Source organism: Paenibacillus sp. FSL R5-0341 (assembly GCF_037975235.1).
GTDB classification, from domain to species: Bacteria; Bacillota; Bacilli; order Paenibacillales; family Paenibacillaceae; genus Paenibacillus; species Paenibacillus amylolyticus_A.
Map to the genome: position 1 here is coordinate 3227012 of NZ_CP150241.1, position 57671 is coordinate 3284682.

General features: G+C 43.4%; 48 protein-coding genes and 1 pseudogene (2 of these 49 running past the window's edge). 34 read left to right on the forward strand and 15 right to left on the reverse strand.

The window, feature by feature from the left end:
• Positions 1-943, reverse strand: partial view of an MFS transporter gene (locus tag MKX75_RS14450; RefSeq protein WP_145147773.1) — the 5' portion only. 260 nt of this gene lie to the left of the window's left edge; the window shows 943 of its 1203 coding nt (coding positions 1-943); it begins with the start codon at positions 941-943; its stop codon lies off the left edge, out of view.
• A 249-nt stretch (positions 944-1192) separates the two neighbouring features.
• On the opposite strand from MKX75_RS14450, the gene MKX75_RS14455 reads away from it, so the two are divergent.
• The 8 genes from MKX75_RS14455 to MKX75_RS14490 all read left to right on the forward strand — a co-directional run bounded on the left by MKX75_RS14455 (position 1193) and on the right by MKX75_RS14490 (position 9093).
• Entirely contained in the window at positions 1193-3175 is a 1983-nt protein-coding gene (locus MKX75_RS14455) for a glycoside hydrolase family 2 TIM barrel-domain containing protein (protein ID WP_339170206.1), read from the forward strand.
• A 20-nt stretch (positions 3176-3195) separates the two neighbouring features.
• Positions 3196-3615 (forward strand): DUF3237 family protein, encoded by a 420-nt coding sequence (locus MKX75_RS14460; RefSeq protein WP_339170208.1) that lies wholly within the window; start codon positions 3196-3198, stop codon positions 3613-3615.
• 240 nt (positions 3616-3855) lie between these two features.
• Positions 3856-5436, forward strand: coding sequence for a histidine-type phosphatase (locus tag MKX75_RS14465; protein WP_339170210.1), 1581 nt, complete (start codon positions 3856-3858; stop codon positions 5434-5436).
• 150 nt (positions 5437-5586) lie between these two features.
• A complete protein-coding gene (locus tag MKX75_RS14470) occupies positions 5587-6078 on the forward strand; it encodes a sigma-70 family RNA polymerase sigma factor (RefSeq protein WP_036615805.1) in 492 nt (163 codons plus the stop codon).
• A complete protein-coding gene (locus MKX75_RS14475) occupies positions 6078-7049 on the forward strand; it encodes a hypothetical protein (protein WP_339170212.1) in 972 nt (323 codons plus the stop codon). The genes MKX75_RS14470 and MKX75_RS14475 overlap by 1 nt, the downstream gene beginning before the upstream one ends.
• Positions 7050-7312: 263 nt before the next feature.
• Positions 7313-7552 carry a 4-oxalocrotonate tautomerase DmpI gene (gene dmpI, locus MKX75_RS14480; protein WP_062834452.1) on the forward strand — a complete coding sequence of 80 codons (240 nt, stop codon included), beginning with the start codon at positions 7313-7315 and terminating at the stop codon, positions 7550-7552.
• The gene (locus tag MKX75_RS14485; RefSeq protein WP_339170214.1) at positions 7552-8097 is read left to right on the forward strand and encodes an NAD(P)H-dependent oxidoreductase; all 546 of its coding nucleotides are present in this window, start codon (positions 7552-7554) and stop codon (positions 8095-8097) included. The genes dmpI and MKX75_RS14485 overlap by 1 nt, the downstream gene beginning before the upstream one ends.
• A gap of 30 nt (positions 8098-8127) precedes the next feature.
• Positions 8128-9093, forward strand: a complete 966-nt coding sequence (locus MKX75_RS14490; protein WP_339170217.1) for an aldo/keto reductase — start codon at positions 8128-8130, stop codon at positions 9091-9093.
• A 97-nt stretch (positions 9094-9190) separates the two neighbouring features.
• Here MKX75_RS14490 and MKX75_RS14495 read toward each other — a convergent pair whose 3' ends face one another.
• Positions 9191-9736 carry a TetR/AcrR family transcriptional regulator gene (locus MKX75_RS14495; RefSeq protein ID WP_076331187.1) on the reverse strand — a complete coding sequence of 182 codons (546 nt, stop codon included), beginning with the start codon at positions 9734-9736 and terminating at the stop codon, positions 9191-9193.
• A 350-nt stretch (positions 9737-10086) separates the two neighbouring features.
• Between MKX75_RS14495 and MKX75_RS14500 the strand changes: the two genes are divergently transcribed.
• The 5 genes from MKX75_RS14500 to MKX75_RS14520 all read left to right on the forward strand — a co-directional run bounded on the left by MKX75_RS14500 (position 10087) and on the right by MKX75_RS14520 (position 16700).
• On the forward strand, positions 10087-10842 hold the full coding sequence (locus MKX75_RS14500; RefSeq protein WP_339170218.1) for a carboxymuconolactone decarboxylase family protein: 756 nt from the start codon (positions 10087-10089) through the stop codon (positions 10840-10842).
• Between the two features lie 133 nt (positions 10843-10975).
• Positions 10976-11857: a LysR family transcriptional regulator gene (locus MKX75_RS14505; RefSeq protein ID WP_076331189.1), complete on the forward strand. Its 882-nt coding sequence runs from the start codon at positions 10976-10978 to the stop codon at positions 11855-11857.
• Positions 11858-12033: 176 nt separating this feature from the next.
• Positions 12034-13923 carry a beta-glucoside-specific PTS transporter subunit IIABC gene (locus MKX75_RS14510; RefSeq protein WP_339170220.1) on the forward strand — a complete coding sequence of 630 codons (1890 nt, stop codon included), beginning with the start codon at positions 12034-12036 and terminating at the stop codon, positions 13921-13923.
• 28 nt (positions 13924-13951) lie between these two features.
• Complete coding sequence (locus MKX75_RS14515; protein WP_339170222.1) at positions 13952-15376, forward strand: 6-phospho-beta-glucosidase; 1425 nt, start codon at positions 13952-13954, stop codon at positions 15374-15376.
• Between the two features lie 133 nt (positions 15377-15509).
• Positions 15510-16700 (forward strand): MFS transporter, encoded by a 1191-nt coding sequence (locus tag MKX75_RS14520; protein ID WP_339170225.1) that lies wholly within the window; start codon positions 15510-15512, stop codon positions 16698-16700.
• A 59-nt stretch (positions 16701-16759) separates the two neighbouring features.
• Here MKX75_RS14520 and MKX75_RS14525 read toward each other — a convergent pair whose 3' ends face one another.
• On the reverse strand, positions 16760-17326 hold the full coding sequence (locus tag MKX75_RS14525; protein ID WP_339170227.1) for a GNAT family N-acetyltransferase: 567 nt from the start codon (positions 17324-17326) through the stop codon (positions 16760-16762).
• Between the two features lie 30 nt (positions 17327-17356).
• Complete coding sequence (locus MKX75_RS14530) at positions 17357-18232, reverse strand: LysR family transcriptional regulator (protein ID WP_339170475.1); 876 nt, start codon at positions 18230-18232, stop codon at positions 17357-17359.
• A 108-nt stretch (positions 18233-18340) separates the two neighbouring features.
• Here MKX75_RS14530 and MKX75_RS14535 point away from each other — a divergent pair, with 108 nt between their 5' ends.
• From MKX75_RS14535 to cydC, 5 genes are all read left to right on the forward strand, one after another.
• On the forward strand, positions 18341-19732 hold the full coding sequence (locus tag MKX75_RS14535; protein WP_339170229.1) for an MFS transporter: 1392 nt from the start codon (positions 18341-18343) through the stop codon (positions 19730-19732).
• A gap of 415 nt (positions 19733-20147) precedes the next feature.
• Positions 20148-21512, forward strand: a complete 1365-nt coding sequence (locus MKX75_RS14540; protein WP_339170231.1) for a cytochrome ubiquinol oxidase subunit I — start codon at positions 20148-20150, stop codon at positions 21510-21512.
• Positions 21512-22525, forward strand: a complete 1014-nt coding sequence (locus tag MKX75_RS14545) for a cytochrome d ubiquinol oxidase subunit II (RefSeq protein WP_339170232.1) — start codon at positions 21512-21514, stop codon at positions 22523-22525. The genes MKX75_RS14540 and MKX75_RS14545 overlap by 1 nt, the downstream gene beginning before the upstream one ends.
• A gap of 14 nt (positions 22526-22539) precedes the next feature.
• Positions 22540-24363 carry a thiol reductant ABC exporter subunit CydD gene (gene cydD / locus MKX75_RS14550; protein WP_339170233.1) on the forward strand — a complete coding sequence of 608 codons (1824 nt, stop codon included), beginning with the start codon at positions 22540-22542 and terminating at the stop codon, positions 24361-24363.
• Entirely contained in the window at positions 24360-26087 is a 1728-nt protein-coding gene (cydC, locus tag MKX75_RS14555; protein WP_339170234.1) for a thiol reductant ABC exporter subunit CydC, read from the forward strand. The genes cydD and cydC overlap by 4 nt, the downstream gene beginning before the upstream one ends.
• Before the next feature lie 146 nt (positions 26088-26233).
• Here cydC and MKX75_RS14560 read toward each other — a convergent pair whose 3' ends face one another.
• Positions 26234-26509 (reverse strand): hypothetical protein, encoded by a 276-nt coding sequence (locus tag MKX75_RS14560; RefSeq protein WP_076331197.1) that lies wholly within the window; start codon positions 26507-26509, stop codon positions 26234-26236.
• A gap of 188 nt (positions 26510-26697) precedes the next feature.
• Here MKX75_RS14560 and MKX75_RS14565 point away from each other — a divergent pair, with 188 nt between their 5' ends.
• Positions 26698-28314 carry a helix-turn-helix domain-containing protein gene (locus tag MKX75_RS14565; RefSeq protein WP_339170236.1) on the forward strand — a complete coding sequence of 539 codons (1617 nt, stop codon included), beginning with the start codon at positions 26698-26700 and terminating at the stop codon, positions 28312-28314.
• 28 nt (positions 28315-28342) lie between these two features.
• Complete coding sequence (locus MKX75_RS14570; RefSeq protein ID WP_339170238.1) at positions 28343-30088, forward strand: sensor histidine kinase; 1746 nt, start codon at positions 28343-28345, stop codon at positions 30086-30088.
• 39 nt (positions 30089-30127) lie between these two features.
• On the opposite strand, the gene MKX75_RS14575 is transcribed toward MKX75_RS14570, so the two are convergent.
• The 4 genes from MKX75_RS14575 to MKX75_RS14590 all read right to left on the reverse strand — a co-directional run bounded on the left by MKX75_RS14575 (position 30128) and on the right by MKX75_RS14590 (position 34814).
• On the reverse strand, positions 30128-31018 hold the full coding sequence (locus MKX75_RS14575) for a carbohydrate ABC transporter permease (RefSeq protein ID WP_076331200.1): 891 nt from the start codon (positions 31016-31018) through the stop codon (positions 30128-30130).
• Between the two features lie 18 nt (positions 31019-31036).
• Complete coding sequence (locus tag MKX75_RS14580; protein ID WP_062834473.1) at positions 31037-31927, reverse strand: ABC transporter permease subunit; 891 nt, start codon at positions 31925-31927, stop codon at positions 31037-31039.
• Positions 31928-32015: 88 nt separating this feature from the next.
• Positions 32016-33578: an extracellular solute-binding protein gene (locus MKX75_RS14585; RefSeq protein WP_175623688.1), complete on the reverse strand. Its 1563-nt coding sequence runs from the start codon at positions 33576-33578 to the stop codon at positions 32016-32018.
• A gap of 225 nt (positions 33579-33803) precedes the next feature.
• Positions 33804-34814, reverse strand: coding sequence for an alpha/beta fold hydrolase (locus MKX75_RS14590; RefSeq protein ID WP_339170239.1), 1011 nt, complete (start codon positions 34812-34814; stop codon positions 33804-33806).
• Positions 34815-34938: 124 nt separating this feature from the next.
• Between MKX75_RS14590 and MKX75_RS14595 the strand changes: the two genes are divergently transcribed.
• Positions 34939-35823, forward strand: coding sequence for a LysR family transcriptional regulator (locus tag MKX75_RS14595; protein ID WP_339170241.1), 885 nt, complete (start codon positions 34939-34941; stop codon positions 35821-35823).
• A gap of 112 nt (positions 35824-35935) precedes the next feature.
• Positions 35936-36400, forward strand: a complete 465-nt coding sequence (locus tag MKX75_RS14600; RefSeq protein ID WP_062834477.1) for an NUDIX domain-containing protein — start codon at positions 35936-35938, stop codon at positions 36398-36400.
• 160 nt (positions 36401-36560) lie between these two features.
• On the opposite strand, the gene MKX75_RS14605 is transcribed toward MKX75_RS14600, so the two are convergent.
• On the reverse strand, positions 36561-36908 hold the full coding sequence (locus MKX75_RS14605; protein WP_339170244.1) for a helix-turn-helix domain-containing protein: 348 nt from the start codon (positions 36906-36908) through the stop codon (positions 36561-36563).
• Between the two features lie 134 nt (positions 36909-37042).
• Between MKX75_RS14605 and MKX75_RS14610 the strand changes: the two genes are divergently transcribed.
• Both MKX75_RS14610 and MKX75_RS14615 read left to right on the forward strand, forming a co-directional pair.
• Positions 37043-37957, forward strand: a complete 915-nt coding sequence (locus MKX75_RS14610) for a DsbA family protein (protein WP_339170247.1) — start codon at positions 37043-37045, stop codon at positions 37955-37957.
• Between the two features lie 111 nt (positions 37958-38068).
• Entirely contained in the window at positions 38069-38647 is a 579-nt protein-coding gene (locus MKX75_RS14615) for a hypothetical protein (RefSeq protein ID WP_339170250.1), read from the forward strand.
• A 359-nt stretch (positions 38648-39006) separates the two neighbouring features.
• Here MKX75_RS14615 and MKX75_RS14620 read toward each other — a convergent pair whose 3' ends face one another.
• Positions 39007-40500 (reverse strand): alpha-N-arabinofuranosidase, encoded by a 1494-nt coding sequence (locus MKX75_RS14620; protein ID WP_339170476.1) that lies wholly within the window; start codon positions 40498-40500, stop codon positions 39007-39009.
• 226 nt (positions 40501-40726) lie between these two features.
• On the opposite strand from MKX75_RS14620, the gene MKX75_RS14625 reads away from it, so the two are divergent.
• The 4 genes and pseudogenes from MKX75_RS14625 to MKX75_RS14640 all read left to right on the forward strand — a co-directional run bounded on the left by MKX75_RS14625 (position 40727) and on the right by MKX75_RS14640 (position 42805).
• Positions 40727-41653 carry an ArsR family transcriptional regulator gene (locus MKX75_RS14625; RefSeq protein ID WP_339170253.1) on the forward strand — a complete coding sequence of 309 codons (927 nt, stop codon included), beginning with the start codon at positions 40727-40729 and terminating at the stop codon, positions 41651-41653.
• Positions 41654-41683: 30 nt separating this feature from the next.
• Positions 41684-42046: a hypothetical protein gene (locus tag MKX75_RS14630; RefSeq protein ID WP_339170255.1), complete on the forward strand. Its 363-nt coding sequence runs from the start codon at positions 41684-41686 to the stop codon at positions 42044-42046.
• Between the two features lie 130 nt (positions 42047-42176).
• Positions 42177-42428 (forward strand): annotated as a pseudogene (locus MKX75_RS14635) (aminoglycoside phosphotransferase); the annotation flags it as partial.
• Between the two features lie 104 nt (positions 42429-42532).
• Entirely contained in the window at positions 42533-42805 is a 273-nt protein-coding gene (locus MKX75_RS14640) for a hypothetical protein (RefSeq protein WP_339170633.1), read from the forward strand.
• Positions 42806-42898: 93 nt separating this feature from the next.
• On the opposite strand, the gene MKX75_RS14645 is transcribed toward MKX75_RS14640, so the two are convergent.
• Positions 42899-43750, reverse strand: coding sequence for an AraC family transcriptional regulator (locus tag MKX75_RS14645; protein ID WP_339170258.1), 852 nt, complete (start codon positions 43748-43750; stop codon positions 42899-42901).
• Positions 43751-43925: 175 nt separating this feature from the next.
• On the opposite strand from MKX75_RS14645, the gene MKX75_RS14650 reads away from it, so the two are divergent.
• Both MKX75_RS14650 and MKX75_RS14655 read left to right on the forward strand, forming a co-directional pair.
• A complete protein-coding gene (locus tag MKX75_RS14650; RefSeq protein ID WP_339170261.1) occupies positions 43926-45332 on the forward strand; it encodes a glycoside hydrolase family 4 in 1407 nt (468 codons plus the stop codon).
• A gap of 374 nt (positions 45333-45706) precedes the next feature.
• Positions 45707-49489 carry an S-layer homology domain-containing protein gene (locus MKX75_RS14655; RefSeq protein ID WP_339170263.1) on the forward strand — a complete coding sequence of 1261 codons (3783 nt, stop codon included), beginning with the start codon at positions 45707-45709 and terminating at the stop codon, positions 49487-49489.
• 260 nt (positions 49490-49749) lie between these two features.
• On the opposite strand, the gene MKX75_RS14660 is transcribed toward MKX75_RS14655, so the two are convergent.
• Entirely contained in the window at positions 49750-50637 is an 888-nt protein-coding gene (locus tag MKX75_RS14660; RefSeq protein ID WP_339170266.1) for a LysR family transcriptional regulator, read from the reverse strand.
• Positions 50638-50789: 152 nt separating this feature from the next.
• Here MKX75_RS14660 and MKX75_RS14665 point away from each other — a divergent pair, with 152 nt between their 5' ends.
• The 3 genes from MKX75_RS14665 to MKX75_RS14675 all read left to right on the forward strand — a co-directional run bounded on the left by MKX75_RS14665 (position 50790) and on the right by MKX75_RS14675 (position 53428).
• On the forward strand, positions 50790-51536 hold the full coding sequence (locus MKX75_RS14665) for an acetoacetate decarboxylase (RefSeq protein ID WP_339170268.1): 747 nt from the start codon (positions 50790-50792) through the stop codon (positions 51534-51536).
• Between the two features lie 14 nt (positions 51537-51550).
• Complete coding sequence (locus tag MKX75_RS14670) at positions 51551-52585, forward strand: ketopantoate reductase family protein (protein WP_339170271.1); 1035 nt, start codon at positions 51551-51553, stop codon at positions 52583-52585.
• Positions 52586-52777: 192 nt separating this feature from the next.
• Positions 52778-53428, forward strand: a complete 651-nt coding sequence (locus MKX75_RS14675) for a hypothetical protein (protein WP_145147839.1) — start codon at positions 52778-52780, stop codon at positions 53426-53428.
• A 42-nt stretch (positions 53429-53470) separates the two neighbouring features.
• On the opposite strand, the gene MKX75_RS14680 is transcribed toward MKX75_RS14675, so the two are convergent.
• Positions 53471-55189 carry an AraC family transcriptional regulator gene (locus MKX75_RS14680; protein WP_339170274.1) on the reverse strand — a complete coding sequence of 573 codons (1719 nt, stop codon included), beginning with the start codon at positions 55187-55189 and terminating at the stop codon, positions 53471-53473.
• 168 nt (positions 55190-55357) lie between these two features.
• Complete coding sequence (locus MKX75_RS14685) at positions 55358-56314, reverse strand: ABC transporter substrate-binding protein (RefSeq protein ID WP_339170277.1); 957 nt, start codon at positions 56312-56314, stop codon at positions 55358-55360.
• Positions 56315-56812: 498 nt separating this feature from the next.
• On the opposite strand from MKX75_RS14685, the gene codB reads away from it, so the two are divergent.
• Positions 56813-57671 carry the 5' portion of a cytosine permease gene (gene codB, locus MKX75_RS14690; protein WP_076334136.1) on the forward strand. The gene runs 419 nt beyond the window's last position, so only the first 859 of its 1278 coding nucleotides appear in the window; it begins with the start codon at positions 56813-56815; the stop codon falls past the right edge of the window.

Here is a 57671-nt window from a genome sequence, read left to right on the forward strand (position 1 = left end):
AATATAGCGCAGAAGCGAATAATAGAAAGACAAGGTTGACCTTAATTAACATCAGCAATAAAGCTATGGGTGTAATCATTAATGAAAGACGTATGAGCTTAACTTCACCAATTCTCTGCACGAACCAATCCAGTAGCCAAATTTGCACAACAATACCGATAATCGCTCCCAAGGTGATGATGATGGAGATCGTTGCGGCGTCAAATCCGTATTTTTGCTCTGCAAAAAGAGCGAATACCGTCTCATAACTCATGAGGCCAAAGGTCATGACGAGTAGCAAAATTAAGTATTTGAAATAAGGTACTTTAAACGAACTCCAGATTTTTTTGCCCAGGTGATCTCCCTTTTGTATACGAATGGAGGCCGTTCTTTTCTCAGGTGGAAGTGTCTCAGGCAGTAGCAGTGTAAGTAAAGCCGCTATCAATCCCAAACCAGCTGCGAAGAAATAAGGAATGCGAATGCCCATCTCGGCGATTAGACCACCTAGTCCAGGGCCAAGTACAATTCCCAGATTCATAGCTGCGCCAAAGTATCCCATACCCTTCGCGCGAGTCTCTGGCGTTGTAATATCAGCTACATAAGCGAGGTTCGCAGGGACCATTAGGCCGAGACTGATTCCACCAATGAATCTTGCGACATACAGGAGAGGCAGCGAAGTGGAAAGTGCAAAGATCACATCCGAAACAACGGAAAGAAACATTCCGGCCATGATCAATTTTTTGCGCCCAAAGCGATCAGACAATTGTCCCCCGAGTGGTGAAAACAAGAATTGAGCCGCCCCAAAGGCCGCTACCAAAAATCCGGCGACGGTACCTCCCGCATGAAAAAGCTTCAGATACTCTGGCAGTATGGGAATAAGCATTCCTTGCCCCAATAAAGCAATAAACAGATTCAACATTAGAATGAAGAGCGGCAGGCGAATTGATTTTGGCAATGTACTCATGTACGTATTATTCTCCTTTATTTACACAATGTTAACCTTTACAGTATGTAAACCATATTAATGGACTAGAAGGAGATTTGTAAATCTTTTTTTAGTGTGACAGTGAATTAAACGTTAATGTGGCACTTCTCTCACCAACATCAGAAATGGTCACCAGATTGTCCATGACATTCAGCGGATGTTGAATGGCCTTACAGAGGAGTCTCCTATATCATATTAAAAAACAGCATGAGAAAGAGAGGAATCAGAGTGAGTGCTAGAACAGTAGTTTCATTGGAAGAATCATGGTTGTTTCAGGCAGATACCGAGAATCTGGGCACGGAACTACAATGGTATAAAGAGGGTCCTCCCTTGGGTGAAACCGTTAAGATTCCCCACACGTGGAACGTGCAAAATGGGTTAGAGGAGTTCCGTGGAACGGGATGGTACAGTCATGATTTTTACGCTCCTCTGGAATGGGAAGGGAAATTACTGCGGTTACAGTTTGATGCAGTTTATCGAGATGCGGTGGTTTGGGTAAACGGAAAACGTGTAGGAGAACATACTCAATCAGGTTACACTCCATTTGTTATAGAGATCTCCGACACAGTCATCTTTGATACAATCAACCACATCGTAGTATCAGTGAATAATGAAAATAGCCACACGGCTCTTCCCATGGGAAATAGCTTTGATTGGGCAGACGACGGCGGAATTATTCGCGGCGTATCGCTGCTGGTTAGCGGTCGCACGGCAATCGACTATTCCAAACTTCAAGCGACTCCTTTCTTCTCGGACGATATGGACGGAGCTGTAGCTCCATACGGCATGTTATCTGGTGAGATTCGGTTGTGGGAGCAACCACCACATGAGTCTGAGTGCAAATCTGTAAAACTGAAAGTGATCATGTCGTATGAAGAAGACATGTTAGCTTCGAAGGAATGGGAAATGTCCAGCGATGAAGGTATTCTAAGCTTTCAAGACATCAAGGTGGAACACCTTAAGTTGTGGCATTTTGATCATCCTCATCTATACACAGTAACCATTTCTTTATACTCGGATGGTGTCCTTACAGATGAGGTATGCACAGCAGTAGGATTTAGAGAGATTCGCTCAGAGGGAAATACATTGTTGCTGAACCGGGAGCCGGTACGTCTTATGGGGGTTGAATGGATGCCCGGATCGAATCCTATGAGCGGTATGGCAGAATCGGTAGCACAGTTGGAAGAGATGCTTCATCATATGAAACATGCGAATTGTGTTATTACCCGCTTTCATTGGCAGCAGGATAGCAAGCTGCTGGAGTGGTGTGATCGTAACGGGTTACTGGTGCAGGAGGAGATTCCACATTGGCAGACTCCACAAGATCCTAATGATGAATGGTTGAATATTTCAATTAAGCATGCCCAAGAAATGATCCATCGTCACTACAATCATCCTTGCATTTATGCATGGGGCATTGGCAACGAGGTGAACGGACAATCCACTGTTACAGTCCGGTATTTTGAGAAACTCAAATCTCTAGTGCACGGACTTGACGATACGAGATTCATTAACTATGTGTCTAACACTGTGCATGAGAATCCTGCCCAAGATGCCACGGGTGTAGGTGACATGATCATGTGGAACGATTATATCGGGACATGGCACGGTGAGTTGGACAGGCCGGAAGTTATTCAAAATATGACTAGGAATTTACCAAATAAACCTCTCGTGGTAGCTGAATATGGACTATGTGAGCCTGCTTTTAATGGCGGGGATGAGCGTCGTACACAGATCCTGGTGGAAAACACAAGGGAGTACCGGAAGCATCCTGCCATCGCAGCACTTATATACTTCAGCCTAAACGATTATCGTACGCAAATGGGGGAGGAAGGCGAGGGAAGGCTGCGCCAACGGGTGCATGGTTCCATGAGTTTAGATGGCACGCCCAAGCCTTCTTATGAAGCTTTGCGCCGATTAGCTTCACCAATCAACCTCAACGTGGAACTGGTTAAGGAGAAGGCCCAAGTTGTAGTAACCGTGGAGAACCGAAATGACATTCCATGTTATCGGATATCTGGTTATACGCTGAGACTGGTTAACCCGCTCGGTGATTGCATTACTGAACACATCCCAAATTTATCACCTGGGGAGAAGCACATGTTTTATTTTACCGACATTCCTGAGAATCGATGGAACGAACTTATGTTAGATATCATCAGACCCACCGGATTTTCGGTGAGTAGCGGTTCGTTGATGACATACACGTAAATAACTGGAGGTGGGAATGCGTGAAATTAGAAGAGTTGTTCACGGTACATGTGAACATCGAGAGATCATTGGATCTACAGAATAGCGAAGGCGATTCGGTTGTTATGATTACTTTTACAGGCAGCGCAACAGGAAAGTACTTTGAGGGAATCGTGTTAGGTGGAGGCGTGGATACTCAGATCATCGGGAAGAATGGGGATCCGCATACTCTCTCGGCAAGATATATGCTCCACGGAACGGACAACAGCGGGCATAGCTGTAAAATTTATATCGAAAACAACGGAAACATCGACAAAGCGCTGAATACTGCATTGTTCCGCACGTCCCCCAAAATGATTACGAACAGCGAGGCTTTATCCTTTTTGAACAGTGCGACGCTTATTGGCGAAGGTCATCCAACGGAGTCTGGAGTAGATATAAAAATATATAGGGAGCTATGATAACGCGAAACATATGATAATTATTTGTTCATGTGTCGGGGCGCAAGATAGCCTGTTATACAGAGTCAGAGTCGCTAATGAGCGGCTCTTTTTGTCGTTATGCGATTTTACGTCAATATTTATATGTATTCTTTTACATTTAATTAACAAAGAATGGGTACTGCGTAGACATTCCTCACCTATAGTATGATGAGCGAAAATAAACCGATATTAAGCGGAATAAGGAGAAAACTATTCAATATGATCATCAAAAAAATCGGGATTTCAGTCGTATCACTCACCATGCTAACGTCTGTAAGTATGTTTGACGTATATGGTGCAGCTTCAAAACGCATGATCGAAGTGTCTGAACAATCGGCTAACGTGGTTGTGAACGGTCAAAGGGTGGAAGGAGAATCGTTTCTATATAACGGAGTCACTTATGTACCGGCAAGAGCGATTGGGGAAGCCTTGGGAAAAGAGGTAGACTGGGATAACAACACTCAATCGGTGTTTGTTGGACAAAAGATTAACGATGAGCAGGGATACCGTGGTACCAAAACGCCATATCCTTTCAAAGAAGCAAGTTATACAGAAGCTCCTGATGGATATGAGCCCGTATTTATTAACTACGTAGGAAGACATGGTTCCAGACATCTATCCAGTTCCAAGTACGACAAGACGCTTTTTGAACTGCTCGACATCGCAGAAAAGGATGGGCAGATTACCAATCTGGGCAAAGAGTTGAAGAAGGAAATTGGCAAACTGATGGTGGTTGAAAAAGATCATTATGGATTGCTATCCACCACGGGTGGAGAAGAACTGAAAGGAATAGGAAGCAGAGTCGGGCAGAATTACAAAGAACTATTTACATCAGATAAAAAAGTAATTGCACAAGCAACTTTCAAAGATCGAACGCCCCAGAGCAGAGATCAGTTTATTGAAGGGTTAAAGGATAGCTTGGGCGATAACAAGGTAGACATTCTGGCTTCAGCCTTTGAAGAAGAGCAAGATCCTTATCTACGTCCCTACGATTTAGCTACAAAGTATAACGAATATGCTGAAGATGGAGACTGGGTTAAGTTATACGAGGATTATGTTACTCAGAGCACAGGAACGCGTTATGCAAAAGAAGTACTTTTGCAATTTTTCTCTGAAGACTTCTACAAGCGGTTGAACGCTGGAGAGTTCGAGCTGAAGGATGAGAAGGGAAAAGTGAAGCTCAGCAACCCAACCGAGGCTGCTTCTAATCTATATGAACTGTACATCATCTCTTCGAATATTAAAGGAGAAGGTGACTTCGAATTCGGGCGGTATTTCACAACCAATCAGTTAAAGTGGTACGAGAGCGTCGATAATATCAATGATTTTTATGAAAAAGGTCCGTCCTTAACGTCAACAGATCTGCCGCAGAATATCATTGCACCCCTGGTCAAAGAATTGATCGTGTCAACCGAACAGTCCATTCAGCAGAAAGACACGGCTGGTATATTTCGTTTTGCTCACGCAGAAACCATCATTCCACTATCTTCATTCCTGGATATCGCCGGAGCGAATGTTAGTGTAGATAAGCCGCAGGACGTGACCCAAAACTGGAATGGCTCGGTCATCTCACCAATGGGGGCAAATATTCAATGGATTCTGTACTCCAACGGTAAAGATGTTTTGGTGAAAATGCTTAGAAATGAAGAAGAAATCGCCTTCCCAATCGAAACTAAGACCTACCCATACTATAAGTGGGAAGATGTGAAGACATATTACCAAAACAAACTGCAGAAGGTAGGCGTAAGCTTGGACAGCAGTTTGGAAGATAATATTGAACTTTTACAGAAGAAATTCTAATTGGTTGAACGAAGAAAGCAACTCCACTCAAAGGGGTTGCTTTCTTTTTTTGCATGTTGAATGAAATGGATCAATAAAAAAATCTAAAACAAAATGTGACCAAATGCCGTCCTTAAGAGTGTTAGAGGTATAAAGGAGGGCATAACAACCATGCAGCGATCAGTTCCCCAGCTGGGCGATCATGTGATGAAAGTATATGAGACATATGCGGATACGCTGTTCCGGATTGCCATGGTGCACCTCGGCAGACGAGAAGACGCGGAGGAAGCCACTCAGGATACCTTCATCAAACTAATAGAAAAAGCCCCTACATTCAACGATGCGGAGCATCAGAAAGCATGGTTGATTCGGGTCATTACCAATCATTGCAAATCCTTATTAGGCAGAGGCTGGCGTAAACGGGAGGTCAAGTTGGAGGGAGTCGATCCCCTTACTACGGACAACCCTGAAGATCACGCATTGATCGAACTCGTGCTGTCACTGCCCGTCAAGTATAGATCGGTGGTCCATCTGTATTATTACGAAGATTATCCAATCCGAGAAATCAGCGAGATCCTGGAGATTAGCGAGTCAGCAGTGAAAATGAGATTAAAACGTGGCAGACAGCTGTTAAAACTGGAGCTTGAAGGAGAGGAACTGTAATGAACGAAGAACAATTCAAACGAAACTACAAGAAAGCGGTGGATCATATGAAAACAAACGAGCAAATGAAAAAACGGGTAGAGCAATCTTTGAACACGCAGCATCAGGGACCGAAACGCCAACGCAAACCATTATATATTGCAGCAAGTGTCGTTATCGCTGCCAGCATTGGGTTGGCTGCGCCAAGTGTATGGCAACAATTCAATGGACCAGCCACACCAACTCCTCAGGTGGCAGAGGTGACTCCAGGCGCATCGTTCGATCCGATTGTGATTCCGAAGATGGAGTTGCCGGATTCACAGGGTAAAGGCGCGATGGCTGATATGATGCAACTGGTTGTTTATGGAGGAAACGTCTATACACAGTCCCCAACTTTGCTTGAAGGCGCAAATGCACTCAATCTGCGTGGTGAAAAACTGGGTACCACAACTGGCGGCATCAATGAGCTGAGTGGTCAGGATAAATACACGGAGCTTGCTTCCAACATTGGTGAAGCAGACATCTATACGGTTAATGGCTACGATAAGGATTTCCGTATCATGTCTTACACCGAGATCGATGGTCAGGTGTATGCTCAACTATTTGACAAAAACAACGGAATCACCATCAGTAGCGGAGCCGACTTGATCGGAAAGCTTCATCTCGAAGGCAACATCGCTTCGGCGCAATGGGAGACGTTTGACAGCTGGAACAATGGATTGCAGCAGCTTCAGCCGTTAACAGCGGACGAATCGTTGGAAAGCTTCATCTCGGCGTTATCTGCTGCAAAACCGATCGCAACGAGCCCGGAGTTGGAAGAGAACCTCTACGGCAAGGAAGATCGCAAGATTATCTACCTCACGCTTGAAGATAAAACGCAGGTTCCACTGGTTCTGTTCGGTGAAGGTCTGGTACGTTACGGTAATGTTCCGGCATTCCTGGAAGTTGAAAAAGGCGTGTTTCAAACATTCTGGAACAGCCTGAGCGAGTAAGGAAAACACAGCGATACGAGTGCAAGGAGTAGATGGAGAAGAGCGAACAGGGCATGAAAGTGCTTTGTTCGCTCTTTTTATACATAAAATTAGAATATCATATTAATCCATATACATTATAATAGGCAATTGTAACTATTGTGTTGAGTAATCCACACATCTTGAAGATTTGCTCATTGTAACTGTCCTGTTTCTGTTTAAAATAATGAAAGTAAGTTGATCAGTGATCTATATGAAAATCCAAATAAAAGGAGACAACGCCAATGCCAGTAATTACAGTTGAAGCAGCAAAATTGTCTAAAGAACAAAAAAGAAAGTTAGTACAAGAACTTACCGAATCAGCTTCAAATATCATGAACATACCTCAGCAAGCTTTTTTTGTATTTGTGAAGGAGAATGATACAGAGAACATAGGCGTTGCAGGACAGCTTATTGCAGACAGACAGCAAATCGATTCGCTTAAAAGCGAGGAAAACAACACACAACAAGGAGACCGACTATAATGAAAACACTCATTCTTGTATTTCACCCAAATTTGGCAACTTCTCGTGTGAACAAGCGATTGACCGAAGAAATGGAAAAGCAGTCCAACGTTACCGTTCATCGTCTATATGAGGCTTATCCTGATGAGAAAATTGATGTAGCGGCCGAGCAACAATTGATGGAAGGACATGACCGCATTGTTTTGCAATTCCCTTTCTACTGGTACAGTAGCCCATCATTATTGAAAAAATGGCAGGATACCGTCCTGACTTATGGTTGGGCTTATGGTAGCCAAGGAAATAACCTACATGGAAAAGAGCTTCTTGTTGCCGTTTCTGCTGGTGCCCCAAAAGAAAACTATATGTCAGACGGGCACTTTAAATATTCGATTACAGAGCTGTTACGTCCATTCAAGGCAACCAGTAATATGATTGGAACTCGCTATCTTACACCATACATATTGACTGGCGTAATGCAACACCTGTCAGATGAGCAACTTGAGAAAAGTGCCGAGGATTACGTGACGTATGCGTTGAACCCAAAAGTTGAGCAGATATCCAGCTAATAAAAACTCATAGTAAGAAGGTGATCGTAAATGAAGAGTGTTCGATTATCAAATAACACCAATGTACCACCGATTGCTTTGGGCACTTGGTCTTGGGGAACCGGCGAAGCTGGAGGAAATACCGTGTTCGGGAATCAGCTGACAGAAGCGGACCTCCAACCAGTCTTTGACGCAGCTATGAATGCCAGACTCTGGTTATGGGATACAGCAGCAGTATATGGAATGGGTTCCTCGGAGTCCATACTGGGGAGCTTTGCCAAACAACATGATGCAGTCTTGATTTCTACGAAGTTCACGCCACAAATTGCAGGCGATCACGATAACGCAATGGAGGAACTTTTAGAAGAAAGTTTAGAAAGACTTCATGTGGATCATGCAGATATCTACTGGATACATAATCCTGCAGATGTAAAAAGGTGGACCCCTCAACTAATTCCTTTAATGAAAAGTGGAAAGGTTCGTCATGTAGGAGTATCCAATCATAATTTGGATGAAATCAAACTGGCAGCCAGTATATTGGCGGAGGAAGGCTTGCGAATATCAGCTGTGCAAAACCATTACAGCTTACTCTATCGCTCGTCTGAGAAAGCAGGAATTATTGATTACTGTACAGAGAATGATATTGTATTCTTCTCCTACATGGTACTGGAACAAGGAGCATTAACAGACAAATACAGTGCACAAAATCCTTTGCCTAGTGGTACAAGGAGAGGGGAAGCCTTTGGTCCTGATCGCCTTGCTAAGCTCGAAAGTTTGATTCACGTCATGAGAGAAATAGGTAGCAAGTACAGTGCCTCTGTTGCCCATATTGCAATGGCATGGGCTATTGCGAAGGGTACCGTTCCGATTATCGGTGTAACGAAAACGAGCCACGTCGAGGATGCTGTAAAAGCCATTGAAATTACTTTGACTACGGACGACATCACTAAACTGCAGATCGCAGCAGAAGAAACGGATGTCGAGGTTCCAGGCGAGTGGGAAAAAGCAATGCACTAACTGAACTCTTATAAACAAATAACAAATCCTCATTTCCTAACAGAAATGAGGATTTGTTATTTGTTTGCTTCTGTTTGAATCCTGCAAGGTAAGGGAATTAGAAGTTTCTATCTAACAATACCCCAGTCTGTTCTGCCATAACCCGAGGAGGTATGGACATTCCATTTTTGAACCACCATTCCACACTTCCAACTACTGCGGCTGCAAGAAATTGAAGAATAACTTCGTCATCCATGCCCTTATTCTTTCCTTCGGTAGTATCAACCTCAATCTTATATTCCTCGACAATCAGATCAATGAATCGGCTGTGAAAATAAGTGGCACTTTTCGTGTTTAACATGGTTGAGAAAAATAAGTGGTTTTTGGCAAAATATTCAAACCAAACATAGTTCCCTTCTTGAAAACTCATTTCGGATGCAGCGTGGCATAGATCACGGAGATTGCCAATATGCTCTTCGATAATTTTATCGAGTAGGTCATATTTATCCATATAGTGTAGATAAATCGTGCCTCGATTAACGTTTGCTCTATCTGAAATATCACGGATAGTAATTTCTTCGAAAATTTTTTCAGCCATCAACTCAAGTACTGCTTTCTTAATAGCGTCTTGAGATTTGATCACTCTTCGATCCAGTTTAACCATTCAAAAACCTCCGTCTTAGACCCTAACATTGTATTATTCGAAAATCCTTTATCATGAGATAACACTGTTTCAATGCTCGGTTTGTAGCATTATAAACACGGTTTGGTTAAATAATCAATATGCATATCATTCACTGTAAATGGCTTTCTTTAGCGTCAGCGGGAATCGAGAAACCTTTATTTCATTGATTATAATAGTCCTTTTATTCAAAACAGACCTCATTCAACAGTATTCATTTGATAGGATTAGGCAATAAAATGATATGAATAGGATATAGTTTCTTTTCTCTTTCAATGTAAAATGAGTACACCTAGCTTTAACTAAAAAGAAACAGGAGGTTTGATAAATATATGAATCGAATTGACAAGAGTCAAGAAACATATAAAAAACTATTCGGCGATGGAGTTCCAGCGGCATATGCTACACATCCTGAATTTCAGGACATATTGAGTCGCTTCATATTTGGTGAAATTTTCGATCAAGGTGCCCTTGATGATAAACAACGCGAGCTTATTACCCTGGTCGTACTTACTACGAATCAAACGTTGCCTCAGCTCAAGGCACATGTTCGTGCCGCGCTAAATGTTGGACTGACACCTGTGGAGATCCAAGAAGCAATCTACCAATGTGCACCATACTTAGGATTCCCGAAAACTTTAAATGCTATATCGGAAATGAATGAAGTTTTCGAAGAACAACATGTTGCACTGCCTCTTGAGAGTCAACAACGGGTTGAAGAAGATAACCGCCTTAACAAAGGACTTGGTATCCAAAAAGAGATTTTTGGCGATATTATTGAGAAAAACCGGAAAAATGCCCCGTCAAATCAAAAGCATATACAGGACTACCTTTCAGCATTTTGCTTTGGTGACTTCTATACCCGTGGAGGTCTGGATCTCAAAACAAGAGAGCTACTTACTCTTTGCATACTAAGTGCACTTGGAGGTGCTGATAGTCAAGTCAAAGCACATGTTCAGGGCAACATCAATGTCGGCAATGATAAAGAAACCATGATCACCGCTCTTACTCACTGCCTTCCCTATATGGGATTCCCTCGAACTCTTAATGCTTTAGGCTGCGTTAATGAAATCATTCCAGAGAAATAATCACCTTAATAGCGCTAATGATTACAGGCAGTTGATTATCCCAATCAACTGTCTATTTCTGGTTAACAGGCAAATACAGCTAAGAAATTGATGCTTCAAGCAGACTTAAATGGAATGTAAACCAGGAGGAGTTATGGAACTTAGAGTACTTCGATATTTTTTGACAGTAGCTCGTGTAGAAAATATCACACATGCTGCAACGATCTTACATGTGACACAGCCTACGTTAAGCAGACAGTTGGCTGATCTGGAAAAAAATTTAGAAACTCAATTGTTTATACGTGGGAAAAGTAAAATAACACTGACAGAAGCAGGCATGCTTTTACGTCAAAGAGCAGAAGAAATTCTCACACTTGCGGATAAAACAGAGAAAGAGTTTAAAGATCAGAATAATCTGGTTGGAGGAACCATATCGATCGGGAGTGTTGAATCATTAACGTCCAATGTTATTTTACAATTATTAAAAGACTTCAATATGGAGTATCCACAGGTTAAGTATCACATCTATAGTGGAACGGGGGATGACATAAAGGAGCGAATTGATAAAGGACTGCTCGATGTGGGCATTTTGTTAGAGCCCATTCACATTGAGAAATACGATTTCATCAGACTGCCCCAGAAGGAGCGCTGGGGAGTCCTTATGAAGACCTCATCACCTCTTGCACAGAAAGAATATGTAACTTCAACCGATTTAGCCGGAGTGCCTCTGCTCATATCCAGCCGATCTGTCGTACAGAATGAGATTGCAAGCTGGTTTGCCGATGAATATGCACATCTAAACTTCGTTGCGACCTATAATTTAATATCTAATGTACTTAACCTCGTAGAGGAGGGGTTAGGGACGGCAATCTGTATTGAGGGTGCGCTTGCAATGAAGCAGTCTGACACATTATGCTTTAGACCTTTTCATCCGGAACTTCAGTTTCCAACAGTGATTGTCTGGAAAAAACATAAGGTATTCAGTCAAACTGAGGTACGTTTTTTGGAACATATCAGGCATGCCTTTCAGGCATAATAAAGTATAAATGATAGGTATTGGCTATAGCTGTTTATCAGATGATATTTTAAAGGTGTAGTGAATGCAGCCTTTATGTATTACAGATAAATAGCTTTTTTGTTGCATGGAAAGTTATTTAAAGCGCTTTCGATTTTATTCATTTAGGCGGCAACAACAAGAGGGGGCATTATGGGATGAGCAAGAAATACGAGAAGTTGGCTCAAGATATTGTAGAGAAAGTGGGCGGTAGTGAGAATGTATCCACTCTGACTCACTGTATGACTAGGCTTAGATTTGCACTGAATGATACCAGTAAAGCAGATCAAAAAGCGCTTAAGTCGTTTGATGGCGTTATTGATGCGGTTGAGAGCGGCGGACAATTTCAAGTCGTTATCGGCACACATGTTGAAGACGTTTACAAAGAAGTGATCAAACAACTTAAACCTAACGCGAGTTCATCGGGTGAACCAACTCAAGCTAGAAAAATTAGTATTTTGGGGAAGCTAATCGATTTCGTCTCCGGAACATTTAGTCCGATTGTTCCTGCTATTGCTGGTGCTGGAATGATCAAGGCACTACTCGCTCTGCTTATTTTGTTCAACTGGATTTCAAAAGATTCCCAAACCTACTATGTCGTAAGTCTTATGTCGGATGCCATTTTCTACTTTTTACCATTCTTGTTGGCATTTTCGGCTGCAAACAAATTAAAGTGCAGTCCCGTGTTAGCTCTCGTTTTAGCTGGTATTTTGCTCCATCCAAACTTGACGCAATTGCGTGTAGATGGAACTGACGTAAGTGTTTTTGGAATCCCGCTAACTCTTGTATCTTATAGTTCATCTGTAGTTCCAATTCTCTTAATAGTTTGGTCACAATCATATATTGAATCTATGTTTAAAAGGATCATTCCGAATGCAGTAAAAGTTATTTTTGTTCCCATGTTCACTATTTTAGTGACGGGAATTCTGGCCTTAACCGTATTCGGACCACTGGGGTCATTTTTCGGAACGTATTTAGCGATGGGCTTTGAATTCTTGGGCGCACATGGTAGCTGGCTGGTTATTTTCCTGGTTGCAACCTTCTGGCCAATACTGGTTATGTTTGGACTACACCATAATATTGTTCCACTGTCCATTGCTCAAATCACCACATCAGGTTATGAGAATATCCTCGGTCCTGGAGCGATGATCAATTGTATAGGTCAAGGTGTTGCGGCATTAGTTGTAGGGATGAGAACCAGGGATAAAGCATTAAAACAAATTTCTACTTCCAGTGGGATCACAGCGTTGATGGGAATCACGGAACCAGCTCTTTACGGTGTAAATTTACCGAAGAGATACCCACTTGTCGCGGGTATGATTGGAGCTGCCAGTGGGGGACTCTTTGCAGGGCTAATGGATGTTTCCCGTTACGCAACAGGCGCTTCAGGAATCCCGGCGATTCCGCTGTACATTGGTGAAAATATCTGGAATCTATATAATATTTTGATCGCCCTTGTGATAACAACTGTTGTAACTGCTGTGCTTACCTATTTGCTCAGTTTGAAATATGAAAAAGACGCACCTTCACAAAATATTGTTTCAAGTATGAATGAGGTGAGTAGTGTTGCGGATGAAGTCATTCCAATTAAAGATTCCGGTATTTCAACTCCACTTAAAGGTCAACTCATTCAACTTCAGGATGTACAGGATGTCGCGTTTGCCTCAGAGGCAATGGGTAAAGGAATTGCTATTGAACCCAGCGAGGGGAAAGTCATTGCTCCATTTGATGGTATGATTGTGTCCCTATTTCCTAAGAAACATGCTATTGGACTATTATCCGATGAAGGAGTCGAAATTCTTATTCATGTCGGCTTAAATACAGTAAAGCTGAACGGAAAATATTTTGAGGCTTTCGTTGAAGAAGGTCAGAGAATCACGAAGGGACAGACTTTGCTGACATTTGATCTGGAAAAAATCAGAGAAGAAGGATATGTCACTCAAACGCCTGTTATTGTAACCAATACGTACAGTTACTCGGATGTGATTGCAGAGACAAGTCAAAAAAATATTGATTTTAACAACACATTGTTGGTTGTCAAAGCTTAATAAAACTACAAGTTAGGAGTGTGTTTTAATGACTTTAAGAAAAGACTTTTTGTGGGGTGGGGCAGTTGCTGCTAATCAATGTGAAGGTGGATATGCCGAAGGCAACAAGGGATTATCTACAGTTGATGTGATCCCGGCAGGGAAAGATCGTGTTCCTGTCATGCGAGGGCAATTAAAAATGTTGGAGTGTGATCAAGAGCATTTTTATCCAAGTCATGAGGCTATTGATTTTTATCATCGATATAAAGAAGACATTGCTTTATTTGCAGAGATGGGCTTTACGTGTTTCCGTTTATCTTTGGCATGGACGCGGATCTACCCTAATGGAGATGACGAGCTCCCCAACGAAGAGGGATTGCAATTCTATGAGAATGTATTTGATGAATGTTTGAAATACGGCATTGAGCCTCTTGTCACCATCACCCACTTTGACGTCCCTATTCATTTGGTGAAAACCATTGGATCGTGGAGAAGCCGAAAAATGGTGGATTATTATGAGAAACTGTGTGAAACGATCTTCACCCGTTATAAAGATAAAGTGAAGTATTGGCTTACCTTTAATGAAATCAACATGCTGTTGCATTTACCTTTTGGAAGCTCAGGTCTAGTGTTTGAAGAAGGTGAGAATGAGGACGCTGTGAAATATCAGGCAGCTCATCATCAATTGATCGCAAGTGCAAAAGCGACTGAAATTGCGCGTAGAATTAACCCGGAAATGAAGATCGGCTGTATGTTAGCAGGTGCCAACACTTATCCGTATACATGTGCACCAGATGATGTCTGGAAAGCCATGACAAGGGATCGCGAGCATTACTTCTTCGTCGATGTACAATCCCGAGGAGAATACCCAAACTATGCCAAGAAAATGTTAGAACGAATGAATATTCACTTAGCCATGGAAGACGGGGACGAGGAATGCTTGAAAAATAATACGGTTGATTTCGTTTCGTTCAGTTACTATGGTTCACGATTGACCAGTGCAGATCCGGCAGTAAACACACAAACGGCAGCTAACCTGTTTCCGACACTGCGCAATCCACATTTGAAAACGAGTGAATGGGGATGGCAAATCGATCCTGAAGGTCTAAGAATTACAATGAACTCCTTGTATGATCGATATCAAAAGCCATTATTCATCGTTGAGAATGGATTAGGAGCGATAGATACTCCTGATGAGACGGGATATATTGCGGATGATTATAGAATCGAGTATTTGCGTCAACACATCCAAGCCTTCATAAAAGGAGTGGAAGAAGATGGCGTTGACTTGTTGGGTTACACATCTTGGGGTTGCATTGATTTAGTAAGCTCAAGTTCTGGAGAGATGAGTAAACGATACGGTTTCATACATGTCGACAAAGATGACGCTGGAAAGGGTACGTTGAAACGCAGCAAGAAAAAATCCTTTGAATGGTTCAAAAAAGTTATCCAAAGTAACGGCAAAGAACTCTAATCGACTGAGCAGTAACGTATGAAGTCATCGACTTATGCGTTACTGCTTTATCCATTTATCGCAGCATCGAGCGCTAAGTACTGGCCATATGGAGCAAATACAAACAGTAAAGGAGTTGGTTTTTATAATATCCATGGAGAAGCTTAGAACATATTCGTTATTGTCCGTTGCGTTATTAATTTCTTCAGGTCCAGTGATTGCCGCTAACATTCCTGCGATAGCCAATGATTTTCCAGAGATATCGATAACGCATGTGGGATTATTAACGACTATTCCTTCATTATTTGTTATTCTTGGTGTGTTAATCGCTAATCGACTTGAACTTCTGATTGGGAAGAAAGCAACTATACTCACTGGATTAGGACTTGTTCTCATTGCGGGAGTATTTCCTGCATTGTATCATGACCTTTTTTCGTTACTGTTCATTTCTCGCTGTTTGTTTGGGTTAGGTGTAGGTTTGTTTAATCGGCTCATCATTCAGATGATCAGTGATATGTATCATCAGAATCCAGGTAAACAAGCAACCGTTATTGGCTTAGAAAGTGCCTTTGAGGGATTAGGAGGCATTTGTCTGACACTACTCGTTGGTCAACTATTGAAAATGGGCTGGCACACATCATTTTATGTCTACGCCCTGGCACTTCCTATTTTCATTGCATTCCTGATTTTTGTTCCTTCTGATAAAAAAGAGCTTAATAGAAGAGAAGCGGCCACAACGAATTCAAGCCAAACAAATAATAAAAAAGCCCTTCAAGTCATGATTGGCTATGGTCTCTTATTATTTGTGATTGTAGCTATCTTCATCAATTATAATTTACAGATTACTCCTTTGATTTTGGAAAAAAATATTGGAACTGCGACAAACGGAAGCAATATGATTGCATTTATAGGTTTGGGAGCTTTTGTTGCCGGCTTTTCTTTTGGAAAAGTATACAAAACATTCGGTAACTATATCGTTCCATTATCGATTCTGTTACTTGGAAGCTCGATGTTCGTTACCACATTATCGCAAAGTATCATTCTTACTACCATTTGCTCAATGATCATCGGGTTTTCATTCCGCTGTATAATGCCCTATTTATTGCATACGTTTGCTCAACAAATCGCGAAAATGGCAAAGTTGGGTACTACCATTGTTCTGATCTCGTATAACTTGGGAGCCACACTTTCGCCGTATGAAGGAAGGTTAATTACTCAACTGTTGCAACTAGATACAGTGCAATCATTAGTCTCCAGTAATGCAATGATCCTATTGTTGATGTCAGTAGCCAGTTTTGGAGTAGTAACCCTTCATCGCAAAAAGAAGAATATTCAACAAACATAGAAAACAGGGAACTTCTTGATATGAAGTTCCCTTGTTTTAGAGTGAGTTGTATAAACCGTTTAATTAGAATTTTTGTAATAAACCAAATGATCGGTCCATTCATTATTTTCGTGTATAAACCCTTTACGTACACATTCAAATTCCATACCAACACTCTCTGCTAGTTTCATGGAAGGGGTATTATCCACATTAATATGAGCTTCTATGCGGTGGAATTTCAGATGTTCGAATGCAATATGAAGTGCTTCATTCACAGCTTCTTTCCCATAACCTTTTTGCCAATACTGATTATGGATCGTGTATCCGAAACTTCCCCATTGAAAATGATCTCTTGCCAAGGTCGCAATATCAATCATACCCAGATGTGTACCATCATGCTTTCTAAACACACCAAATACATAAACGGCATCTGTACGCGCTAACTCCTGGTGTCGATCTACCAGATCGTGAAACCAATCCAGCGTACACTCACTCATATCGATTTTCCCTTTATCATGGCGGTGTTGAGAGGGCGAGCGATTTTCGAACTCATTCAACCAATTTTCATAGTCGTCTTTCTGTAATGGTCTAATGACTAGCCGTTCTGTCTCTGCAATATAATCAAATCTTTCTGCTTTTAATTTCAAAATGATATCTCCTCCGGATTAAATTTCCCCTCAAGACATAGCACTGAAATAGTTCATGACTACGCTACGAAATGCTAAAGCGGCTTTTGAAATATACCTGTTTTTGTGCGAAAGAAGAGCGATTTCCCGAACGAGTCTGTGATCCTCTACCTGCAAGAATCTAACACGTTCATTTGGGTTTCTGGCCGTGCTTGGTATAAATGCGAGACCGATCTCCGCCTCGACAAGGGCGGTTAATCTTGCAGGCTCATCACCTTCATATACATACTTCGGTAGGAAACCAACAGATTGACATGTGGAATCTACCATATCACGAACACCATACCCTTGCTTTACCCCAACAAACCACTCGTCCTTAAGCTCAGTTAATTGAATGCTACTTCGGTCTGCATATCGATGACCCATAGGAACAGCGACTACGATCGGATCGTCAAACAGCATCTGACATTCGATATCGTCACCTTCAATCGGAGGGGAGGAGAGACAAAAGTCCACCTCGCCCCGATGTAGAAGTCTGGACATGTTTTCTAACGAAACCATTTGCACATGGAACTGAATATCCGGCTTGTTTTTCCGGAATTCCCGCAGTATGCCGGGCAATGTGCTCGCCGTAGTCACTGCCAATTGCAGTGTACCCTGATCCGGATTGTAGAGGTCAGCGATTTCCCGCTGTCCCTGTTCCAGTTCAAACAAAGCCTTTTCAGTTCGGTGAAGAAATGTTCTCCCAAAGTCGTTTAGTCGCAGCTTTCTCCCGATTCGATCAAATAAAGGGACGCCCAGGTCGTCCTCTAATCGTTGTATCGTTTTGCTCAGGGAGGACTGAGTGACGTGTAACTTTCCTGCGGCTTCCGTAACATGCTCGCATCGGGCCACCGTCAGGAAATATCTGAGTTGAAGAAGCTCCATTTGCACCATCCTTCATTCCTTCTAATACATCAAATCATAACATACAATGCGTTGGAATAAATGAATGGTTTCAAGTAAGATGACAGCAGAAGAAGGAGAGGTGCACCAATGAACGTTGGAAAAAAAGGATTGATGTTAGCTGTTGGACTCGGAATCATGTTGAATCCGTTAAATTCCTCCATGATTTCTGTGGCTATCTCAAGATTGCAACTCGTGTATCAACTTGATTTTACAGCCGTTTCGTGGATTATTTTATCGTTCTACATTGCCAGTGCTGTGGCTCAACCCGTCATGGGCAAGTGTAGTGATTTGTTTGGTCGCAGGAAGATTTTCCTCATGGGTCTTGTTATTGTTTTCGTTTCATCCATGTTAGCTCCATGGTCTCCCAGCTTTTCATGGCTTATCGTATTTCGAATCGTTCAATCGATTGGCACAAGCATGATGGTGGCTGTCGGAATGGCGATTGTGAGAATGAACGTGACTGAAAAACAAGCATCCGCCTTGTCTACCTTGGCGATATTCCTCTCTGGAGCAGCTGCAATTGGACCTTTTATTGGTGGTGTATTGATTCATTGGTGGGACTGGCATAGCATATTCATCGTTAATATTCCGTTTGTCATGGTAAGCTTTTGGTTCGGCTGGAAAAGCATCCCGAAGGACGAGACATCTCCGTCTATCTCTGCTCATATGTCCATTCGGCAATGGCTTGCGTTAATTGATGCACCAGGTATCCTGATGTTTACGTTAGCCTTGGTGACTCTACTCCTTGGTTTACTTTCAGTGAATTCCACAGGAGATATTTCATCTTGGCATCTACTGACAGGAGGAATCGGCATAATTACACTAGTTATATTCATACGACATGAATTAAAAGCAGCTACACCTTTTATCCCTTTGCGAACGTTTGCCATATACCCCGAAATGACGTGGGTCAATGTGCAATACATGCTGGTGAACATCCTGTTTTACGCTCTTTTTTTTGGCGTTCCTACGTACTTGAAGCAGGTACGTCATCTCAATGAAGTCTATACAGGAATGAGTATGCTAGCCTTGGGGGTGTGTTCACTAATTATTTCTCCGATCGCCGGGCGCTGGATTGACAGATCGGGATCACGACCAGCTCTGATCGTATCCGCTGGTTTAATGACAGTCGGCTCGCTATTTATCGCCGTCATGAACGAAACTTCCCCAATCGTCATTATCATTGTTGCTTTAGCTTTATTTGGCATAAGTAACGGCTTAAACGCAGTTGGCATGCAAGCAGCTCTGTTCAAAAGCACACCCAAAGAAATGATCGGTGTAGCATCGGGGATTTTTAATACATCACGCTACCTGGGGACCATCTTATCGTCATTATTGATTGGGATCGTCATGGGAGATACATTCAGTGTGACAGGATTTCAGATACTTGGCGTCATCCTTACAGTGCTTGCTGCATCGTTAATCATTATGAGCATACGTAGCAAGGAGGATGGGGTGAATCCAGAGCAGGTAAACTAAGCGAAACGCCCTTTAATACCACGGTTGCACCCAATGAATCAATAGCTCCATTGGGTGTTTTTTTTGTTTTTCACCAAGTTGTCAGAAAGAGTTGATCCTTTCTTGAACGTTTAGGGTAGAAGACGTGACTTTGATTGAATTAGATAAAAATAAAGATATAATAATTTTGATTATTAGGTCTTGCAGAGCATTTTCTATGCATTTGATATCAGGAATCAACAGGAGTAAACGCAAAGAACATGTGGCAAGATATCGTTGTCATTTACTTTGTGAAATTTTTCTCTTAATTCGTTCACATGAACGATTAGGAACGTCCAAACCTGGTATTTAATGCAACTAATGAGTAGCAGACCTTGTCCTAAGCAAAAATTGATCACAAAAATGAAACAGAGTTTGAAAGGAGGCAACACAAAGAATGGCTATTGATACGGTGTTATGGAGCAGGCTGGTGACGGGTTTGACGCTCGGTTTCCACGTGATTTTTGCAACGCTTGGTGTCGGCGTACCTTTGATGATTGCTATTGCAGAGTTCATCGGTATTCGGAAGAAGGATCACCATTACATACTTATGGCAAAGAGGTGGTCCAGAGGGTTTGTCATTTCTGTGGCTGTGGGTGTCGTGACAGGTACAGCGATATCACTGCAGTTGGCCTTGGTATGGCCGAATTTTATGAAGCTGGCCGGGAATGTCATTGCACTGCCACTATTTATGGAAGTGTTCGCATTCTTTTTTGAAGCGATATTCCTGGGCATTTATCTGTACACATGGGATCGGTTTAAAAATCCGTATATCCACTGGCTGCTGACCATTCCGATTGTCGCCGGGGCAGGCATGTCTGCTGTTTTTATTACAACAGTGAACGGATTCATGAACCAGCCTGAAGGCTTTGTCATGGAAGCAGGTCAATTCATGGCAGTGAACCCCGTACAAGCGATGCTGAATACGGCGACGTTCTCCAAGGTGTTCCATGTATTAAGCTCAGCCTATTTGACAGGAGCTGCACTGTTAGCAGGAATTGCAGCCTTTGCGATGCTGAGAAAAGGAGTGTCGTCCTACCACAAAAAAGGCTTGAATCTCATGATGGCCGTAGTTTTCGTATTCAGTTTATTAAACTCCTTAGCTGGAGATGTATCTGCCAAGTTTTTGGCTGAGCATCAGCCGGAGAAACTCGCAGCTGCAGAGTGGCATTTCGAGACAGAAAGCGGCGCGGATCTCATTTTATTGGGATGGTTGAATGCTGAGCATGAAATTATAGGCGCTCTTCATTTGCCGAAGCTGCTCAGCTTCCTTGCCTTTGGAGACTTTAATGCCGAAGTAACCGGGTTGAATGAATTTCCACCAGACGAGCATCCACCATTACTTGTGCATTACTTGTTTGATCTAATGGCTGGAATAGGTTTCGCTCTGCTTGCTATATCAAGTCTGTACTTCCTGTTTGTGTTCTGGAAGAAACGTAATCAGTTTAACAAGTGGATGCTTCGTATGGTTGCACTCAGTGCACCGCTTGCTTTTCTGGCTGTTGAGATGGGCTGGTTCTATGCAGAAGTGGGGCGACAGCCATGGATCATCCGAGGTTATATGCGGGTAGAAGAGGCCGCTACTTCTTCACCGAGTGTGAGAATTTTATTTTTCGTCTTCTTGCTTCTCTACATCCTGCTAGGCGTTATGTGTGTCGTCGTACTGAGAAGGTTGTTCAATAACAATCCTGCTGAACTTGAGATGGAGAAATGGTTGAAAGAGAAGCATGATCAATCAGCCGAGAAAGGGGAGCAGGCATAATGAGTTATGAGTTGATTGGTATATCGGTACTCTGGCTGTTCTTGTACGGCTATCTTATAGTAGCATCCATTGATTTTGGAGCAGGGTTCTTCGCCTTTTATGCACGCCTGACGAAGCAGGATCACCTGATTAATCGTCTGATCTCTCGCTATCTATCACCGGTCTGGGAGATCACCAATGTATTCTTTGTCTTTTTCTATATTGGCATCGTCGGCTTCTTTCCAGATACGGCCTATTATTATGGCTCCGCGCTGCTCGTTCCGGGAAGTATTGCCGTCATTCTACTTGCCATTCGTGGGTCGTTCTATGCTTTCGAAAATTATGGTTCCAAAAAAAGTATCGTGTACTTGTTTCTATACGGAGCTACAGGTTTGCTTATTCCGGCGTCGTTGTCAGTAGCACTGACATTGTCTGAAGGTGGCTTTATTTTGAAGCAGGGGGATACCGTTTCCCTGGATTACTGGGCGCTGTTCACCAATCCATTATCGTGGAGCATCGTTGGTCTAGCCATCGTGTCCGTATTGTTCATTAGCGGATCATTTCTCACATTTTACGCTTCACGGGCAGAGGATCATTCGGCATTGAAGCTGATGCGGAACTATGCATTGTTCTGGAGCACACCGACCATTATTCTCGCGCTGACTGCATTTATATATTTGGGTCAACACAATGAGCGTCATTTTCAAAATATGATGGATTTATGGTGGCTACTGGCGCTTTCCGTTGCGTTTTTCATGATTGCTATGTGGCTGTTATATAACGGACGGCGTTACGGATTAGCTTTTATATGTATCATGCTGCAATTTTTCACAGCCTTTTTCGCTTACGGCATTGGGCAATATCCTTACATTCTTGATCCATACATCACGATTCAGAGCAGCGCCACATCGCCTGCAATGGGCTTCGCTCTAGTGGTCGTGTTTATCGGTGGTCTGTGCCTGTTAATTCCTTCTCTGATTCTGGTCTTCAAACTGTTCCTGTTTGACGCGGATTATGTGAAAGGGAAAAAATAAAGGAGGAGCGTTCCATGAAGAGGAGAGCCAAATCCAATCTGATCTCGCAGCAAATGTCTTTACAACGAAAAAACAGGCTTTTCCTTGCGATCATCTCGCTGGCGCTTGGTGTAGCTATTGTAAGTCAGGCCACATTGGTGGCTGAAGCAGTCCAGCGAATCTTTGTAGAGAAAGCTTCCTTTTCATCCGTGATCCTGTTGCTTGTTCTATTGCTGGCTGTTATGGCTGTACGTACACTGTTGACGTATGGCAATGGGAAAGTGGGCTTGCATATGGCAGCACGCGCCAAGACGAATATGCGAGCAGCCGTTTTGCAAAAACTGACTCAAGCTTCCATGCCTTCAACCCTTCGTGGACAGACGGGAGGAAAGGTCAGCGTTGCTTTGGATGCTGTAGATGAAGCCGACAGTTATTTCAGTCAGTACATGCCACGAATGATGGAAGCTGCGATGATCGCAGTTCTGATTCTGGTTGTTACATTTACGCAGCACGCCAACACAGGCTGGATTATGCTGTTTACGGCACCATTTATTCCACTCTTTATGATTTTGGTGGGGCTTCAGACGAAGAACAAATCAGAAGAAAAATACGCGCAACTGGCCGAGTTCTCCGGTACGTTTCTGGATTCGCTTCAAGGGCTGGTTACGTTAAAAATATTCGGACGGTCTAAACGTCAACAGCAGGAGATTGAACGCAGCAGTCTAGGTTATCGTGATGCCACCATGGGCATTTTGAAGATTGCATTTACCAATACGTTTATGCTGGAATCGATCGTGATGTTAAGCATTGGTATCGTCGCGCTTGAACTCGCTATCCAGTTACTCGTTTTCAAATCGATGAGCTTCCACACGGCCTTTCTCGTGTTGTTACTCGTCCCTGAGTTTTACAGTCTGCTGAAGAATACGGGAACGGCTTTTCACAGTGGGCGAACCAGTATGGGGGCGATTCGTAAGGTGGAACAGATGCTTGAGGAAACAAGTATTAAGAGCACACAAACGAAGTCAGAAGAAGGATCGGATCAAAGCGATAAAACCGATGTGGATGCAACAGCACAGACGGAAGAGCTCCGTACAGCTCGGGCCGAGTTGATAACAATGCCCCCGGCCATTGAACTGAACGATGTCAGATTCCAGTACGCACCTGATTCCTTTGGACTTGAGACAGGACAGATCTCAATTGGACCGGGAGAACAGATCGCTATTGTAGGCAAAAGTGGCTCAGGTAAAACCACGCTGCTTCATCTCATTGCCGGTTTGCTGAAACCAGATTCGGGAGCGGTTCTGGTTAACGGCAGCCAGCTTTCGCAATATGATGAGGCTGCATGGTTCGAGCGTGTTAGCTACATTACACAGCATCCGTATATTTTTGCAGGTACATTTGCCGAGAATATTGCGATTGGGGCAGGGCGTAACGTCTCCAGAGTTGAAATTGAGCAGGCGGCAGAGGAAGCAGGACTTGCTGGCGTTGTTGCACAATTGGAGCAGGGATTAGACACGTTTGTTGGTGAAGGGGGCCGGGGATTATCTGGTGGGGAAAAGCAAAGACTTGCCTTGGCACGTGCTTTTCTGAAGAGACCCGCTGTCATTTTGTTCGATGAACCCACCGTGGGACTGGATCTGCATACCGAGCGGGTACTGCAACAATCCATTGCGTCATTAGCCAAAACGGCAACGATGATTACGGTGGCACACCGGTTATATACGATTCAACATGCGGACAATATTTTGTTTATGGACAATGGGGTATTGGTGGATTCAGGTCATCATAACGAGCTTCTAGCACGTTTGCCGCAGTATGCAGAGATGGTGGATGTAGGGCGGAAAGGAGGGTTAGCATGAATGAGCTGACGATTTTGTCAAAAGCGATGATTCAGGAACGCAAGGATATCTTGCTTTCCATTTTGGGCGGATTCATCGCCGGCATAGCAGGTGTAGCTCTCTTTTCCGCGAGCGGGTATATGATATCGCAAACGGTATTTGCGCCACCGCTGTACACCTTAATTGTACTCACCTCGATGGTTAAACTGCTTGGTTTCCTTCGAGCGGCGAGCCGCTACGGAGAACGCTTGTATTCCCACAGGGCGACATTCTCCATGCTGAGCCGTTTACGGACGTCCTTTTTTGCCAAACTGATTCCGGTAACGCCGGGTATATTGAACAAAAATCGAAGCGGGGATCTGCTTGCGCGAATCGTAGGTGATGTGGAAAGCTTGCAAAATTACTTTTTGCGAGTCGCGTATCCACCAATCATGGTCGTTATGGTGTTCTTGGCTACCATGCTGTTCACGTCGGCCTTTTCGATCTGGATTGCGTGCTTGTTAGTACTAGGCATGCTAATCACGGCATTTGTTGTACCAGGCATTGTCTTGTTAGGTCAGCGAAAAATACACGGACGTGTCCGCCAGCAACGAGCTTTGCTGTCCACGGAAGTAACCGAAGTGTTGTATGGTTTCCGTGATCTGAAAGTATACGGCCAATTAGAACAACGTGAGCAACAGCTTCAGCAGGCTTCCGCTGCATTGGCAATAGAACAGAAACAAGCGGCTTCGCACTTGCTGCGAGGGCAATCCATGCATGTTTTTGTAACGTATCTCGTTACATGGGGTGTGCTGGCACTGAGCGCTTTCTTAATTGTGAATGGAACGTTTGCCGGTGTATTCCTCGCCATGCTGATTTTGGCCACACAGACCGTGTTCGAAGAAGCTGCGGCAATGGCTATATTACCTTTGTATAAGCAGGATAGCGAACACGCCGCTCAGCGACTGTCAGAAACGGTGCCGACCTCCGATGTGCAACCTGTACAGCCAAGCGGTAAAGTGTCAGGCGATCATGCAGTTTCAATCGAGTTATCTCGTGTTAACTTCCAATATGAAGGTGAATGGAGACCGGCGCTCAGGGAGCTTTCCTTGCAACTTGCAGCAGGCTCCAAAACAGCGATTGTTGGCCCAAGCGGGTCAGGCAAGTCAACGATTATCGATCAGCTGCTCAAGCTGCGTACGCCAACGTCTGGCGATATACGGTTAAACGATGTTCCAGTGCAGGAACTGAATGAAGAGAGCATCTGGCAAAACGCGAATGTCGTGTTGCAGCAAAGTCATTTCTTCCGGGGAACCATCCGGGATAACCTGCTGCTGAATGGAGAAGAACATTCGGATGAACAACTGTCGGATGTGCTGGATAAAGTACAATTGCCGAATAAATCGTTGACCGATATGGTATATGAAAAAGGAGAGAACCTATCGGATGGCGAGAAGCAGAGGCTGGCTCTGGCACGGGCCATGCTGCGCAAAGGACGGTTATGGCTTCTGGACGAACCGACGTCTTCACTGGATTACGTCACAGAGCAACGTGTATTGCAGCATCTTCTGGCTCAGGCATCCGAAGATACACTTCTCCTTATATGCCATCGGCTTACGGGACTGGAAGAGATGGATCGGATTGTGGTCATGGACCAAGGCAAGATCGTGGAATCAGGTTCCTTTACCGAGTTGATGGAGCAAAAAGGATACTTTTATGAGATGAAACAAATTGAACGACAAATGATTGGAGACATCGGGGCGTGAGAATGTAAGATCAGTCCTACTCAAGGTGTCGGTAGTATCTCAAAAAAGACTAAAGAACGTTACTGATGTTATCATCAGTTATCCGTTCTTTAGTCTTTTTCTCTATCCATTGAAGATAACCGTTAAGACGCAATGTTAATTCATCTTTACATAACAGCAGAAGATTCAGACGCTTTATTTTTCTTGGTAAGTGGTTTTTTCCTCAACGTTCGATCATACAGATACGGTTTTCCGTGATATTCCCATGCATTCTTTTGTTTCTGCTTTTTATGTATATCAACCTTGATCTCCAAATTGGCAACGTTATTCTGGAATTCTGAAGCAATTCGTTTGCACCACTTCAGTCCACTTTCTTCAGATGCACTGAAATGAACGCGTAACAGATATCCATTCACCGTTAATTCAAACTTGTATAAATTCATGAGATGTATCCTTTCCAGGTAGGGATTCTATACTGCATATAATTCGATAATCTAATTATAACAGGAACATACGTTCTGTAAAAGTGATATTTTTGAAGATCCTCAACTCAAGAAGGTTCGCTAGACACCTTTGCAACGGATCGTTTAATGGTAAAATATCTAAAAATGGTTCATGTTGGGGGATGCGCATGTATAAACTGATGATCGTTGATGATGAATTGCTCATGCGGGTTGGAATTCGTTCCATGCTGAATTGGGAAGAGTACAACTTCTATGTTGTTGGTGAGGCTGGAAATGGAAAAGAGGCATTGAACCTTGCGCTCAAAGTGATGCCTGATCTAATTATTACGGATATCAAGATGCCGATTATGGATGGGCTGCAGCTTATACAAGAGGCTTCGTACGTACTGAAAACCTGTAAGTATGTCATTCTGAGTAACTTTGACGAATTTCATTATGTAAAAAAGGCACTAAAACTTGGCGCTTCAGACTACTTGATTAAAAGCGAGATTACAGAAACTGCCCTTATCGATCTTCTGAGTACCGTTGGACAGAAACTACAAAGCGAACATGTTCATCCAACCTACACATCTTCTAGGGCACATGATTATTCCAACAGCCTAAGACATCTAAAGGACACCTTCTTCCAAGATATTGTAAGCGGATTCATAAGTGAAAAGGATATTGTCACTAAAGCGGAAGAACTGCATTTTCGTATACGATCGGACCAGTTGGTCGTCATCAAGTTCGTCGTGAACTATTACGAGGATGCGAAGAGGAAATATATTGAAAAGGGGGAGAAGCTACTCCGGTTTTCGATGCTTAATATTATGGAAGAGATCATTCCATCGAAATGGGAGAAAGAGATTTTCGTTGAAAGTTCTTCTGAATATTGGCTTATCGTTAATGTACTTCCAGAGAGCCAATCTGTACACGCCGACTTGAATAAACTATGTAATAAATTGCTGTCTTCAATCAAGGATTTTATGAATCTATCACTCACGGCTGGTGTGAGTAAAATGACTTCCGGTTTATCTCACATTAAAATGGCCTGCCAAGAGGCAGAAATGGCTCTACAACAGGGTTTCTTCACAGGGAGCAACCAGGTGTTGTATTACGATGATATGGTTCAATCCCCCGATAGAAATGAAGTAAAAGGAGCTCTGAGCCCGCAACAAGAAAGAGATTTTATGAAGTTGTGGGTAAGTAAAGACATCCAAAAGGCGGAGGAGTTCCTTGAAGGAATTCGCTCGGACCTGGAAGCGCAGCAGGCGGATGAGAATAGCATTCGCAAGCAATATATCATGGTAATGGAAACGATACACTCCCATCTATCCCGAGCTACGGAAAGAGGTGCACCTTCTTTAACAGAGAAATCGCCATATGAAACTGTTCTGAAGGGTGAGTACTGGGAGGATATTCACCAGGATATGCTTGCTCACATTACGCATTACTTTAAAACCGATTCCCAAATGAAGCAGGAAAGTACGTATACAGACCTCGCCATTGCATTGATCGACAAGTATTATGCCGAGGATATTTCGCTGCAAAGTATCGCTAGCCAAATCAGTGTTAATCCGTCGTATCTCAGCCGATTGTTTAAGCAGGAAAAAGGAGAGAACTTTATCACGTACTTGACACGAGTTCGGATTGAACATGCCAAGGCGTATCTATTGAGTAGAGGAATGAGAGTGTACGAAATCGCAGAAAAAGTGGGCTACCATAATTACACGTACTTCAGTAAGATTTTTAAAAAATCGGTAGGTGTCACTCCAGAGGAATATCGAGAACGACAGCAGGCATGAATGTAACCGGTGAATAGAGGTGCAGCATATGAAGCTTGTCCAACCCTTCCAAATCAAGCACAAAATTATGGTGATCTGTATGACAGTCATTATCCTTCCTGTATTGGTAATGACAATCAATTCGTACTACTCGTCAGAGCGGTTATTGGCACAGAACTATACAACGTTGCTAAGTGATCTGGCCAAACAGACGAATATTCGTATCGACGAGTTCCTCAAGGAGATTGAGAAAATCACGCTGTTAGCCAGCAATGGCCTAAGCAACAATCTATCTGCGACCCATGAAGGAAGTTTTCCGATCCAGGATTTTCTACGGGAGGGTAACGAACAAAGTGAGATTGCCGCATACAATATTCTGATGAATTATATCATGATGAAGGATCGCGTATTCTCCATTTACCTCTACAATATGAACGGGGGAGAAGACCTGTTCGTCAGTCCACATCAACCTATTGACCCAGACTTCAAAGTGGCGAACGAATTGTGGTTCAAAAAGTTCATGCACGATAATGATCGAACCATTACGCTCACAACACGAATCGATGAGCAATTGGAGAATAAAATACTGGCAGTGTCACATGCTCGCAAAATTCATGATGTGGCTAGTGGTGAACTGCTTGGCGTGATCGTTGTGAGCATTGATATCAAATTCATTGAAATCGTCAACCGCAACTTGCAGGAAGGGCTACGTTCCAGATTCATGATCGTTGATGAGAATGACAAGATTGTATATAACGTAAACGACCGATTAATTGGTACACTGTTCCGTGACAACGTTCGTCCGCCTGAAGCATTAAATGTCGTAGTGACCAGTCCCCTTAGTCAGCAAAAATGGACAACGTACCTATATATGCCCTTGGATGAGCTGACTGCTGATGGCAAAATTTTGGGCCGTAATCTGGTGACACTCGCCATTGTCATTGTTCTTTTTGCTGCGGTTATATCCATCTTTCTATCTCATGTCATTACAACTCCGATTAAGAAGCTGCTCCGAAATATCGCTTTGGTCGAGAAAGGTCAATTTGAACAAGTTGAACCTATTGCCTCCAGAGATGAGATTGGACATTTATCCATTCGATTCAACAGAATGTCGCATGAATTGAAGCGGATGGTCGAACGGATGCAGCAGGAAGAGATAGAGAAAGCCAAGGCCGAGATGCGTGCGCTCCATGACCAGATCAAGCCTCATTTTCTGTATAACACACTGGGGTCGGTGAAATGGATTGCCTCGATGCAACAGGCTGACAAAATCGTGGAAATGACCGATGCACTAATCTCGATGCTTCGTTATGCAACCAAATCCGATGGAACCCTCGTAACCATTCGTGAAGAACTCGATAATATAGCGAATTACGTAACGATTCAGAATGTCAGGTACTATGATTGTATTCAAATGAGATATGAGGTTGAGGATCGAATGCTGGATTATCGCATGCCCAAAATGATTCTACAGCCCATTGTGGAGAATGCGATATTTCATGGACTCGCCGAACTCGAAGAAGACGGAATCATTACCATTCGGATTCAACCACAGCTGGATGAAGTTGTGATCCAAGTCTGCGATAATGGCGTCGGCATGGATCATCATACGATGCAGAATTTGATGGAAGAGAAGTCCGGTGCAGGTACGGGAACGAATGGCATTGGATTGCATAATGTGCAGCGGCGGATTCAACTTCATTTTGGTAAACCCTATGGAATACAGGTAGAGAGTAAAGTAGGTGAAGGTACCATTTTCTCCATTCTGCTGCCGGCCATCTCAGAGTTTAGATAGAACAAAAGGGCTCGCAGGTTGAACTGCAAGCCCTTTTGTTTACCCCTTGACGCTACCTAGCACCAACCCCTTGGTAAAGTATTTCTGTAAGAACGGATACACGAGTAAAATCGGAATGGCACCCAAGAACATTTGAGCGGCACGCCCCGTTCTGGCGTTCATCATGGATAACAGCTGCGTATAATCTGATCCAGATTTCAGCATGATTTGCTCAAAACTCTGCAAAAGGGTCTGGAGGTAGCTTTGTAATGGATAATTGGCTGGATTGTTCATATAGATAATGCCATCGAACCATGAATTCCAGTGGGCGACGATACTAAACAAACCGACTGTTGCCAGAGCGGGCTTGAGGAGCGGGAGTAGAATACGAAGCAATACCTGTACAGGTCCTGCACCATCGATAATTGCTGATTCTTCAATTTCCTCGGGCAAACCCCTTATGAAATTCATGAGAATAATCATGCTGAATACGGGGAGAGCCCCAGGCAGGATCAAAGACCATATGGAATCGATCAGTCCCATTTTGACGACAACGAGATAGGTTGGAATGAGTCCACCGCTGAATAACATGGTTACGATGAAAAATCCCATATAGATATTACGTCCCATTAATTTTTGTTTTGACTTGGAGAGGGGATAAGCCGTGAGCACGATCAGTACCAGATTCACCAACGTTCCGAGAACGGTTCGCTGGATGGCCACCCAGAGGGAGGAGAAGAAGGACCCTCCAGTTAATGCAAATTCATAGGCCTTTGTCGTGAATTCCACAGGCCAGAACGTAACACTTCCCGCCGATACAGCCGCGCTGCTACTGAATGAAACAGCAAGCAGGTTGATAAACGGTAGGATACACAGTAGAGAGATCAGAAGCAATATGGTGTAGTTTAGGATAAGAAACAAACGCCTGCTCATACTTTTATCATAGATCATAGTGTTAGTTCCTCCTTCTTAGAAGATGCGATAACCAGCTACCCTGTAGGCCAGGATGTACGATACAGCAACGAGAACACTGGAAATGATGGATTTGAATAACCCAACAGCGGTACCGATTGAATACTGTGCCTGCTGAATTCCCAGACGGTATACATAGGTATCAATAATATCACCAGTCTGATAAACAACAGGGGAGTAGAGATTATAGATTTGGTCAAAGCCAGCATTGAGTACGTTTCCAAGCGACAATACAGTCATTAAAACAATCGTTGGCATGAGGAGCGGCAACGTAATGTAGATGGTCTGCTTCCACCGTTTCGCTCCGTCGATCACAGCGGCCTCGTAAAGTCCCGGGTCAATGCTGGTTAAGGCTGCTAAATAAACAACTGTGCCAAAGCCGAAGCCCTTCCATATGTCACTTACAATCATAGTCCAAGGAAAAATAGAGGGTGTGCCAAGAAAGGAGATCGGTGCAATCCCGAAAACGCCTAGAAATGTATTGATAATGCCGTCGGAGCTAAGGATATCCAGCATGATGCCGGCCATAATGACCCAGGAGAGGAAGTTCGGAATGTAGACAAGTGTTTGGAATGTACGTTTAATTCCACTATGCAGGACTTCGTTGAGCAGTAATGCGAAAATAACGGGCACGATTATACCACCGATAATCTTGAAGACAGACATGTACAGTGTATTCCAGATCGTTCTTACGAAGTTCGGCTGATTAAAGATGTGGTTAAAATTATCCCATCCTACCCATGGCGAGTTGAACCCGAGGCCCGGATTGTACTTCTGAAACGCAATAATAAGTCCGTAGAAAGGGATGTAACTAAAGATGAAGACCAGAACCAGGCTTGGGATCAACATGAGATGGTAAGCACGCTGTTGCTTCCATTTGCTCAGCATTCGTATTCCTCCGTTCTTGGTGCGATATATTGTAACCGCTACCAAGAAGAGACGAGAACATTCCCATCCCTTCTTGGCAACAGACTCATTATTTTCCGTATGCCTCATTGACTGCCTGGGTTGCGTCATCGCCTCCGGCTGCACGCCAATTCTGGACAATCACATCGAAATAATCGATACTTTCGCTACCCATAATAATCTTGGTGAAGCCTTCGGTCAGGATATCATCCAAGGTTGTGCCGTAGCTTGATAGGATTTCTGGCGTAACACCCCATAGGGCCGTCTTGGTGTAGTTCTCGCTGTCGAGTACTTTCTTGGCAAGACCATACGCATTCTTTGGAGCACCTTGTTGCAAATAGTCGCCGACTGCTCCTGGTGTAGCATTCTCCATGAACTCCACACTGTTGTTATATTTTTGCCACATTCCCGAAGTCGTGAGTCCACTCGTATCCTTGGATTGAAGGGCAGCGGAGACCGCCTCAAATTGCTCGTAATCGGAATTCGGATTAAGTACACGGAACGCTCCAACTACATGGGCAATATCGTTGTCCAGCAAGGCAGATAGCGTTTCTGTGGATTCCTTGCCATTGCCTTCATCAACAATATAAGCATAGTCGTTCAAAATTTTGATCACTTCTTCAGGGCTTTTAAATCCCTTTTTCATGACGATATAATTGTTGTTGGCGAAGAAGATGGATTGTTTTGCTTCTTTCCCATCGACGGTAGGGATGATATAAGGGTAGAAGATGGCGTCCTTACCTAGATTGGATACCGTATCGACACCCGGATTATAACCCCACCATTGGTAATAAGGCTGCATGCCCACTTTGCCGGCTACGATGTCCGCGTTCATCGCATTAAAGTCTTTGATTGCAAATTCCGGATCAATGATGCCTCGCTTGTACCATTCTGACCACTCAGCCAGCGCATTCTTCATCTCGGGTTGCACTGATCCATACACTAATTTTCCACTGTTATCCTCCATCCACATATCCGGATGCGCATTCCATGCAATGGCGAGCAGGTTGAGGTAATCTAACGATTGATCTACCGCTATACCATAACCTCCGTGCTTTTCCATGAATTTCAGTGCAATATTCTTGATGTCTTCCACAGACTTCGGATCCTGGACTCCCAATTCTTCTTTCCAGTCGTTCCGAATCCAGATGAAGTCTGGTTGTTCAATTAATCCCCAGTGCATCTGTGGTATGCCGTACAGCTTGCCGTCCTTCTTTCCAGATTCGTAACTGTCTGCATCTGCTTCCATATAACCTTTGAGACGATCTGAAGCGTGTTGATTAAAGACCTCGGAAAGGTCCATGACCATGTCTGCTTCGACCAACTGTCTGAGTTGTGATGGATTCACCCTGAATACGTCAGGAAGATCGTTGGATGCGATAGCCAAATTAAGTTTTGTATCATACTCATCGCTGACCCAGTCTGTTTTGACATCGATATTGAATTTCTCCTTGTAGCGCTTAATCCACACATTGTTTGTGATATCATCGCCCTTTGGATACTTGGCAGAAGTGTATTCTGACGTCACGGTGTGAATGGTTGTCGTTCCAGCCTCGTTGGAATCGGGGTCCGTAGTTGAATCTTTCTCCGTGCTGCTTCCATTGCTACAGGCTGCGAGTAATAAGGTTGACATGCATAAAGACAAGACTAAAGTTTTCGTTTTCTTGTTCATTTCTTTTCCCCCTTATCAGTCATATTTCAATAACGCTTTCTTGAAAATATTCTAAACGAGAAAGGGGGAACGTGATATAAAAGTTATTGACGAGAACCCATATGTTTTTTTACTTTCGAGTCAGGGCGGAGAAAAGATTAATGAGTTCAGTGCACTTTTTTTACTTTTTACTCCTTCTTTTTTTACTCATGTCTCCAAAAATTGCTTGAGATGTCGATCGATAACAAGTGAATCTGCTTCATTAGCTCCGATGCCGAAGCAGTGTCCCCACTTGGACTCTATAGGTTGAAAAACAGCGTTCGCCATATGTTGAACATCATAGGCACTATCTTCTGGCGTGAAGAACAAATCACTTGACCCCGGCATAACGAGTGCAGGAGAGGTGATCCTGCTTAACGCCAGTTCGAAGTTGCCGTCATCTAGGGGATTATTGCTGATGTCGCCATATATTCCAGTACGCAGCATGGTAATCAAGTCGTTAGCATCAAAGGATAAAAACACCTGGTCCCAGTAATCTTCCACATAAGATTGCAAGGTATCGTAACCTTCGGTTTGATACAATTTCTCCAAATAATATGCCTGCGAAAACCCCCATGGAGCATAAGCTCTTCCCATCGCTGCGAGACCGGCAACTGGAGGGCGCTCATATCTACCATTTTTAAAATTCGAATCTGCCTGTAACGCTGCGATCATGGATTCGAACACGAGCTGTGTATGCGGTCTGCTCTTTGCCGTTCCGCCAAAAGGGGCGATCCGTTCGACCATCTCGGGATAACTCGTTCCCCATTGAAAAACCTGCATAGCACCCAGAGACCAGCCCACAACGAGTTGGATTTTGGTGATACCAAACTTTTGAGTGATTAGTTGATGTTGGGCACGCACATTGTCATACATGGAGATGAGGGGGAAGTTCTGCTTATCATATGGGGCAGGGGTATTGCTGGGAGAGGATGATAATCCGTTACCCAACATATTGGGCACGACGATAAAATATCGACTGGGATCCAGTGCCTTATCTGCTCCAATCAACCATTCATTATCTGTGTGAAGTCCAGCAAACCAGGTTGGAACGACAATAACATTGTCCTTTGCCGGATTTAAGGTTCCATAGGTCTTGTAAGCAATAAAGGCTTGAGGGAGCAGTTGTCCCGATTGAAGTAGTGTATCTCCAAGGCTATAGGTTTCATAATCATTCATGGCTAGATTCTCCTTACAATATAGTAATAACTTGATTTCACTCTACAATACGTCTATCATCAATTCAATGAAACATAATCGAACGAAACATTCATTTATTTTGAACAAAGGAGGTGCCTGATTCATGGAAATACGCCAATTAAAAACCTTTTGCACGCTTGCATCGACCTGCAGCTTTAACCAAACTGCTGAATTATTGAGCTATGTACCGTCTACCATAACCATGCAAATCAAATCGCTGGAAGAAGAACTCGGTGTGAAATTGCTGGATCGATTAGGAAAAAGGGTCGTGTTAACGGATGCAGGCCAACAATTTATGCCGTATGCCACTAAAATTTTAAACGATGTAGAGGAAGCAAAATGCATATCTAGTCAACAGGGGGAATTGGCTGGAACGGTTGTCATCGGGGCAGATGAAGTGCTATGTGCTTATCTTCTTCCATCCTTGTTCAAACGCTTCCGAGCGGAGTATCCTGGTGTGCGGTTATTATTCCGTCCGTTGTCTGGCCAAGAGCTTAAATCTAGTCTGAGAGAAGGACAGGCCGATGTCGTTTTTGTATTGGATGAGCCGGTTACTTCCAAAGATCTTCATTCCGAGTTTTTAAAGGATGAGACCTTTCAATTGGTGGTTTCTTCCGATCATGTGCTAGCATCGCGTTCTGCGTTGGTTATTGATGACTTCCACAAACAGCATTTCTTGTTAACCGAAAAGAACTGTTCGTATCGCACGTACTTTGATCAAGCTCTACTGAAAAAAGGTGCGGATGCTCTGACAGAACTGGAGTTTCATAGTGTAGAAGCTATTAAACAATGCGCTGTGGCCGGTCTAGGGATCGCGCTGTTGCCTGAAATGGCTTTGAAGAAAGAGTTAAGCGAGGCGGAACTGGTTGCTTTACCGTGGGATCTGTCTGAAATATGCTTTTCGGCGCAAATGCTCTGGCATCGGGAGAAGTGGATATCTCCGTCCATGACTGCTTTCATTCAGGTCGCTAAGAATGAGTTACAATGATTGTTCAGAATTTGTTTAGACGTATATGTTAAAATACGCTTCATGGAGATCGTGAAGTGAAATGTAAATGAACCTTCAACATTTTGATACAGATATATATGGGGGATTAGCAATGGAGAGAAAGATTAGAAATTCTGCAAAAGCATTAATTATCAAAGATGGGAGAATGCTCGCGATTAGGCAGGAAGATAATGGCGATGTAATCTATCTCTTGCCTGGCGGGAGTCAGAATGCAGGTGAAACGCTGACTGATGCCGTGAAGAGAGAAGTAGCAGCAGAAATCGGAGTAGACGTAGAACCGTTATCATTGGAATTCGTTATTGAAGGTGTGTATGGCGCAGCTCTTCATCGTGTAGATTTTGTTTTTTTAGCCGAATACATAGGTTTAATGGACAATAATAGATCTATTCTGCCAAGTGACGAAAATCAAGTAGAATATGAATGGCTTGACATTAAAAACTTGATCCAACAACCTTTATTGCCCTCAAAATTACGAAAGCAAATCATTAGATTGGTTGAGGGAGAAACAACGGTTATGTATTTAGGAAATGAGGAAGATGAGGACCTGAATGGTTAGACGTGCACACGTCGTAAACAAACGGCGTCTTGTATTTATAGAGGAAAGGCTATTTCAAAGGACATAATGGTCCGGTAAAATAGCCTTTTTGCCGTTGAACAAATTGTGCATAGGGATTCAAAAATGAACATCTAGGCTAGGGGTTACAGTAGGCCAGGGGTTATATATCTTGTTCCTTCATGCCTGCAGTCATATTTTTCTGACCCCACATGACCATGGATTCAATTAAAGGAACCAATTCCTTGCCCGATGCTGTGAGCGAATACTCCACTCTCGGTGGAACCTCGTTATATTGCTCCCGATGCACGATGCCGTAATGAATCAATTCCTTTAAACAGTTCGTTAGCATCGTTCCAGTAATGCCAGGCAGTCTTCTTTTTAATTCATTGTAACGTATACAGTCATTTTCACTAAGGATTGCCAAGATCGGAAGATTCCACTTGCCTCCAATGACCTGAAATGCATAAGTCGCTGGACATAACTGATCAAAATTAAACTCGTATTTCACTTGATACCCTCCAATAGTATACTTTTTGATACTAAGTCAGAAAAAGAATCGTACTTGTTCAGAAGTTTGTAGACATTATAATCAAACTAACACAAGAAAATCAATTCATAAGACAAGATAAAGGCGGGATAAGTGTGAGTAACGAATCTATGATGTGTGATCTGGAAACAGGCGTATGTGGTGTGAGCGAGGAAGAAGCGATGCAAGAAATCAATCTGAATCACGTTGAGAAAAAGATAACTCTTTATTACGCAACAGATCCGATTTGCTCTCACTGCTGGGCGCTTGAGCCTGTGCTTCATCGGTTTGTTGAGGAATACGGTCATTACTTTACGATGCAAATCAAAATGGGTGGGCTCCTGGCTAACTGGAATGGTTTCTCGGATGGCGCTAATGGGATTCAGAAGCCCTCGGACGTTGCAGCGCATTGGAAGGAGGTAGGTGAGCATTCACGCATGCCCATCGACGGTTCCTTATGGCACGATAATCCCATACTTTCTTCCTATCCGCCATCTCGGGTATTTAAGGTCATTCAGAGTGCTCACCCTGGTAAAGAGCATGACTTTTTAAGACGTGCCCGTGAAGCCGTGTTTGCATTTAATCGAAATATTGGAGAAGATGATGTGCTGACGGATATCGTCGATCAACTGGGCTTGAATGGAAAAGAAGTGGTTGAAGCGGCTGCACAGCAATCTGCACAAGATTTATTAGAGGAAGACTTTGAGAGTGTGGCTAGTTTGGGCGTTAGAGGTTTCCCATCCATAATCATTGTGAATGAAGAGAACCAGGGTATAAAAATTGTCGGAGCGCGTTCTCTTGAAACCTATGTGCAAGCCCTTCAGCAGGTGCTCGGTGGTGATCTGAAACCCAAACAGATAACCTCGTTGGAGCAGAAAATCAGTCAGGGACACCTTCTTTTTTCTAAAGAATTGGAAGTCATGTACAATATCGAAAAGAGTGATGTTGATTCATATGTGAAATCTGAATTGGCAGAGCACACATATCGTATGGGTCATATTTTGAATGAGAGGTATATTGAGCATATTTGAGGAAGTATGTAAGAATCTTCTTGCTTAGGCACACGGATGTGTTATTCGCACAGGCAAGTCGTCCACCCATTGCGTAGACTGAAGTAGATCAAGTCAAGTGAGGTGAATTCCATGGCTAAAACCAATGAAATACACGTCCGGGTGAAACGGCTTAAGGATCACCCAGTCTGCGTAACTCTTCATAATGGCGAAACGTACGTCGGGTACATCTCTGGTGTTAACAGCGAAGGCGTAGTGCTTACCGGGGGCGGAAAGCTTACTCAGGCTGCAATCACAGCACCCTCATCTGGCAGTGCTCGCAAAACCAAACCTAAAGCAGGTGCTACGAGAAAAACAGTCTCCTCTCGGAACCGTAAACGGGCGAACAGCATTCGCAAGTCGCAGGTGCGATCCCGTTCGATGTCTCGTTCAACCTCTCGGCCAGCTCAGGTATCATCTTTCATGCCTATGCTAGGCTCATTGTTAGGTGGCTTCGGCGGAGTTGGCGGTGCAGGCTCGATTGGAGGTATGTTAGGCGGTGGTATGCGGTTATTTGGCATGATCCAGCGGTTTACACCTGTGGTCAAAATGGGATATGGCATGATTAAGCAGATTCAGCCATTTATGGGGGCAGTTCAAGGGCTGATGGCTCCGCAGAGCCAAGCAGCTCAGGCTGAAACCGAAGATGAAGAGGAAGCACAACAAGGATAATACTTGAAATGAAAATCGTGATATAGAACACAACCTTCGTTGCATTTGGGAAGGAAGTATTGCTAGTGTGTTGGGTGATTTGATCTCTTTCTGATCTGTTCTATTCCTTATCTTCTCCGCTAGATGCTTAACTGCAAGCTGCTCTCCGTACGCCAAACGGAGGGTAGCTTATTTGCTTATGCTGTATAAGAGGAATAAAAACTGAAGATTTCCAATACGCACCAAACATCTAACTTTGGAACTATATAGTTCGACCGACCACTGTCATACAGCAAAAAGCACCGCGCGCAGGGAGCTGCACGCGGTGCGAAAAACAATGCTGATGTTGCAGAGTAGGAGAAAATTCTTTCCCGCTCTTATTATGCCTGTTTGGTTTTGAGGCGAATCACGTTCCATGATGCTTTGTTCAAGACTGCTTGCACTTTACCCTGGTCAACCGTTGTATATCCGCCGTTGTGAGGAACAACGTTACGTGGGTTTTCTTTGGTATTGGTGGCTTTCAAGTCGTTGTTCTCCAATACGATATGCTCCACAAATGTGGTTTCGCCGAAGGAACGTAGATCTACATTCAGTTCCATTTGCTCATCCAGATGTCTGTTCACCGCAAAGATTGTGATCGTGCCGTTCTCTTCATCATGCACACTGATCGCTTCGAGATAAGGCACATCTGTAAAGTCTTTGGAATCATATTTAGGTGAAGTTGTGATGGATCGCAACACCGTACCACGACCGAAGTTGGATGCATGCATGAATGGGAAATACGTCGTCTGGAACCAGATCGCTCCGTTATTTTCTGTCATGATTGGTGCAATGGTATTAATCAACTGAGCAAGGCAAGCCATTTTTACACGATCGGCGTGCTTGAGTATGGTAATCAGGTAACAGCCCACGGCTAGTGCATCTTCATGTGTGTATACATCTTCAAACTCTGGAGGAGCAATCTGCCACCGTTCTTCCATACGGCTTGTGCCAATGGATTTCCAGACATTCCATTCATCCAGAGACAGCATCAATTTTTTCTTGCTGCGTTTTTTGGCTTGTACAAAATCACAGATTGAAGCCACACTATCAATAAATTGATCCAAATCCAGCGATGTCGCCAGGAAGTCATACGTGTTGTCTTTGTTATTGTTGTAATACTGATGCAGGGACAAGTAGTCCACATTTTCATAAGTGAGATCCAGTACGGTTGCTTCCCAATCTGCAAATGTACTCATGTCACGGCTGGAACTGCCGCAGGCCACAAGCTCGATCTCAGGGTCTACCCATTTCATCGCTTTAGCGGTCTCATTGGCAATACGGCCATATTCATATGCAGTCATCGCACCAATCTGCCAAGGTCCGTCCATTTCGTTGCCCAGACACCACGTTTTGAATTTATGTGGGTCCTTGTAGCCGTGAGAGATACGCAGATCACTCCAGTATGTACCAGATGGATGGTTGCAGTATTCCACCAGGTTTCTCGCCGCGTCGATCCCCCGAGTACCAAGGTTAACTGCCATCATAACTTCGGTTCCAACCAGTTTGGCCCAGTCTGCAAATTCGTTCGTTCCTACGGCATTCGTTTCAATGGTCCACCATGCCAGTTCAAGTCTGCGTTTACGCTCCGCTACGGGACCAACGCCGTCCTCCCAATTATAACCGGATACGAAATTCCCGCCCGGATACCGAACGATGGGTACGTTCAGAGCCTTGATCGCTTCAATGGCGTCCTGACGGAAACCTTGAGCATCGGCAGTAGGATGACCTGGATCATAAATTCCGCCGTATACGGCCCGTCCCAGATGTTCTATAAATGAACCATAAACACGCGGATCTACTTCAGCAATCTGAAAATCTTTATCGATAAGCATTTTGGATGTAAGCAATGAGAAAACCTCCATAGAATTAATTTTAGGTGTATAAGAAACCTTATTTTCACATTGAGTTCGCATAAAAGCAAAATCAACTTATTGATTTGTTATCTAATGTGTATCATAATGCTATTATGTTGAGCAAGCTTATTCTACAGGGTTCGCTAAATAGCGAATTCTAAATCAATAATATATTGAATTCTAGAGAAATAGGGAAGTGAAGTTCATGATGCTTGGCACGGATGCGTCATCCTTAATTATATATGAGGCGCTCGCCAGTGAGGCCCGTTTAAATATCGTTCGTTTATTATTGCAAAACAGGGAGATGCATATTAATGCGCTTGCCAAAGAGCTGTATCTGAGCAAAGCCATCGTTAGTACACATGTGAGCAAGTTGCAAAAAGCGGGCATCGTAGGCAGTCGCATGAAGCGTGAGAACGGTGGAACGTATAAATACTGCTTTATTCTGCAAGAATTTATGACTATCAATCTCTCTCCTGAACCAGTGGATGCTCCTTACCATGAAGTCTCTATTCCGGTTGGTCAGTATACGGATTACGAAGCTTGGCCTACCTGTGGCATTGCAACAACGACGCAAATGATTGGACAATACGACACACCAGCCTGCTTCATGGACCCGGACCGGGTGAATGCTGGCATACTCTGGCTGGCACGCGGCTTTCTGGAATATAAGATCCCTAATTATTTAAATACAGAACAGCATCTCCAGGAAATTGAAATTTCACTCGAACTCAGTTCGGAAGCACCCCAAGTCAATGAAAACTGGCCGTCGGACATCCGCTTTTCCCTTAATGGAAAACACCTGGGAACATGGACAAGTCCAGGCGACTTTGGGGATCGGAAAGGCAAGCACACACCGCTATGGTGGAAATTGGACGTCAACCAGTATGGTGTACTGAAGGTGCTGCGCATCAATGGAGAAGGGACGTTTATGGATGGACAGCGCATCTCAGATGTACGTATCCATGATCTGCAATTGGATTCTTCCACCTACTGGACGTTTGGATTAAGACCGGAAGAAGGGGTGCCGGGTCGGGGCGGACTTACGTTGTTCGGGAAAGGGTTCGGTAACTACGATCAGGACATTTTGATTCGGTACTATTACGAGGCTGGAGCGTCGGAAAAGGAATAGAATAATCTGGAATCGTTACAGAGATTCCTTTTGTGGACATTGCAGTGCGGGAAACCGTCCAAACAATGTTTACTGGAGGAGATTATTATTAATTTTAACAAAGCTGTTGACATCAGCAATACACATGTACTGACGCTGGTACCCGAGCTGTTTCATCTGGAGGGTTACAACATTCAGCTTATTCCGCCTCATGAGGGTGGACGTAATGTCGTTTACACTTGCGAGCAAGAGGGGCGTGAATCGCTAATTCTACGGGTGTCTTTTTTGCCTGACAGAAAGCGGGAAGATTACATTGCCGAACTGGAGTATGTTCGGTATTTATTTGAGCACGGGGCACGTGTCTCGGATGTGGTCAGCTCGAAAAAGGGCCATGTTAGAAGAGATCACTTATGAGGAGCATACGTTCTTTATCTGTATGTTTGTGAAGGCCAAGGGGAAGTTGCTGGTAGAGAACCATTATCAGTACCGGGGAGGTGTTCCACTTACCGAATACTATTATAATAGCGGCAAAATTCTGGGCAAAATGCATCAGCTGTCGAAAAGCTATGTACCCGTTCATCGCAGGTATCATCTTTTGGACAAATATAATGCAGAGTATATCGAGAGGTTGGTTCCTGAATCATTTTTTCTGCTCAGAAGCAAAATGGTGGAACTTCTCCAAGTGGTAAAAGAATTGGGGGCGAGCCAGGAGACATTTGGCATGATCCATTTCGATTATTATGACGGGAATTATTCGATCGATTTTGATACGGGACAGATCACGGTATATTATTTCGACAATTCCTGTTTTAGCTGGTACATGTTTGACTTCGCAAGTTTGTGGATAAACGGAGTTGGTTGGGTTCAATTTGAACCTGAAGCGGACAAACGTAACAGTTCATGGATGACTATTTCCAAACCGCGCTCGCCGGATACACATCAGAAACCCCGATTTCTGATACCATGCTGGAGAAGCTACCTTTATTTATTCAAGTCAACCTTCTGGAGAATATTGTGGATCATTTTGAGGAAATGCAGCGTGCTGGCAAAGAACCGGAAGCTAACGAAGAACTGTTGTATCTCATTAAATGTCTGGAAGAGGATATACCATATAAAGGATTTTTCCATGAGATGTATTCAACTGAAGCTCCTTTTGAGTATGAGGAGCGCTGAAGGGACGCACATTACACTACGAATAATTAATGATCAACCAAAACAAAGAGGCAGCCGGATCGACCGGTTGCCTCTTTGTTTCTCTGCGGCATGTTATTCGAATTTGGAAGGAGGCACGTTGTAGAATTTTTTGAATGCTTTGGAGAACGTAAAGGGATCGGGATACCCCAGAAATCCGGCAATTTGCTGGATCGTATATTTTTTCTCGTATAGATAGTCTCTGGCCCGATTCATTTTGATCTGATTGATGTACTGCCCTGGTGTGATACCGAGAATTTTCTTGAACAACGAAATAAAATATTTCTCAGAAACGCCAGCAATAGCTGCAAGCTCGTTAACTCGGATGGCCCGATGCAGATTCGCATCCACGTATGGGAAGACAGTCTGCAGAACCTCCAGACTTCCTTCGATTTTCCTCAGTTTTCGATCTTTCAGAAACTCACCGTGATACAGGCCTTGCTTGTGTAATTCAAAAATTTTGGCGATGACGAGAAGCAGAGAGGCTTTCAAGTAGAGTGGACTTCCGGAAGCGCCGCTACTCTGCTTGAATCTTCGATAGGACGAAGTGAACAGCATTGATTCCTCCTGAATCAGGTTGCCAGGTACGATGCCCGGGAGTTGAAACTCGCCGAGAATTCGCTTTTGCTCAGCGATGCTGAAATCAAAGTGCATGTATACGAATCGGCACAGCTCGCCGGTCGTGGAAGCAGTGTAAGGCATGTCCGGATAAAAAAACACCACGTCGCCCGGGCCCGCCATATGCTCGATTCCATCAATGGTAATCTTGACGGAGCCTGCTGTAATGAACCACAGATCATAATCGGAATGAGACTTGTGCTCCGTCCAATTGCTGTCGTGCGTTTGTTCCAAATAAGAGCTCATGCGAAGTGTGATATTCTCCGAAAGTTCGTCAATTATACTCATATTTACAGTCTCTGGATGCATCTAATCCAACTCATCCTCTCTACTTTATGACATCCTTCATTTTTAGCTATCATAACAAAGGATTTATTTCTTGTTAACTATCGTACCATATGACATGTTTCGAAAACTATCACCCATTCTGATTTCAGCTCACTCACCTATAATGAACGTATATCGTTACGAGGAGGGGTTATTGATGAATGCTACAAGCACACAGCATCCAAAGGTAGTCGTTATTGGGGCGGGCAGCCTATTTTTTGGTCGTCAGTCCATCTGGCAGATGGTACACTCCCCATATTTAAATCAGGGAACGCTGGCTTTGGTGGATACGGACGAGGAACGGCTCTCGAAAATGGTAACACTGGCGGAAAGGGTTGCGCGGGAGAACAACGTATCCTTAAAGATTGAAGGCTCAGTGGACCGAAGACAGGTGCTTCCGGGAGCCGACTTCGTTGTACTTAGCTTTGCGGAGCAATCGGTGAAATATCGAGGGATCGACTGCCAGGTTTCTCTAAAGTATGGGATTCGCATGTGTTCCGGCGATACAATTGGCCCTGGTGGAATCTTTCGTGCGATGCGGGAACTGCCGGTTATCATGGAGTGCGCCAAAGATATCGAGGAGTTATGTCCAGATGCGTGGGTGATCAATTATATTAACCCGTCTACCGTTCACGGCATCGCCTTACATCGTTATGCACCGAAGCTCAAATCATTTGCGCTGTGCGATAGTCATCATATGCCACATAAGAAAGCGTATTATGCCGTAAGAGCGGGTATCATTGGAGACAATAGCCAGTTCACGGAAGAGATCAACCAGAACTTCGATTTTCGCATCGCTGGTGTCAATCATTTCACTTGGCTACTCAAAGCCGAGTATGAAGGAAAAAATGTGATGCCTACAATCGCAGAAGCCATGCGCAAGCTGGCAGGTGATGAGAATAATGGCGGTGATCACGGCGCAAAAGCTCTTTTTAACGATGCGATTACCTATGAACTATATGATATTTTCGGAATCATTCCCACTTGCACGGCGCATACGAAGGAATACGTTCGGTATTGGCAGGGTCTTGGCAAAACTGCGGACACCATCCCGCCATTATCGATCTGGGAGACAGAGGACAGGTATCAGCGCCACGATGAGATGTGGCAGCAGGTCGATGACTTCCTTACAGGAAACATCCCGATTTCCGATTACATGAGTACTTTTGGGCCGGATCATGCAACTGATATCATCGAAAATATGGTGGGGAATTTGGGCAAAAAATTCTTCATCAATACGCTCAATCAAGGTGCGGTAACCAATATGAATGCGGATTCGCTCCTGGAACTACTATGCGATGTAGATATGGATGGGGCGAAACCACTCCATGTAGGCGAGATGCCGCGTGGGATAAGAGGCATGCAAGAACTTGTACTGGATACCCATGAGCTTACAGTTGAAGCTGTTCTGGAACAGAGCTACGAGAAGCTGAGAAGGGCGATGCTCACCGACCCGCTGGTGAATTCCATCAGTGACGCGGACAAGATCATCCATGAATTGTTGGAACTGGAGCGTGAGATGATTCCGGACGTTTGGTACAAGGATAGACTGCAGTATAGCTAAGAATAGATAACGATCAAAGAACACGTCGGTTCCTTCCAAGGGACTTGTCGTGGGACAAGAACATGTTCCCATTAAAGTCGCTATATTAGCGGCTTTTTTATTTTATCGGTACAAGTTCTTGTACCGACCAGAGTAGACAAGAACATGTACCAATACCGATTAGGCGTATATCTCATCGTTGTTTTGCGTTAATTCATTATGTTAACGGTCAGGTTAGTTGAAGCTCATTCACGCTGATGCGCATCACAAGTGAATAAAAATTGTTGCGGCATACTACTTTAGTAGGACTACAATCTCCTTTAGTTGAATTTAAAATGTCTTGGTAGACTTAAAGAAAATTCATCAAATAGTTTGTGGAAGGATGAGAGAACATAGTGCGGAAATATGCAAAGATTTTATTTATGTTTTTACTAGTTATTGTCCTGCTGATCAGTTCGATTTCAAACGTATTCATTACATACGTATCAGCTGCTAGTACCGATGTGACAAGGGAAGTAGCTTCTCAATTTATTCAAAGTGAAAATATCAGAACAAAGGTAGGAACAATGCCAGGAGCTACACTTCTTGATAGACCTGATCTAGAGAAAGATACGGTACCGTTAACCTTAAAGGCAGATCAGGCTTTTCAGGCGGATCTTGCTCTCCAGCCAGATAAAGTTACTGTGCAAAAGAATGGAGCATTGGTTAACGGAACAGACATTGGGTGGACAATTACAGTAAACAAGGAAAATGTTGCTGTTAATAATGCAGTGCTTGTTGATATGATTCCAGATAGCCAGATTCTGAATGAATTATCGATACGAGTGAATGGAGGGTTACCACCAGGATCTGTAATAGATAATGGAAGCAGCTTATCTATTGCATTGGGCAATATTACAACGCAACAGGTCATTATCTTTACTACGTCATTAAAGGAAACAGCATTACTTGCGGCGCTAGAAGCAGGAGATCCGTCCATTCCTGTAAGGAATACCGCTTATCTTGAGCATGACGATAACGAGACAACGAATGTGGATAGTCCGAAGACGGTAACTATTCCACTCAATATTTTAAGTACATCGGGAAACTATGATGCTACAACGACAGTGAATAATACAAAAAATATTACTTGGACGATTGTCGTGAATGAAGACGAACTGGCATTCAACAATGCTATTATCAAGGATACGCTTCCTGCCGGGCTAACTTACATTGCTGGAACAGCAACTGTAAATGGTACTAGTGTTACTCCCGTAACAAGCGGCTCAGAACTTACCTTCAACCTGGGTAATATTACAAACGCGGTTACGATTACGTACGAAACTGAAATTGAGCCTGCTCGTTTCCAAACAAATGGCTCATATAATTTCACAAACGAAGCAGTCCTTACTTGGGATGGCCTTACTGGAACCGGAGTAGAAAAAAATGCTTCATTAGGAGTTGGAAGTAACTTTTTCAACAAGTCAGGTGCGGGTTATAACCGAGCGAACGGTGTCATTTCTTGGTCAATTGATATTAATAGTGAAAATATTAATTGGGCTGCACCAACGATTACGGATAGTATCCCAAGCACGCAACAGTATATTCAAGGCTCTGCTCGAATTGTGGATCATCAAGGTAGTGCTTATGCTGGCGGCGTATTTAACTACAATACTGGAACTTCAACACTTCGTTATACTTTTGGTTCTGCTATTAATTCACGATACACCATTACCTTTGATACAAAGCCAGCAAATACAGACAACATTACAGCTAACTTTATTAGCAGCTCTAGTAGTCACTTTTCAAACACAGCAAGCATTACTAGCGGCACAATTACCCGTAATAGTACAGGCACGCAGAGCTATACAAGCAATGTGTTGAAAAAGGATGCAGAAGGCTATGATCCAAATGTAGCTGGGCGTAAGATTACGTGGAAGTTGACTGTCAATGAAAACGGGGCAACAACTCCAAGTTCACCGAAAGCAGGAACTGATCCTATTTTGTACGCTGCTATTGCACTCCCAAATGTAAGTATTGTCGATACTATTCCAGCCGGACTTACCTTTATACCCAGTAGCGTCAGGGTACTTGATCGCAACAGTAATCCTGTCACGGGTCTGGTAACGGTAAGCGGAACAGATGTCGTAACCTTCGATTTTAATTCGAATATTACGGAGCAATACACGATCTACTTCGATACTGCCATTACGGATCTATCCAAATTCATATCACAAAATAGTACGTTGAATAATGGTAATTTTAATGTTAAGAATGAAGCGACATTAATCCATGATAAAACGACAAGATCCACTACTAATTCAGCAACTCAAACCGTCAGCAACCATATTGTAAGTAAAAAAGGTATTCCAACCACTAATGGAAATAAGTATATTGATTGGGTTGTGTATTTGAACTCTAATGCAGTAAATCTTAATCAGCTGCTAGATGTTGATAGATTCTGGTTAATTGATAACCTGCAAGCAGGTCTTGAGCTAGATACAACAAGCGTGGAATTAATCGCATACGGTGGAGCAATTAACGTACCTGACAATTTGCCAGCAAACGGAAATGATGGCTTAGGTGCAGGTACACCAGTACTACTTGATGGCTCTCATATTGTCTATGATGCTACCACTAGAGAATTTAGATTTAATATTCCCAATGATACGATTGATAAGGCATATAAGCTTTCTTTCCGTACCTATGTAACGGAAACGGTAGCCTCTGGATCTCGCTTTTCCAACATGATTAATCTATTTGGCTCTAAAGATAATGTTGCTGTTCCAATCAATGGTGCTTACCAGTCTAACGATTCACGCCAAGTAACGTTCTTGGAAGCTGGAAGCATGGGATACGGTAATCTTGGTAAATTAATTGTTAAACAGGCAGATTTAGATGATAACAACGTTAAATTATCTGCTGCAACCTTTGCCTTGTATGATCAATATGGCAATAAGGTTCAAGAAAAAGTAACCGTAAAAGGAGAACTGGAATTCAATCGAATTAAATATGACTTGCCTTACTATGTAAAAGAGGTAGCTGCGCCAACAGGATATCTACTGAGTAGAAATGCAAGTGTGGACGGCACTCCAACAACTGTTACGCCAATAGGAGCTGTTGTAGAGAATGCGATTCCATTAACACTAACAGCTTCACATACTCCTAAGTATTTAGAATTAGTTTTTGCTAATGAAGAGATTAGTTCAACGGTGTTCATCAGCCCTGTGAGCGTAAACTTTGATAAGAAGGTATCTGCCCAAGCAGACGTAAGGACAACGATGACGCTGAATGGTAACACATTAACAAGTGTCGCGAACGGTTTAACTTTGCTAACGTTAGGGACGGATTACACGGTTGTGGGCAACACAGTTACAATCCTGAAGGCGTACTTGGCGAGTCAGTCAGTCGGCACGACAAACTTGATATTCACATTCAGCGGAGGAGCAACACAGACGCTTGCAATCACGGTAAGTGAAACGACACCAGCACCGGGTTCAGGTTCTGCATCAGTACCAAGTTCAACACCAACACCAGAGCCAGCACCGGAGCCAGAGAAAGAAATAGGTTCAATTCCACCACCTAAACCATTCTACATTGATGGAGTTAATATGGATGTAATTAAAGCACTGGTAGCAAAAGCGGATTCTGCACCTGTAGTATCATTTAAGGATGTGCCGGCGATTACCCCAAATGCTAAAGCAATCGGGTTTGCGACTAAGCTTGGGATTATCAACGGATATGATGATGGTTCATTTCGTGCTCGTGCTACGATAACTAGAGCAGAGTTTGCATCTATGCTAGTAAGAGCACTTGGATTAACGTCAGAAGGTTCCCCCGAATTTAAAGACACTCAAGGTCACTGGGCGGCCAATGCCATTGCTGCATTAAAAACATTAGACATTGCTAAGGGTTACTTAGACGGAACATTCAAACCGGATCAGTCGATCACCAGAGCGGAAATCGTAGCTATGCTTTCAGAAGTAATGAACACTTCTTTTGTGAGAAACAATAAGTTCAAAGATGTTATAGGTCACTGGGCAGAGGCAGAGATTGGTACATTATCAGATATGGGGATTGTAAAGGGTACACCGGATGGTGTATTCAGACCGAATGCTAATGCTACGAGATATGAGTCGTTACTCATGATCTTACGTATGCTGAATGCCAGTCTTGATCATTCGCTAAACGTAGAATAGAGAAATAGCGAATGAAGATCCGATCGAACAGATGCTGGGTAAACTAGTGAACCTGAAATCTCATACTCTAAAATAGGCTTAGGACCGATTCCCAATATTTTCACCTGGGAATCGGTCGTTTAAATTTAGACATTGATAATGTAGTTCATCAGCTGCAACTCTTGTCGAATCTCCGTTATAAAAGGGTTTCACACTAATATCTGCATAATATAGAGGAAGCAAAGTCTTTGTTTTTATCTTTTGTCATGTATCAAGAAATCCTACTCCACTTTAAACAAGCCAGCATGGTCTTCATAGTACGAAGTAATGAAATCACGAAATTCCCCAACAGCAGGAGATAACCATTTTTGTTTGACCCAGGAGAGGCTAATTGGATATATAGCTGAATCATCATCAATTTTTACATAACGTAACCCCAGTGCTCTACACACGGAGATCGGAAGTAATGCAACACCCTGATTAAGCCTGATAATTTCAAGCAGGGTATGAGAATCAACCTCAAATGCAAGGTTGGGCAGGAAGCCTGCTTTTTCACAGAGCATGGTGGTAAATCGGCTGTACTCCTTATTATCGGCAAGGGAAATAAAGGGCTCATTTGCAACAACATTTAATGAGATGCTTGTTTCTCCGCCGTATGCATGATTCATGGGCACAACCAGAACAATATCCTCCTCGACCAGGACAACACTCTCAATCTCCTCATCCTGAATCGGATGCCCCGTAATGCCCAGATGCATGTCGCCTTTCTTCAATCCTGTAATAATTTCACTACGAGTCCCAATACCTTGATGAAGCTTGGTTTCGGGGGAATCGTTGATATAGTCACTAATAAGTCCAGTGAGGAATCGGGTATTGGTAATCGAGATCCTGATCGTATTGGAGATCTGCTTTTCCTCCGCTTTAATCTCCATCTCTGCATTTTCAATTTCAATAAAAATCCTGTTCACATGTTTCAATAAAATTTCACCTGAGGAATTCAATTGAATATTTCGTCCTCTCCTATGAAATAAGGGGGTACCCAGTTCATCCTCAAGTCTTTTAATCGTCAAGCTTAGGGAAGGTTGAGCAATATTCAATTGCGCAGCTGCCTTAGAGATATGTTCAGTATAGGCAACGGTCTGAAAGTATTTGAGCTGAAGCAACTCCATTGATCCGCACTCCTTATTTATTCTGATAAATATATATAGTACTTATTATGTATTATATTAAATTTAAATATTGATGTAGAATTTTTTTATGAGATACAGATCAAATTTTTATATAACAAAACTTAACTAAATTTATAAGGTAGGTGTCTTTGATGAAAATCGATGTGAATAACATAGCTAAAAATCTGAATACACCCCTAACGGCTCCGGCATACCCAATGCCACCGTACAAATTCGTGAATCGTGAATACTTGAATATTATTTACCGAACCGATGAAAAAGCGTTGCGAGCAGCCGTGCCAGAGCCTCTGGAAATTACGGAACCTTTGGTTAAATTTGAAGTGATGTGGATGCCGGATGTTTCTGGACTGGGTGCTTATACCGAAGCTGGACAAGTTATCCCTGTGCAATTTAATGGGGAGGAAGGCGATTATGTGCATTCAATGTACGTAGACAATTTCCCCGCGATTGCGAGTGGTCGAGAGCTCACTGCCTATCCGAAAAAGCTGGGCGCACCCAAGTTGTATACCGATTCGGATACACTTGTTGGCACACTTGATTATGGAACACTGCGTGTAGCCACGGCAACGATGGGCTATAAACATGTGGAGATGGATAAGGAGCTCGCCAAACGTGAAATATGCCGACCTAATTTTATGATTAAGATTGCTACGGACTATACCGGGAATTTAAGAATATGTGATCTGATCCGAACTCAAATTACGGATATTAAAGTGAAAGAGGCCTGGACAGGACCTGCCCGGCTTCAACTGTTCGAACATGCATTGGCACCTCTTGCAGATCTGCCTGTGTTGGAAGTGGTGTCCGCTTCTCATATCCTTACGAACCTAACCTTAAACGCTGCACAACCTGTATATAACTATCTGGAAGAGAAATAAGGAGGAAAAATAAAATGAGAATTGCAATTGTAGGGGCAGGTTCTTTGGGAACCATCGTAGGGGCATACCTTGCAGATGGCGGACTTGACGTTGAGTTAATTGATGCATATCAGGAACATGTAAATGCTCTAAATCAGACAGGTGCTAAAGTAACGGGTACCACAGAGTTTCAGGCCAAAGTAAAAGCCATTACTCCTGATCAAAAATCAGGACAATATGACCTCGTGTTACTTTTAACCAAACAACTTTATAACGATTCCATTCTTCAGGAACTACTTCCATTCTTGAAAGAAGACAGTATGGTATTGTCCTTGCAGAACGGGATTCCGGAAGAAAAAGTGGCGTCCATCGTGGGTGAAAAAAGAGTTATCGCTGGCTCCGTTGAATTTGGCGCTACGTTCATTGAACCAGGTGTATCAAGTCTGACTACCGAGTATACTCAATTTAAACAGTATGCTTTTCAGATTGGCGAATTAAATGGTGAAATCACCGAACGAATTCAACGCGTGAAATCGGTGTTGGACCTTGTGGGCGGAACACATATTTCCGATAACCTGGTTGGAACCAAATGGTCCAAGTTGTTGATTAACAATGCCTTCAGTGGTTTATCGGCTGCATTGAATGGTGAGTACGGGGACATTATTGATCATGAAGCCGGCATAGTTAGTGCAGCTCATATAGCGGACGAAACGATTAAAGTTGCTCGCGCCAATGGAGTGACATTGGTTAAAATGAATGGATTCGACATCGCTTCACTTGAACTGAAAAGCGAAGAAGACATCCCTGAACGGGTGAAAACTCTACGCTACGTGATGGAGCCCTCCAGACTGCTCAAAGCAAGCATGCTTCAAGATCTGGAGAAAAAACGCAAAACGGAGATTGATTATATTAACGGGGTTGTGTCAAGCAGAGCAAAAGGTACCGGTATTGCGACACCTTATAATGATTTAGTTGTGCAACTGGTCAAATCTGCTGAAGAAACTCAAACCGTTCCTGATTTTGACACGAATATTAAAGCTTTTGAAGAACTATTAAGTGCACAAAAATAAATTCAACTATTCCAACTGAAAGTCGCTAATATAGCGGCTTTTTTGTTGTATCCGAAAATCTTGTCAGGCTTGATTTTATGAGGGATAGAATATTCTTCGTAATTTTTGTTTCCTAATATTATACAAAAAGGGGAATTGAATTTGGTATAATATAGACTTGCTGGTTATTTTTCTAATAGAAGGAGATTCATTATGAGGTACTCTTGGTGGGAATTCGGGTTTTATTTGGTTGTATTGATGTTTGTCTTGTTTATGCAAATAAACGAATATCCTTTATTTCTGATTGTGGGGGTTGTAGTCGTTACCATTCTTATCGCATTTATTAAGCATGTTTTTTATCCTTTAGTATTTGATAAGCGTATAGATCGTCTAGAGTCCTTTTTATCCAAGCAGCAAAATACACCTGGGACATACATTATTTATGTTCTTGCGAACAGACTTGATGATGAGGTAGAACTAGTCATGGAGCAAATTATGCAGAAATATAAACGGAAATCGACGCAGGCCTCGTTCAAGGCAGCTTATGGATTATATCGCAAAGATATGTTTGCTATTCGGCAAGCTGTACCTCATATTGGATTATCGGACTACCGTACATATTATGAAACCATTTTACTCTTGGAAGACGGGAGAAGTGATGAGGCGAGGGAAAGACTTCAATCCATTAAAAAAAAGTGGATGCGATCAACATTGCTTGCCTATATTGAACTCAAAGCAGAAAACCGTGATACCGCCATCCAGCACGCACATGAAGCACTTAACTCTTCCAGAGGTGTTGATCGTTATGTCTTATATAAGGAATACGAAAAAGTATTACCAGAAGTTGTTGGACACTTATCGTAAAATGGTAAAAATATTATAAAAAAATAAACCGTGCTCCACGGTTTATTTTTTTATATTTGCTGGCACAAGGGCCAGTCTATCCTTAGCAAAAATAGAGGGTAGAACCGTCAATAACCTCTCACGAGTAAGGGGATCGTCGTAGTTCCAGCCAGCTTCTACTATATGTACTTTACTGGGTGCCAGCATTCCAACCAAACTTTGGAGCGTAGAAGGGATATGTACATTCATCTCCTCCTGAGGTACCATCACGAAATTTCGGTCTCCAGTGTATTGCGTGATTTTATTAAAATCGATTTGTATCCACGGTCTGCCATCAACGATCAGCTGATTTACGGATTCAGTGGGTCGAAAGCCAAGTGATTCATACAGGGTAGCGGCAAATCCCGTCTGTCCCATAACATATATATTCTTGCCTAGCATCAGATAGACAGTAGCTCGTTCTCCAGCAATATAATCATCCGCCAATTGTCGCCGGATCCTCCTGACACTATCCTCATAGCGGTCGATCCACTGTTCAGCCGTTCTGCTTCGACCGAAAAGACCCGCAATATAACGAAGACGCTCAAAAGTGCTGGTTGATTCGCGATAGACGATGGTTGGGGCAATGGCATCCAGACGAGGTAACTGCTGCTCACTATAGTTGCCTAGCAGTATAAGATCAGGCTTAAGCAGGGAGACTTGTTCCGGTGCACCTTGTAGTCCAATATCCGGGATGTGATGCAGTTTGTTTCGATATATGACTTGTGATTTCATTGTAGTTATACCCGCACCGACTGGGTGGATACCGATAGCAAGTAACTCACCAAGGGTATTGGTACCTGTGGCCACGATTCGTACAGCCGCATCAGGGAGGGAAATCTGCCTGCCAAGGGAATCCGTGATCGTTCTTTGCCTGGTCCGCCTTAGTATATTGGCGTATTCCCGTGGAGGGTGTCCTGTGAGCTGATGAAAGCGACGACTGAAATAGTACTCATCCTTAAAACCGACTTGTCGGGATATTTCACGTAAAGTCTCGGTAGAACTGGACAGTAGCCTTTTAGCATGCTGGACCCTGAGCTCTGTCAGGTAGTCCGTCGGCTTCTTACCCGTCATCAACTTAAACAATTTGCTATATTGCCATCGAACCATGCCGGCCATTTCGGCCAAGAACTCTACCGTCAGATCTTCGTAATAGTGCTGTTCCATATAGCTGAGTGTACGCTGTACCGCTTGATCACTTTGCACTGGCGGAGGAGCGCTTTCTAGCTGAGCCATCAGGCCAAGTATCAGTTGCAGGCGAGCCTGAGTAACTGCTAATTTTGAATGATGAGTAGAAGGGTATTTTTTTTCCTGCAACCGATTTTGCTTGTTGGATTGCAAAAGGGATGGAGCTACCCAGTCCTCTCCTGCCAATGCCAATTTTATATTAGAAAGAGATAGCCTGTAAGGAAAGCCCAGAATAAGAGGAGGGCAAGCCGGAAGCAGAGTCAACTGATCCACCTGAAAAGCAAGAAAGGTCAACCGAGCTACATTCGCTTGCTCTTTTATCGTTTTAAGTATGTAGGATTGCTGAGTAGGGAGAAGAATACAACTACCTTGGCTCAGATCTTGCGAAATGTTGTTCGTCAACAGGCGAATTCCATGATCCAGAGTAATAAGCAGTGTATATTCATTGGCATCCTTGCTCTTGGTTGATGGATTATGATGATTGGTTTCCTCAAGTGGTGTGAGTTGAAGCAGATCACGCTGCTGCAGTTGGATGTATAGGGAAGCCATTTGCATTCGGGAGCACTCCAATCTAGTGATAACAATTCTCAATTACTAGTTTACCACATTTTACACGTTAGAGAATGTTTCGTTGCAAACCTTATTACACGCAGTACAAATTTACAAAATCAAAAAAATCCTCCATAGCCCAAAGGGGGTGGAGGATTTCGACGTTATCAAGCGTTATTGTTGATTCATCCATTTTGGCAATTCATCAAGCAATTGCTCCAGTGCCAGCAGGTTGTCGGTATTCCATTCGGCTGATGCTGTGTAGACGTGTCCTTGCTGAACGGCCGGCAACGTTTTCCACAAAGTGCTTTGTAATAAGCGTTCAGATTCAGCTCGGCTTTCGTCATTATCGAGCGTTAGGACAAAGAGATGATCTCCTGCATAGTCCGGCATTAGTTCTTCCGAAAGTTGGACAAATGTTTGGTCCTTGTCGATAATATTTTGCTGAATTGCTGGCGGAATTGCAAATCCGTGCTCTTGATACAAGACTACACCCAAGGAACGATTGCCCATCACATAGAGCTGTTTACCTAACTGCAAGAAGATGGTCGCTGTCTCGCCCTCAGCCACATTCAGCTTGTCCCACATCGCTTCCGCTTTTGTATCAAATCTGCTTATCCATTGCTCTGCCTCATCCTGTTTGCCAAAAATGTTACCTAGCTCGCGTACGCGTTCTGTAAAAGGTAAGGCCGAGTTGAACGGAATGGTAGGCGCAATCTTCGAAAAAGCAGCGTTTCGGTCAGCATCTTGGTTATAACCATTCAAAATCAAGTCAGGCTGCAAGGCCGTAATTGCCTCCAAATCACCAGGGTTCCCGACATCCTCAATACCTTCTAATCGGTCTACAATATAGCTTTCAGAAGCATGGACCAGATTTGCTCCTACGACCGGGAGATCCATTGCCAGGAGATCTCCAAGGGTTGAACCAAGATAGATCACTCGTTGTGGTTGAGTTGGTATTTCAGTTACTTCGCCTGTTTGGGTTGTATAGCTTTTTGTCGTTTGCTCGTTGGTCTTCACAGGTTCTTGCGAAGAGGTGCTCTCCGAACGGCTGCATGCTGCAAGGACGGATAGAAGAAGGAAGCATGCTCCCCATATGAATAGGTGTTTCTTAATTGTACTGTTCATCATTATTTCCCCCTGAATTCTCTTTACTCATTGATAACCATTATCAATTACAACGTAATTATAGGTGCCTTTTCAGCGGCTTACAATGAAAAAAACGCAGTGAATTTATTTGTACAAATGTCAATGCGTTCATCTATTTGTTCGTTGCATTATTTTCAATCCGCAGATGCGCTGTCATCGGAGTAGGCGTGGTCAAAAACAGCTTGCTATATAAGGAATTAATAACATTTGGATAATAATGACATTGACAACTGCAGGTTTTTCCAAAATAATAGTATGTAATTGAATACTGGTACCTTTAATTCAGTCCAGAGAGGCTGGCAAGGGCAGCGGATTTCATAATCACGCGAGAATCAGGGCATATTCCGTAATAGGATGCTCTGTGTCTTCGCGCGGATTATGATGCAAAAAGAGGCTACTTGTCAGTGTATAACTTGACGAGTAGCCTCTTTTTTTCTGCTTTTTATGGTATCAGATACACTTTACGTTGGGGGTATTCTGATGAGCAAACAAGATCAAGAGTTTTCATGGCAAGCTGTGCCGAAATCGCAAAGAAACCACTTTTGGAAGACGTTATCCGTCATGCTCGGTTTCACATTTTTCTCAGCCAGTATGCTGGCAGGAGGGACGTTGGGCGTAAGCTTGACGTTCATGGAGTTCATTGGCATCGTGCTTGCAGGCAATCTGGTGCTCGGTATCTATACAGGGGCACTGGCACATATCGCTGCCAAAACGGGCCTGTCCACACATTTGCTTGCTAAATATGCGTTCGGTGCAAAAGGGTCGTATCTGCCTTCGTTCCTGCTAGGATTCACACAGGTTGGATGGTTCGGAGTCGGCGTAGCCATGTTCGCGATTCCGGTCGCCAAAGCTATGGATTGGAACGTGTACCTGTTGATTATCGTGTTTGGACTTGCCATGACAGCGTCAGCCATCTTCGGCATGAAGTCACTCGTCATTCTCGGATATATCGCGGTTCCTGCGATTGCCATTCTCGGTGGTTACTCCATGTTCGAAGGTGCAGGTTCGCTGGGTGGTCTACAAGGGTTGCTTGATTACACGCCGACTCAGTCGCTTACCGCGGCGGCAGCATTAACGATCTGTATCGGATCATTCATAAGCGGCGGAACGCTGACACCCGATTTTGCCCGGTTTTCACGGACATCCAAACAGGCCGTTACCGCAACAGTTATTGCATTCTTTCTGGGTAACTCACTCATGTTTCTCTTCGGTGCAGTTGGAGCAATGGCCTATAACCTAGCCGATATCTCAGAGGTCATGTTCCTGCAAGGATTAATCATCCCAGCAATCATCGTTTTGGGCTTGAATATCTGGACCACAAACGATAATGCACTGTACG

Excerpts from the sequence above, each read along its gene's own strand:
- MKX75_RS14640 (WP_339170633.1), top strand. The coding sequence starts at position 42,533 with ATGGATGACTATTTCCAAACCGCGCTCGCCGGATACACATCAGAAACC.
- MKX75_RS14620 (WP_339170476.1), bottom strand. The coding sequence starts at position 40,500 with ATGCTTATCGATAAAGATTTTCAGATTGCTGAAGTAGATCCGCGTGTT.
- MKX75_RS14650 (WP_339170261.1), top strand. The coding sequence starts at position 43,926 with ATGAATGCTACAAGCACACAGCATCCAAAGGTAGTCGTTATTGGGGCG.
- MKX75_RS14505 (WP_076331189.1), top strand. The coding sequence starts at position 10,976 with ATGGAACTTAGAGTACTTCGATATTTTTTGACAGTAGCTCGTGTAGAA.
- MKX75_RS14540 (WP_339170231.1), top strand. The coding sequence starts at position 20,148 with ATGGCTATTGATACGGTGTTATGGAGCAGGCTGGTGACGGGTTTGACG.
- MKX75_RS14520 (WP_339170225.1), top strand. The coding sequence starts at position 15,510 with ATGGAGAAGCTTAGAACATATTCGTTATTGTCCGTTGCGTTATTAATT.
- cydD (WP_339170233.1), top strand. The coding sequence starts at position 22,540 with ATGAAGAGGAGAGCCAAATCCAATCTGATCTCGCAGCAAATGTCTTTA.
- MKX75_RS14595 (WP_339170241.1), top strand. The coding sequence starts at position 34,939 with ATGGAAATACGCCAATTAAAAACCTTTTGCACGCTTGCATCGACCTGC.
- MKX75_RS14470 (WP_036615805.1), top strand. The coding sequence starts at position 5,587 with ATGCAGCGATCAGTTCCCCAGCTGGGCGATCATGTGATGAAAGTATAT.
- MKX75_RS14475 (WP_339170212.1), top strand. The coding sequence starts at position 6,078 with ATGAACGAAGAACAATTCAAACGAAACTACAAGAAAGCGGTGGATCAT.
- MKX75_RS14575 (WP_076331200.1), bottom strand. The coding sequence starts at position 31,018 with ATGATCTATGATAAAAGTATGAGCAGGCGTTTGTTTCTTATCCTAAAC.
- cydC (WP_339170234.1), top strand. The coding sequence starts at position 24,360 with ATGAATGAGCTGACGATTTTGTCAAAAGCGATGATTCAGGAACGCAAG.
- MKX75_RS14675 (WP_145147839.1), top strand. The coding sequence starts at position 52,778 with ATGAGGTACTCTTGGTGGGAATTCGGGTTTTATTTGGTTGTATTGATG.
- MKX75_RS14680 (WP_339170274.1), bottom strand. The coding sequence starts at position 55,189 with ATGCAAATGGCTTCCCTATACATCCAACTGCAGCAGCGTGATCTGCTT.
- MKX75_RS14645 (WP_339170258.1), bottom strand. The coding sequence starts at position 43,750 with ATGCATCCAGAGACTGTAAATATGAGTATAATTGACGAACTTTCGGAG.
- MKX75_RS14670 (WP_339170271.1), top strand. The coding sequence starts at position 51,551 with ATGAGAATTGCAATTGTAGGGGCAGGTTCTTTGGGAACCATCGTAGGG.
- MKX75_RS14495 (WP_076331187.1), bottom strand. The coding sequence starts at position 9,736 with ATGGTTAAACTGGATCGAAGAGTGATCAAATCTCAAGACGCTATTAAG.
- MKX75_RS14685 (WP_339170277.1), bottom strand. The coding sequence starts at position 56,314 with ATGATGAACAGTACAATTAAGAAACACCTATTCATATGGGGAGCATGC.
- MKX75_RS14515 (WP_339170222.1), top strand. The coding sequence starts at position 13,952 with ATGACTTTAAGAAAAGACTTTTTGTGGGGTGGGGCAGTTGCTGCTAAT.
- MKX75_RS14560 (WP_076331197.1), bottom strand. The coding sequence starts at position 26,509 with ATGAATTTATACAAGTTTGAATTAACGGTGAATGGATATCTGTTACGC.
- MKX75_RS14530 (WP_339170475.1), bottom strand. The coding sequence starts at position 18,232 with ATGGAGCTTCTTCAACTCAGATATTTCCTGACGGTGGCCCGATGCGAG.
- MKX75_RS14580 (WP_062834473.1), bottom strand. The coding sequence starts at position 31,927 with ATGCTGAGCAAATGGAAGCAACAGCGTGCTTACCATCTCATGTTGATC.
- MKX75_RS14490 (WP_339170217.1), top strand. The coding sequence starts at position 8,128 with ATGAAGAGTGTTCGATTATCAAATAACACCAATGTACCACCGATTGCT.
- MKX75_RS14665 (WP_339170268.1), top strand. The coding sequence starts at position 50,790 with ATGAAAATCGATGTGAATAACATAGCTAAAAATCTGAATACACCCCTA.
- MKX75_RS14625 (WP_339170253.1), top strand. The coding sequence starts at position 40,727 with ATGATGCTTGGCACGGATGCGTCATCCTTAATTATATATGAGGCGCTC.
- MKX75_RS14535 (WP_339170229.1), top strand. The coding sequence starts at position 18,341 with ATGAACGTTGGAAAAAAAGGATTGATGTTAGCTGTTGGACTCGGAATC.
- MKX75_RS14585 (WP_175623688.1), bottom strand. The coding sequence starts at position 33,578 with ATGTCAACCTTATTACTCGCAGCCTGTAGCAATGGAAGCAGCACGGAG.
- MKX75_RS14565 (WP_339170236.1), top strand. The coding sequence starts at position 26,698 with ATGTATAAACTGATGATCGTTGATGATGAATTGCTCATGCGGGTTGGA.
- MKX75_RS14600 (WP_062834477.1), top strand. The coding sequence starts at position 35,936 with ATGGAGAGAAAGATTAGAAATTCTGCAAAAGCATTAATTATCAAAGAT.
- MKX75_RS14590 (WP_339170239.1), bottom strand. The coding sequence starts at position 34,814 with ATGAATGATTATGAAACCTATAGCCTTGGAGATACACTACTTCAATCG.
- dmpI (WP_062834452.1), top strand. The coding sequence starts at position 7,313 with ATGCCAGTAATTACAGTTGAAGCAGCAAAATTGTCTAAAGAACAAAAA.
- MKX75_RS14660 (WP_339170266.1), bottom strand. The coding sequence starts at position 50,637 with ATGGAGTTGCTTCAGCTCAAATACTTTCAGACCGTTGCCTATACTGAA.
- MKX75_RS14485 (WP_339170214.1), top strand. The coding sequence starts at position 7,552 with ATGAAAACACTCATTCTTGTATTTCACCCAAATTTGGCAACTTCTCGT.
- MKX75_RS14500 (WP_339170218.1), top strand. The coding sequence starts at position 10,087 with ATGAATCGAATTGACAAGAGTCAAGAAACATATAAAAAACTATTCGGC.
- MKX75_RS14510 (WP_339170220.1), top strand. The coding sequence starts at position 12,034 with ATGAGCAAGAAATACGAGAAGTTGGCTCAAGATATTGTAGAGAAAGTG.
- MKX75_RS14545 (WP_339170232.1), top strand. The coding sequence starts at position 21,512 with ATGAGTTATGAGTTGATTGGTATATCGGTACTCTGGCTGTTCTTGTAC.
- MKX75_RS14465 (WP_339170210.1), top strand. The coding sequence starts at position 3,856 with ATGATCATCAAAAAAATCGGGATTTCAGTCGTATCACTCACCATGCTA.
- MKX75_RS14570 (WP_339170238.1), top strand. The coding sequence starts at position 28,343 with ATGAAGCTTGTCCAACCCTTCCAAATCAAGCACAAAATTATGGTGATC.
- MKX75_RS14615 (WP_339170250.1), top strand. The coding sequence starts at position 38,069 with ATGGCTAAAACCAATGAAATACACGTCCGGGTGAAACGGCTTAAGGAT.